General features: G+C 73.5%; 57 protein-coding genes and 1 pseudogene (1 of these 58 running past the window's edge). 11 read left to right on the plus strand and 47 right to left on the minus strand.

Translation table 11 applies throughout. From position 1 onward, the window contains the following. Positions 1-531: 531 nt before the first annotated feature. A complete protein-coding gene (gene tyrS, locus SLP03_RS14600; RefSeq protein ID WP_319461199.1) occupies positions 532-1,815 on the minus strand; it encodes a tyrosine--tRNA ligase in 1,284 nt (427 codons plus the stop codon). Between the two features lie 108 nt (positions 1,816-1,923). Between tyrS and SLP03_RS14605 the strand changes: the two genes are divergently transcribed. The 4 genes from SLP03_RS14605 (at position 1,924) to SLP03_RS14620 (ending at position 4,314) form a co-directional block, all read left to right on the plus strand. Continuing rightward, entirely contained in the window at positions 1,924-2,307 is a 384-nt protein-coding gene (locus SLP03_RS14605; RefSeq protein WP_319461200.1) for a PaaI family thioesterase, read from the plus strand. Between the two features lie 99 nt (positions 2,308-2,406). Continuing rightward, on the plus strand, positions 2,407-3,633 hold the full coding sequence (locus SLP03_RS14610) for an NRAMP family divalent metal transporter (protein ID WP_319461130.1): 1,227 nt from the start codon (positions 2,407-2,409) through the stop codon (positions 3,631-3,633). After that, positions 3,630-4,010 (plus strand): hypothetical protein, encoded by a 381-nt coding sequence (locus tag SLP03_RS14615; RefSeq protein WP_319461131.1) that lies wholly within the window; start codon positions 3,630-3,632, stop codon positions 4,008-4,010. The genes SLP03_RS14610 and SLP03_RS14615 overlap by 4 nt, the downstream gene beginning before the upstream one ends. Beyond that, a complete protein-coding gene (locus tag SLP03_RS14620) occupies positions 3,997-4,314 on the plus strand; it encodes a PRC-barrel domain containing protein (protein ID WP_319461132.1) in 318 nt (105 codons plus the stop codon). Before SLP03_RS14615 ends, SLP03_RS14620 begins: the two co-directional genes overlap by 14 nt. A gap of 93 nt (positions 4,315-4,407) precedes the next feature. Here SLP03_RS14620 and SLP03_RS14625 read toward each other — a convergent pair whose 3' ends face one another. The 3 genes from SLP03_RS14625 to SLP03_RS14635 form a co-directional block, all read right to left on the minus strand. After that, complete coding sequence (locus SLP03_RS14625; protein ID WP_319461133.1) at positions 4,408-5,751, minus strand: hemolysin family protein; 1,344 nt, start codon at positions 5,749-5,751, stop codon at positions 4,408-4,410. A 131-nt stretch (positions 5,752-5,882) separates the two neighbouring features. Next, on the minus strand, positions 5,883-6,509 hold the full coding sequence (locus tag SLP03_RS14630) for a hypothetical protein (protein WP_319461134.1): 627 nt from the start codon (positions 6,507-6,509) through the stop codon (positions 5,883-5,885). 10 nt (positions 6,510-6,519) lie between these two features. Next, positions 6,520-7,023 (minus strand): GNAT family N-acetyltransferase, encoded by a 504-nt coding sequence (locus SLP03_RS14635; protein ID WP_319461135.1) that lies wholly within the window; start codon positions 7,021-7,023, stop codon positions 6,520-6,522. A gap of 79 nt (positions 7,024-7,102) precedes the next feature. Between SLP03_RS14635 and SLP03_RS14640 the strand changes: the two genes are divergently transcribed. The 3 genes and pseudogenes from SLP03_RS14640 to SLP03_RS14650 all read left to right on the plus strand — a co-directional run bounded on the left by SLP03_RS14640 (position 7,103) and on the right by SLP03_RS14650 (position 9,161). Next, positions 7,103-7,564 (plus strand): hypothetical protein, encoded by a 462-nt coding sequence (locus SLP03_RS14640; RefSeq protein WP_319461136.1) that lies wholly within the window; start codon positions 7,103-7,105, stop codon positions 7,562-7,564. 243 nt (positions 7,565-7,807) lie between these two features. After that, a pseudogene (locus tag SLP03_RS14645) lies at positions 7,808-8,128 on the plus strand (universal stress protein); the annotation flags it as partial. Positions 8,129-8,279: 151 nt separating this feature from the next. Next, positions 8,280-9,161 carry a universal stress protein gene (locus SLP03_RS14650; protein WP_319461137.1) on the plus strand — a complete coding sequence of 294 codons (882 nt, stop codon included), beginning with the start codon at positions 8,280-8,282 and terminating at the stop codon, positions 9,159-9,161. A 40-nt stretch (positions 9,162-9,201) separates the two neighbouring features. Here SLP03_RS14650 and SLP03_RS14655 read toward each other — a convergent pair whose 3' ends face one another. From SLP03_RS14655 to SLP03_RS14665, 3 genes are all read right to left on the minus strand, one after another. Then, positions 9,202-9,828 (minus strand): FMN reductase, encoded by a 627-nt coding sequence (locus SLP03_RS14655; protein ID WP_319461138.1) that lies wholly within the window; start codon positions 9,826-9,828, stop codon positions 9,202-9,204. Beyond that, positions 9,825-10,934, minus strand: a complete 1,110-nt coding sequence (locus SLP03_RS14660; RefSeq protein ID WP_319461139.1) for an LLM class flavin-dependent oxidoreductase — start codon at positions 10,932-10,934, stop codon at positions 9,825-9,827. Before SLP03_RS14660 ends, SLP03_RS14655 begins: the two co-directional genes overlap by 4 nt. 200 nt (positions 10,935-11,134) lie before the next feature. Continuing rightward, a complete protein-coding gene (locus SLP03_RS14665; protein ID WP_319461140.1) occupies positions 11,135-11,761 on the minus strand; it encodes a DNA-3-methyladenine glycosylase in 627 nt (208 codons plus the stop codon). A gap of 82 nt (positions 11,762-11,843) precedes the next feature. Between SLP03_RS14665 and SLP03_RS14670 the strand changes: the two genes are divergently transcribed. Together SLP03_RS14670 and SLP03_RS14675 are read left to right on the plus strand one after the other, a co-directional pair. Continuing rightward, complete coding sequence (locus tag SLP03_RS14670) at positions 11,844-12,278, plus strand: DNA-binding protein (RefSeq protein ID WP_319461141.1); 435 nt, start codon at positions 11,844-11,846, stop codon at positions 12,276-12,278. Positions 12,279-12,406: 128 nt separating this feature from the next. Further along, the gene (locus SLP03_RS14675) at positions 12,407-12,760 is read left to right on the plus strand and encodes an MmcQ/YjbR family DNA-binding protein (protein WP_319461142.1); all 354 of its coding nucleotides are present in this window, start codon (positions 12,407-12,409) and stop codon (positions 12,758-12,760) included. Between the two features lie 41 nt (positions 12,761-12,801). Here the strand turns inward: SLP03_RS14675 and argH are convergent, their stop codons facing one another. From argH to rpe, 28 genes are all read right to left on the minus strand, one after another. Continuing rightward, on the minus strand, positions 12,802-14,265 hold the full coding sequence (gene argH, locus SLP03_RS14680) for an argininosuccinate lyase (protein ID WP_319461201.1): 1,464 nt from the start codon (positions 14,263-14,265) through the stop codon (positions 12,802-12,804). A 14-nt stretch (positions 14,266-14,279) separates the two neighbouring features. Then, positions 14,280-15,485 carry an argininosuccinate synthase gene (locus SLP03_RS14685; RefSeq protein WP_319461143.1) on the minus strand — a complete coding sequence of 402 codons (1,206 nt, stop codon included), beginning with the start codon at positions 15,483-15,485 and terminating at the stop codon, positions 14,280-14,282. Further along, positions 15,482-15,994, minus strand: coding sequence for an arginine repressor (locus tag SLP03_RS14690; RefSeq protein ID WP_319461144.1), 513 nt, complete (start codon positions 15,992-15,994; stop codon positions 15,482-15,484). Before SLP03_RS14690 ends, SLP03_RS14685 begins: the two co-directional genes overlap by 4 nt. After that, entirely contained in the window at positions 15,991-16,917 is a 927-nt protein-coding gene (gene argF / locus SLP03_RS14695) for an ornithine carbamoyltransferase (RefSeq protein WP_319461145.1), read from the minus strand. The genes SLP03_RS14690 and argF overlap by 4 nt, the downstream gene beginning before the upstream one ends. Next, entirely contained in the window at positions 16,914-18,188 is a 1,275-nt protein-coding gene (locus SLP03_RS14700; RefSeq protein ID WP_319461146.1) for an acetylornithine transaminase, read from the minus strand. The genes argF and SLP03_RS14700 overlap by 4 nt, the downstream gene beginning before the upstream one ends. Next, the gene (gene argB, locus SLP03_RS14705; RefSeq protein ID WP_319461147.1) at positions 18,185-19,075 is read right to left on the minus strand and encodes an acetylglutamate kinase; all 891 of its coding nucleotides are present in this window, start codon (positions 19,073-19,075) and stop codon (positions 18,185-18,187) included. Before argB ends, SLP03_RS14700 begins: the two co-directional genes overlap by 4 nt. 58 nt (positions 19,076-19,133) lie before the next feature. Further along, on the minus strand, positions 19,134-20,306 hold the full coding sequence (argJ, locus tag SLP03_RS14710) for a bifunctional glutamate N-acetyltransferase/amino-acid acetyltransferase ArgJ (RefSeq protein WP_319461148.1): 1,173 nt from the start codon (positions 20,304-20,306) through the stop codon (positions 19,134-19,136). Then, the gene (gene argC, locus SLP03_RS14715) at positions 20,303-21,304 is read right to left on the minus strand and encodes an N-acetyl-gamma-glutamyl-phosphate reductase (RefSeq protein ID WP_319461149.1); all 1,002 of its coding nucleotides are present in this window, start codon (positions 21,302-21,304) and stop codon (positions 20,303-20,305) included. The genes argJ and argC overlap by 4 nt, the downstream gene beginning before the upstream one ends. A 173-nt stretch (positions 21,305-21,477) precedes the next feature. Next, positions 21,478-22,503: an NAD-dependent epimerase/dehydratase family protein gene (locus SLP03_RS14720; RefSeq protein ID WP_319461150.1), complete on the minus strand. Its 1,026-nt coding sequence runs from the start codon at positions 22,501-22,503 to the stop codon at positions 21,478-21,480. An 8-nt stretch (positions 22,504-22,511) separates the two neighbouring features. After that, the gene (locus tag SLP03_RS14725) at positions 22,512-23,306 is read right to left on the minus strand and encodes a glycosyltransferase family 2 protein (protein ID WP_319461151.1); all 795 of its coding nucleotides are present in this window, start codon (positions 23,304-23,306) and stop codon (positions 22,512-22,514) included. Beyond that, positions 23,303-24,514 carry a nucleotide sugar dehydrogenase gene (locus SLP03_RS14730; protein ID WP_319461152.1) on the minus strand — a complete coding sequence of 404 codons (1,212 nt, stop codon included), beginning with the start codon at positions 24,512-24,514 and terminating at the stop codon, positions 23,303-23,305. The genes SLP03_RS14725 and SLP03_RS14730 overlap by 4 nt, the downstream gene beginning before the upstream one ends. A 224-nt stretch (positions 24,515-24,738) precedes the next feature. Further along, positions 24,739-27,285, minus strand: coding sequence for a phenylalanine--tRNA ligase subunit beta (gene pheT, locus SLP03_RS14735; RefSeq protein WP_319461153.1), 2,547 nt, complete (start codon positions 27,283-27,285; stop codon positions 24,739-24,741). 39 nt (positions 27,286-27,324) lie between these two features. Continuing rightward, positions 27,325-28,404: a phenylalanine--tRNA ligase subunit alpha gene (pheS, locus tag SLP03_RS14740; protein WP_319461154.1), complete on the minus strand. Its 1,080-nt coding sequence runs from the start codon at positions 28,402-28,404 to the stop codon at positions 27,325-27,327. 216 nt (positions 28,405-28,620) lie between these two features. After that, positions 28,621-29,460, minus strand: coding sequence for an RNA methyltransferase (locus SLP03_RS14745; protein ID WP_319461155.1), 840 nt, complete (start codon positions 29,458-29,460; stop codon positions 28,621-28,623). Between the two features lie 29 nt (positions 29,461-29,489). Next, positions 29,490-29,882, minus strand: a complete 393-nt coding sequence (gene rplT / locus SLP03_RS14750; protein WP_319461156.1) for a 50S ribosomal protein L20 — start codon at positions 29,880-29,882, stop codon at positions 29,490-29,492. Positions 29,883-29,914: 32 nt separating this feature from the next. Then, a complete protein-coding gene (gene rpmI / locus SLP03_RS14755; protein ID WP_319461157.1) occupies positions 29,915-30,109 on the minus strand; it encodes a 50S ribosomal protein L35 in 195 nt (64 codons plus the stop codon). A gap of 19 nt (positions 30,110-30,128) precedes the next feature. Then, the gene (infC, locus tag SLP03_RS14760) at positions 30,129-30,782 is read right to left on the minus strand and encodes a translation initiation factor IF-3 (RefSeq protein ID WP_319461158.1); all 654 of its coding nucleotides are present in this window, start codon (positions 30,780-30,782) and stop codon (positions 30,129-30,131) included. A 382-nt stretch (positions 30,783-31,164) separates the two neighbouring features. Then, entirely contained in the window at positions 31,165-31,635 is a 471-nt protein-coding gene (locus tag SLP03_RS14765; RefSeq protein WP_319461159.1) for a PH domain-containing protein, read from the minus strand. Continuing rightward, a complete protein-coding gene (locus tag SLP03_RS14770; protein ID WP_319461160.1) occupies positions 31,632-32,609 on the minus strand; it encodes a DMT family transporter in 978 nt (325 codons plus the stop codon). The genes SLP03_RS14765 and SLP03_RS14770 overlap by 4 nt, the downstream gene beginning before the upstream one ends. After that, positions 32,606-33,451 carry an ATP phosphoribosyltransferase gene (hisG, locus tag SLP03_RS14775; RefSeq protein ID WP_319461161.1) on the minus strand — a complete coding sequence of 282 codons (846 nt, stop codon included), beginning with the start codon at positions 33,449-33,451 and terminating at the stop codon, positions 32,606-32,608. Before hisG ends, SLP03_RS14770 begins: the two co-directional genes overlap by 4 nt. Before the next feature lie 45 nt (positions 33,452-33,496). After that, complete coding sequence (locus SLP03_RS14780) at positions 33,497-33,760, minus strand: phosphoribosyl-ATP diphosphatase (RefSeq protein ID WP_189198339.1); 264 nt, start codon at positions 33,758-33,760, stop codon at positions 33,497-33,499. 125 nt (positions 33,761-33,885) lie between these two features. Further along, positions 33,886-34,386 carry a 6,7-dimethyl-8-ribityllumazine synthase gene (gene ribH, locus SLP03_RS14785; RefSeq protein WP_319461162.1) on the minus strand — a complete coding sequence of 167 codons (501 nt, stop codon included), beginning with the start codon at positions 34,384-34,386 and terminating at the stop codon, positions 33,886-33,888. A 2-nt stretch (positions 34,387-34,388) separates the two neighbouring features. Further along, the gene (locus SLP03_RS14790; protein WP_319461163.1) at positions 34,389-35,654 is read right to left on the minus strand and encodes a bifunctional 3,4-dihydroxy-2-butanone-4-phosphate synthase/GTP cyclohydrolase II; all 1,266 of its coding nucleotides are present in this window, start codon (positions 35,652-35,654) and stop codon (positions 34,389-34,391) included. Then, positions 35,651-36,346, minus strand: coding sequence for a nicotinamide riboside transporter PnuC (gene pnuC, locus SLP03_RS14795; RefSeq protein WP_319461164.1), 696 nt, complete (start codon positions 36,344-36,346; stop codon positions 35,651-35,653). Before pnuC ends, SLP03_RS14790 begins: the two co-directional genes overlap by 4 nt. After that, entirely contained in the window at positions 36,346-36,972 is a 627-nt protein-coding gene (locus SLP03_RS14800) for a riboflavin synthase (protein WP_319461165.1), read from the minus strand. The genes pnuC and SLP03_RS14800 overlap by 1 nt, the downstream gene beginning before the upstream one ends. Position 36,973: 1 nt before the next feature. After that, positions 36,974-38,035: a bifunctional diaminohydroxyphosphoribosylaminopyrimidine deaminase/5-amino-6-(5-phosphoribosylamino)uracil reductase RibD gene (gene ribD / locus SLP03_RS14805; RefSeq protein WP_319461166.1), complete on the minus strand. Its 1,062-nt coding sequence runs from the start codon at positions 38,033-38,035 to the stop codon at positions 36,974-36,976. A gap of 422 nt (positions 38,036-38,457) precedes the next feature. After that, positions 38,458-39,414 carry a response regulator gene (locus SLP03_RS14810; protein ID WP_319461167.1) on the minus strand — a complete coding sequence of 319 codons (957 nt, stop codon included), beginning with the start codon at positions 39,412-39,414 and terminating at the stop codon, positions 38,458-38,460. 1 nt (position 39,415) lies between these two features. After that, positions 39,416-40,096: a ribulose-phosphate 3-epimerase gene (gene rpe, locus SLP03_RS14815; RefSeq protein ID WP_319461168.1), complete on the minus strand. Its 681-nt coding sequence runs from the start codon at positions 40,094-40,096 to the stop codon at positions 39,416-39,418. 258 nt (positions 40,097-40,354) lie between these two features. Between rpe and SLP03_RS14820 the strand changes: the two genes are divergently transcribed. Together SLP03_RS14820 and SLP03_RS14825 are read left to right on the plus strand one after the other, a co-directional pair. After that, positions 40,355-41,242, plus strand: a complete 888-nt coding sequence (locus SLP03_RS14820; protein ID WP_319461169.1) for a septum formation family protein — start codon at positions 40,355-40,357, stop codon at positions 41,240-41,242. An 86-nt stretch (positions 41,243-41,328) separates the two neighbouring features. Beyond that, complete coding sequence (locus SLP03_RS14825) at positions 41,329-42,219, plus strand: septum formation family protein (protein WP_319461170.1); 891 nt, start codon at positions 41,329-41,331, stop codon at positions 42,217-42,219. A 39-nt stretch (positions 42,220-42,258) separates the two neighbouring features. Here the strand turns inward: SLP03_RS14825 and SLP03_RS14830 are convergent, their stop codons facing one another. The 12 genes from SLP03_RS14830 to mihF form a co-directional block, all read right to left on the minus strand. Continuing rightward, positions 42,259-44,004 carry a M28 family peptidase gene (locus SLP03_RS14830; protein ID WP_319461171.1) on the minus strand — a complete coding sequence of 582 codons (1,746 nt, stop codon included), beginning with the start codon at positions 44,002-44,004 and terminating at the stop codon, positions 42,259-42,261. Positions 44,005-44,212: 208 nt separating this feature from the next. Continuing rightward, a complete protein-coding gene (locus tag SLP03_RS14835) occupies positions 44,213-45,778 on the minus strand; it encodes an RsmB/NOP family class I SAM-dependent RNA methyltransferase (RefSeq protein ID WP_413644525.1) in 1,566 nt (521 codons plus the stop codon). Beyond that, complete coding sequence (gene fmt, locus SLP03_RS14840; protein WP_319461172.1) at positions 45,775-46,701, minus strand: methionyl-tRNA formyltransferase; 927 nt, start codon at positions 46,699-46,701, stop codon at positions 45,775-45,777. Before fmt ends, SLP03_RS14835 begins: the two co-directional genes overlap by 4 nt. Positions 46,702-46,705: 4 nt before the next feature. Continuing rightward, on the minus strand, positions 46,706-47,263 hold the full coding sequence (gene def, locus SLP03_RS14845) for a peptide deformylase (RefSeq protein WP_319461173.1): 558 nt from the start codon (positions 47,261-47,263) through the stop codon (positions 46,706-46,708). Positions 47,264-47,308: 45 nt separating this feature from the next. Then, a complete protein-coding gene (locus tag SLP03_RS14850; protein ID WP_319461174.1) occupies positions 47,309-48,580 on the minus strand; it encodes a cytochrome P450 in 1,272 nt (423 codons plus the stop codon). Positions 48,581-48,682: 102 nt separating this feature from the next. Beyond that, positions 48,683-49,666, minus strand: coding sequence for an AAA family ATPase (locus SLP03_RS14855; RefSeq protein WP_319461175.1), 984 nt, complete (start codon positions 49,664-49,666; stop codon positions 48,683-48,685). Between the two features lie 246 nt (positions 49,667-49,912). Then, on the minus strand, positions 49,913-51,931 hold the full coding sequence (locus tag SLP03_RS14860; RefSeq protein WP_319461176.1) for a primosomal protein N': 2,019 nt from the start codon (positions 51,929-51,931) through the stop codon (positions 49,913-49,915). A gap of 59 nt (positions 51,932-51,990) precedes the next feature. After that, positions 51,991-53,181 carry a methionine adenosyltransferase gene (gene metK, locus SLP03_RS14865; protein ID WP_319461177.1) on the minus strand — a complete coding sequence of 397 codons (1,191 nt, stop codon included), beginning with the start codon at positions 53,179-53,181 and terminating at the stop codon, positions 51,991-51,993. Between the two features lie 99 nt (positions 53,182-53,280). Further along, on the minus strand, positions 53,281-54,489 hold the full coding sequence (gene coaBC, locus SLP03_RS14870) for a bifunctional phosphopantothenoylcysteine decarboxylase/phosphopantothenate--cysteine ligase CoaBC (protein ID WP_319461178.1): 1,209 nt from the start codon (positions 54,487-54,489) through the stop codon (positions 53,281-53,283). Between the two features lie 14 nt (positions 54,490-54,503). Continuing rightward, complete coding sequence (gene rpoZ / locus SLP03_RS14875; protein WP_319461179.1) at positions 54,504-54,767, minus strand: DNA-directed RNA polymerase subunit omega; 264 nt, start codon at positions 54,765-54,767, stop codon at positions 54,504-54,506. Between the two features lie 45 nt (positions 54,768-54,812). Further along, positions 54,813-55,346: a guanylate kinase gene (locus SLP03_RS14880; protein WP_319461180.1), complete on the minus strand. Its 534-nt coding sequence runs from the start codon at positions 55,344-55,346 to the stop codon at positions 54,813-54,815. 25 nt (positions 55,347-55,371) lie between these two features. Continuing rightward, a protein-coding gene (gene mihF / locus SLP03_RS14885) for an integration host factor, actinobacterial type (protein WP_018785079.1) crosses the window boundary here: on the minus strand, positions 55,372-55,571 show its 3' portion. It continues 118 nt past the right edge of the window; the window shows 200 of its 318 coding nt (coding positions 119-318); the start codon falls outside the window, past its right edge; its stop codon occupies positions 55,372-55,374.

Genomic DNA, 55,571 nt, shown 5'->3' on the forward strand with positions numbered 1-55,571 from the left:
TCAAGCACCCTGTTGAGTTCTCAAAGAACAACCACACACCGCCCAGAAACCCCACCAAGTGGAGCCCCCAACCCGGGGTATTTCGTACACAATCCCCGCCGCTCTCGCGCCGGGCACTTTTACTACGCTACCCGGTGATTTTCGCCGTGTCAAACCGCTGTTTCGCAGTTTGTCGTACGTCAACCATTTCGCCGGGCACCACAATTCGACCGGCTCGCGCCGGGCGCTTCGTGGATTTCGGCAGGACGGCCGCTGCGGTCTCCCGCATGCTCGCCCGTTTCCCTGCCGGCCGACAAACCTTACACGGTCGGTTCCGCCTCGCCAAATCCGCCTCGCGGCGAATCCGGGGCACCGCCCGGTCCAAGGTCCGATGGAGCATCCATCAGATCCTGGCGGTCACTCCTGCGCTCCGGCCGCTCAGGTCTTTGGCCTGTTTCGTCCGTTCCGCGCTGGCAGAAAGAAAGCTACGCGCCCAGCGGTTTGATCGTCAAATCCGCTGGACGCGTCCCCCGTCACACTCTCGACGTACGGCTATTTGCGCAGCTCAACCCCGGCGAAGGAGCGCTTGCCACGGCGCAGCACCAGGTACCGACCGTGCAGCAGGTCCTCCGGGGCGACGGTGGCGTCCACCTCGGAGATCCGGTTGTTGTTGACGTAGGCGCCGCCCTCGGCGATCACCCGCCGGGCCTCCTTCATGCTGGGCACCAGCCCGGACTCCTTGAGCAGGCCGGCGACGTCCGGCAGGTCGGTGAGGTGGACCAGGCCAGCCTCGGTGAGCGCGGCCCGCAGCGTCTCCGGGGCCAACTCGTCCAGCGACCCCCGGCCGAAGAGCGCCTGGCTGGCGGCGACCGCCTGGGCCATCTCCCGTTCGCCGTGCACCAGCGTGGTCAGCTCCTCGGCGAGGGCCCGTTGGGCGAGTCGAGCCTGGGGCCGTTCGGCCGTCGCCTTTTCCAGCTCCTCCAGCTCCTCCCGCGAGCGGAAGCTGAAGTAGCGCAGGTACCGGGTCACGTCGCGGTCGTCGGCGTTGACCCAGAACTGGTAGAAGGCGTACGGGCTGGTCATCTGCGGGTCGAGCCAGATGGCGCCGCCCTCGGTCTTGCCGAACTTCGTGCCGTCCGCCTTGGTGACCAGCGGGGTCACGAACGCCTGTACCGGGCCCGCGCCGCGGCGGCGGACGTAGTCGACGCCGGCGGTGATGTTGCCCCACTGGTCGGAGCCGCCGTACTGGAGCTGGCAGCCGTACCGGCGGTGCAGCTCGAAGAAGTCGTTGGCCTGCAGGAGCTGGTAGCTGAACTCGGTGAAGCTGATGCCGGTCTCCAGGCGGGCCTTGACCACCTCACGGGCCAGCATCTTGTTCACCGGGAAGTGCTTGCCGACGTCCCGGAGGAACTCCACCACCGACATCTCCCCGGTCCAGTCCAGGTTGTTCACCAGTCGGGCGGCGTTCTCCCCGGTGTACGAGACGAACGGCGCGAGCTGGTCGTGGATGCGCCGCACCCAGCCCTCGACCACCTCGGGCGGGTTGAGCGTCCGTTCGGCGCTCTCCTTGGGGTCACCGATCTGGCCGGTGGCGCCGCCGACCAGCAGCAGCGGCCGGTGCCCGGCGAGCTGGAGACGGCGGGCCGTGGCGACCTGCATGAGGTGGCCGACGTGCAGGCTCGGAGCGGTGGGGTCGAAGCCCACATAGAAGGTGGCGTTCCCGCCGCCGAGCAGCTCACGCAGCTCGTCGAGGCCGGTCGAGTCCTGGATCAGGCCCCGCCACAGCAGGTCTTCGGTCAGGGAGTCCCGCCCCTGCGGGAGGTTGCTGTCGGTCACGGTCACCGATTCTCCCCCATCACGCGGCCCGAGCCGTACCGGGTTTGCTTCTCGGCGGGGTGACTAGGCTGGCGGCTCGGTACGACGCGAGGAGGGACTGCGGTGGAGATGCCGGACCTGACCGGGGGCTTCGTCGCCCTGCTGGGCCTGAAGTTCGACGAGGTCAGCGGCGAGAAGGTGGTCATCCGCTGGCAGGTACGCCCGGAACTGCACCAGCCGTTCGGGATTCAGCACGGCGGGGTCTACTGCTCCGTGGTCGAGACGGCCGCCAGCATCGGGGGCTCGCTCTGGCTGGGCGACAAGGGCCAGGTGGTCGGGGTCTCCAACCAGACCGACTTCCTCCGGGCGGTCCGCGAGGGCGAGCTGACCGCGGTCGGCACGCCGGTGCACCGGGGCCGCAGCCAGCAGCTCTGGCAGGTGGAGATCACCGACGCGGACGGGCGACTGGTCTCGCGCGGCCAGGTGCGCCTGCAGAACCTCACCGCCGGCTGACCGCCGCCCGACCGGTCCGGCGGGCTGCCCGATTCGACCTAAATACGCGGCTGGCGCGGATATCGTCGCCTCGATGAGACCGCCCGCTCGCCCGCCGACGTGAGGAAGCTCCTCGCCGCCACCCTCGGCGTGCTCTCCGCGATCGGCGGCTTCGTCGACATCGGCGACCTGGTGGCGGCGAGCCAGGCCGGCGCCCGGTTCGGCATGGCCCACGCCTGGGTGCTGCTCGTCGGGGTGCTCGGCATCTGCGCGTACGCCGAGATGGCCGGACGGATCGCGGCGGTGAGCGGCCGGGCGGTGTTCGACCTGGTCCGGGAGCGGCTGGGGCCACGGGTCGCGCTGCTCAACCTGATCGCGTCCTACCTCGTCACCGTGGTCACCCTGGCCGCGGAGCTGGGCGGGGTGGCGCTGGCGGTGCAGCTGGCCACCGGGCTGAGCTACCTGCTGTGGGTACCGGTCGCGGCGCTCGCCGTCTGGCTGGTGCTGTGGCGGATGCGCTTCGAGCTGATGGAACGGGTCTTCGGGCTGGCCGGAATGGCGCTGCTGGTCTTCGCGGTGGCGTTGTTCGCCCTGCCCACCGACTGGGGGCGGCTCGGCAGCCAGGCCGTGCACCTCAGCTCCGCCGGGCACGGCTGGAGCGCCTACTGGTTCGTCGCGGTGGCGCTCTTCGCCTCCACGGTCAGCCCGTACGAGGTCTTCTTCTTCTCCTCCGGCGGGGTGGAGGAACGGTGGAGCGCCGCCGACCTGGCCCACGCCCGGTCGAACGTGCTGATCGGCTTCCCGGTCGGCGGGTGCCTCGCGCTGTCGCTGATCGCCACCGCGGCGGTGGTCTACCACCCGAGCGGTGCGTCGCTGACCACCCTCGACCAGGTGGCGCAGCCGGTGGTCCTGGCGTTCGGCGGGGTCGGGTTGGTGGTGGCCGTGCTGGCGTTCTTCGCGGTGACCTTCGGCGCCGCGCTGGAGACCGGCCTGTCGGCAGCGTACGCGGCGTCGCAGTACTTCGGCTGGCAGTGGGGCAAGCGGGTCAGCCCCCGGGAGGCCGCCCGGTTCCACAGCGTGCTGCTGGTCAGCGTGCTGCTCGGGGTGCTCATGCTGCTGACCACGATCGATCCGATCCGGCTCACCGAGTACATGCTGGTGCTCAGCGCGGTGGTGCTGCCGCTGACCTACCTGCCGATCCTGGTGGTGGCGAACGACCGGAACTACCTGGGCGACCGGGTGAACGGCCGCTGGATCAACCTGCTCGGCGCGCTGTTCCTGCTGCTGATCGTCGTCGCGTCGGTGGCGGCGATCCCGTTGGCGCTCATCACGAGGTTGGGACAGTGAGGGTCCAACTCGCCAAGCAACTGCTCGACCGGCAGATCGTCGACCGGGACGGCCGGCTGGTCGGCCGGGTCGACGACATCGCGTTCGCCGTCGACGCCGAGGGGTTCCCGTACGTGGACTGCCTGCTCACCGGGCAGGGGGCGCTCGGGCAGCGGATGGGCGGCCGGATCGGCCGGGTCCTGCTCGGGATCGCCGACCGGTTCGTCGACGATCCGCCGGTGCGGCCGGTACGGATCCCGGTCACCTTGATCGACCGGGTGGACAGCGCGGTACGGCTACGCGTCCGGGCGGCCGACCTGCCGCCGCCGCCCGTCGAGGCCTGGCTGCGCCGGCACCTGATCGACCGGATCCCGGGAGCGCACCGTGCGGGCGGGTGAGCTGCTCGGGAGGACCGCGTACGACCTGCACGGGCGGCGGCTCGGCCGGGTGGTGGACGTGGTGGTCCGGGGCGGCTTCCCGCCCGACCGGCTGCGACTGACCGACGTGATCGTCGCCGGTCACTGGTGGACCCGGGTCACCGGCCGGTTGATCGGCCCGGAACTGCACCCGTCGGGGCCCTGGCTGCTCCGGGCCGCCGCCCGGGTGCTCGGGCGGAGCACCCACCAACTCCCCGTCGACCAGGTGCGGCTCTCCCCTCCGGTGCCCGGCTTCCCGTTCAGCCCGCCGGGCGGTGCGGCCTGACGCTCGGCGCCGCCGGGTGACGCGGGCTGACCCGCGGGGCCGCCGGGTGGCGGGGGTCTGATCCACGGTGCCGTCGCGGCGCCGGCCGGTCGGTCAGCCGCGGGCTTCGTCGAGCACCGGGGCGTCGGCGTCGGTCGCCCCGTCCGGGGCGGCGTCGGCGTCGGCGTCGGCGTAGCGGCGGATCCGGACCTCGGTGATGGCTCGGTGGTCGATGGCGGTCACCAGCAGCTCCCAACGGTCGACGACGACGCTCTCCCCCGCCACGGTGGGGATGTGCCCGAGGCAGGTCAGCACCAGCCCGGCGATGGTCGTGTACTCGCCGGCCGGCCGGCCGGGCAGCTCGACGCCGAGGTCGGTGAGGTCGTGCACCGGGAAGGTGCCGGGCAGCACCAGCGTGCCGTCGTCCTCGGTGCGGACCGAGCTGAGGTCCCGGTCGGTCTCGTCGTAGATCTCGCCGACGATCTCCTCGAGGATGTCCTCCAGGGTGACGATCCCGTCGACCGCGCCGCGCTCGTCCACGACCAGGGCGATGTGCTGGCGTTCGGCCTTGAACTGGCGCAGCGCGTCGACCACCGACAGCGAGTCGGGCAGCAGCATCGGCGGACGGGCGCACTCGTCGACCGGCCGGTCGTCCGGCACGCCGACCAGGTCGCGCAGGTGGATCACGCCGACCGCGTCGTCCAGGCCGCCGTGCCGGACCACCGGGGCCCGGGAGTGGCCGGTCGCGGCCAGCACCAGCCGGGCGGCCTCCGCAGTGGTCCCGCTGTCGAGCGTGAAGACCTGCAGCCGGGGTACGAGCACCGCGCGCAGCTGCCGGTCGGCGATCTCCACCGCGCCGGCGATGATCGTCCGCTGCTCCTTGGTGAAGCCATGGTTGCCGGCGACGATGTCGCGCAGCTCGTACGGGCCGATCTCCTCCGGCTGGTGCTTGGGGTTCAGCCCGCAGAGGCGTACCACCAGGTCGCTGGTGGCGCCGAGGGCCCAGACGGCCGGCCGGGTGAAGGTGGCCAGCAGGTCCAGCGGCCTGGCCACGACGAGCGCCCACCGCTCGGCGGACTGCATGGCGATCCGCTTCGGGGCCAGCTCGCCGAAGACCAGGGTGACGAAGGTCAGCGCCAGGGTGACCGCCACGATTGCGGCCGTCTCGGCGGCGTCGCCGAACACCCCGAGCAGCGGTACGAGCGGCTTGGCCAGGGAGACCGCCGCGGCGGCCGACGCGAGGAAGCCGGCCAGGGTGATGCCGATCTGGATGGTGGCCAGGAACCGGTTCGGGTCCTTGGCCAGCCGGGCGAGGGTCCGGCCCGCGCGGCTGGTCCGTTCCAGCCGCTGGAGCTGGCTGTCCCGCAGCGAGACCAGCGCCATCTCGCTGCCGGCGAAGGCCGCGTTGACGATGACCAGGACTCCGACCAGGGCCAGTTGGCTCCAGTAGCTCTGCACGCCCGGTTCTCTCCCTCACCACGACCAGCGCCGCCCGGCACGGCCGACGCCGCCGACCGGGGACCCGGCCGGCGTAGGCCCACTGTGCCCAGCGGTGGGGTCACTGAATCCTCCCCGTCCGACGCGGCCCGTCAGGCCGGCGCGGGCAGGTCGAGGACGTACGCGTCGCCCTCGGGGCGGAAGCCGAGCCGATGGTAGTAGGGGGCGACCATTCCGGGCGGGCTGACCACCCGGCGGAAGCCGCGGTCGGTGAAGAGGCTGCTTCGCCGGTAGACGAACTCACCCGGGGTGAAGTCGCGGAACGGCGGGGTGACGTAGTCCAGGTCGATCTGGGCGACCCCGCCGGCCTCGGCGTGCGACACCACCACGCCGACCACCTCGTCGGCGCGGACCACCAGGAACGCCGAGCGCCGCCCGTCGGTGGGATCCCAGTGGAAGTCGGGGTTGAACCGGGCGATGTCGGCGGCGTGCACCCGCAGCGTGTGGTCCAGGAACGCGTCGCCGGTCCCCACCTCCACCACCTGGTACGTCTGCTCGTCGTGCCGGGTGGCCAGCATCTTCTGCAGGTACCAGACGTTGACCACGGCCAGCACCACATTCAGGCCGACCATCGGCCAGACGTGCACCGCCGCGTTGTAGCCGATCAGGATGAGGCAGCCGACCAGGTTCAGCGCGCGCAGCCGCAGGATGCGCGTCTGCAGCAGGGACCAGACCAGCAGCGCGGAGCCGGCCCAGCCGACGAGTTCCAGCCAGTTCACCCTGGGGAGACTAGTGGTCGACCAGCTCAACGCCGTCGGCGGGCAGCTCCAACACCCATTCCTCGACGTCGACGCCGCGGCCGTTGGCGTACCCGGCATCCTCGCCGACCACCACGAAGCCGCACTTGCGCAGCACGGCGAGGGAGGCGCGGTTGTCCTTGGCGGCGCGGGCGTGGACCGGCCGCTGGGGCAGCTCGCGCAGGAGCGCGGCCAGCGCGGCGGTGGCGTGGCCCCGACCCCACCGGCGCGGGTCGATCCAGTAGCTGACCTCGGTGCGCTCGTCGACCGGGAAGGCCACCACGTGCCCGACCACCGCCCCGTCGACCACCACGGTCCGGTTGACGATGCGCGGGTCGGCGCGGATGCGCGCCCAGTGCGCGTCGAACGCCGCCCGGTCGGCCGGGTCGGCGGGGCCGAAGGCGGCCATCCAGTTGGCCTGCGGATCCTGCTGGTGGGCGAAGAACTCCGGCAGGTCGGCGTCGCGTACCGGGCGGAGGCGAACGTCGGAGGTCACCCGCCGGAGGATACGCAGGCCCACCGACGCACTCGGACCTCCGGCCCGGTGACCGTCGGCTGTGTCGCCGTTCCAGAGCATGGACACGAACGGTGTCGTCCGGCTGATCCGGCCGGCGGTCGCCGAGGGCCGACCGGGCCCGCCCGGTGAGCCCGACGCCCCGGCGGCCGCGGCGGTCACCCGGGTGGTGGACCGCGCCCGGGAACCGGCGCGACGCGCCCGGGTGACGGCGGAGGATGGCCGCATGAACAGGATGCGTCATCCCCGGCACCGGCCGGCGATCCCGGTGCGGGTCCGCGGCGCCTCGGTCACGGGCGCGAAGGTGGCCGGCCCGCGGGCGCTGGGCCCCACGGCGGCCGCCCCCCTGGCGCTCGCCGCTGCCGCGCTCGGGGCGGTGGCGGTGGGCACGCTGGCGATCGGACGGCTGGCCGTGCGCCGAGCGGTGATCCGCGAGCTGCGGATCGGCCGGCTGGAAGTGGACGAGCTGATCGTCCACCGGCACTCGGTAGGTCAGCCGGTCGGCGGCAGCGCCGCCGGGTAGCCGTAGAGGTCGAGCAGGCGTACCCGGGACCCCTGCAGCCGATCCACCACCACGCTCATGAACCGGGCGGTGAGCTGCCGACCGACGTACCGCCCGGCCCCTCGGCTGTCTGCTCACCGCTTGCCGCCGTGCTCCACGGTGACCGGGATCTCCCGGGCCGTCGGCTCGGTCCCCGCCGAAGGTGGCGGTGATCTCGAGGATGCCGTCCGCGTAGCGGGCCGCGACGGTCTCCTCCTTCACCCCGCCGACTGCCCGGTCGTGGTCGGGGTGGACGGTTCCCCGCTGTCGACCGAGGCGATCGGTTTCGCCTTCGCCGAGGCCGCGCAGCGCGGCACGTCCCTGGTGGCCGCGCACGCCTGGCTGTATCCGACGCCGGTCGGCCCCGGCGACATCGTGCCGCTGGTGGTGGAGGAGTCGACGGACGCGCAGCTGACCGTGGTCGGCGCGCACGGCCGGGGCGCGTTCCTCGGGCTGCTGCTCGGCTCGGTCAGCCACGCGGTGCTGCACCAGGCGCGCAGCCCGCTGGCCATCGTCCGGCACCACCGGGGCGGCGACCCCGCCTGACCGCCCCGCGCCGACCGTCCGCGTCGGCCGCTCCCCGGACCGGCGCGGACGATCGTCCGGGTCGGGGTGTTCCCTGGGCGGCGCCGGGGCAAATGCGGACCGGCGACGGTGGGTACGTCGACAATGACCTGATCGACCTCTGGGGGAGCTGATGAACCGACCTGTCGTGGTGGGCGTCGACGGATCACCGTCCAGCCTGGTCGCCGCGGAGCACGCGGCGCGGAGCGCGGTCCAGCGATCCCGGCCACTGCACGTGGTGCACGGCTACCTGCACCCGCTCGGCTACGGCGTGCCGCTCAACCCGTACGACCTCGGGGTGCCGGCGCCGACCGAGAAGGCGCAGAAGATGCTGGAGCAGGTGGCCGCGGAGCTCACCGAGCGCCATCCGGGCCTGCGCGTGGAGGCGCGGCAGCTGGCCGGCGGTCCGGGCGCCGCGCTGGTAAAGGAGTCCCGCCGGGCCGAGCTGGTGGTGGTCGGCAGCCGCGGCCACGGCGGGTTCGCCGGGCTGCTGCTGGGCTCGATCAGCGGCCAGGTGGCCCAGCACGGGCACTGCCCGGTGCTGGTGGTCCGGCCGGCGGACGAGCCGATCCCGGTGGGCGGGCCGGTGGTGGTCGGGGTGGACGGCTCCGAGCCGGCGGCGCTCGCCGTCGGGCAGGGCGCCGATGAGGCGGTCCGTCGGGGAACGACCCTGGTGCTGATGCACGTACGACCCACCGGCCGGCCCGGGGGTGTGCCCGAGGAGGTGGCGGAGTCCGGGGCCGCCGAGCAGGCCGGGGCGACCGAGCTGCTGGCCGGCGCGGCGGACCGGGTGCGGGCCGACCATCCTGGGCTCACCGTGACCGGGCGTCCGGTCCGGGCCGCCAAGCCGGAGCAGGCGCTGATTGAAGCGAGCGGGGAGGCGGCCCTGGTGGTGGTCGGCTCCCGGGGCCACGGCGGCTTCGCCGGGCTGCTGCTCGGCTCGGTCAGCCAGGCGCTGGTGCAGCACGCCCACTGTCCGGTGCTGATCGCCCACGCGTACGAGGCGGCCGACTGAGCCCGCGCCCCGCGGGGCGCGACGGGCGCGGGCGGCCGGCTCAGGCGGGGTCGCGGCCGGCGAGCAGGTCCTCGAAGCTGGTGGTGAGGGCGAACGGGTCGGCCGGCCCCGCCGCGGCCGGGCGGCGGTCGACCTGCTCGGCGAGTTCGCCGGCGGCCCGCCGGATCCGGGTCCGCAGGGCCGCGTCGGCGCCCTCGCCGGCCCAGTCCTCGGGCGCGGCGAAAACCGCCGTCGGCACGACCAGCGCCCGCAGGTAGGCGAACATCGGCCGGACCGCGTGCTCCAGGGCGAGCGAGTGCCGGGCGGTGCCGCCGGTGGCGCCGATCAGCACCGGCCGGTCGGCGAGCGCATCGGAGTCGACCACGTCGAAGAAGGACTTGAACAGCCCGTTGTAGGAGGCGTTGAAGATCGGCGTGACGGCGACGAGCCCGTCCGCGCCGGCCACCGTGTCCAGCACCTCCCGCAGCGCGGGCGAGGGGAACCCGGTGAGCAGGTGGTTCACCACGTCGCGGGCGTGTTCGCGCAGGTCGACGGGGCGGATCTCGACGTCCGCGCCGCGCCGGACCAGCTCGCCGCGGGTGGCCGCGGCGAGCTGGTCGGCGAGCAGCCGGGTCGAGGAGGGCTGGCCGAGGCCGGCCGAGACCACGGCCAGGGTGCGCCGGGTCATCGGCCGTTCTCCGCGCCGGTCAGGTCCGCCGCCGCGTCGCGGGCCGCGACCAGCGAGGCGTGGGTCGGCGCCTCGGGTACGTGGGCGGGACGCAGCGAGTCGACCTCCTTGCGGAGCACCGGGACGACCTCCTCGCCGAGCAGGTCGAGCTGCTCGAGCACGGTCTTCAGCGGCAGCCCGGCGTGGTCCATGAGGAAGAGCTGGCGCTGGTAGTCGCCGGCGTACTCGCGGAAGCCGAGCGTACGGTCGATGACCTGCTGCGGGCTGCCCACGGTCAGCGGAGTCTGGGAGGTGAACTCCTCCAGCGACGGCCCGTGCCCGTAGACCGGGGCGTTGTCGAAGTACGGCCGGAACTCGCGGACCGCGTCCTGGGAGTTGCGCCGCATGAAGACCTGGCCGCCGAGCCCGACGATCGCCTGCTCCGGTGTGCCGTGGCCGTAGTGGGCGAACCGCTGGCGGTAGAGCCCCACCATCCGCTGGGTGTGCTCCTTGGGCCAGAAGATGTGGTTGGCGAAGAAGCCGTCGCCGTAGTACGCGGCCTGCTCGGCGATCTCCGGGCTGCGGATGGAGCCGTGCCAGACGAACGGCGGCACGCCGTCGAGCGGGCGCGGCGTCGAGGTGAACGACTGCAGCGGGGTGCGGAAGCGTCCCTTCCAGTCGACCACATCATCGCGCCAGAGCCGGTGCAGCAGGTCGTAGTTCTCGATGGCGAGCGGGATGCCGTTCCGGATGTCCTGACCGAACCACGGGTAGACCGGTCCGGTGTTGCCGCGCCCCATCATCAGGTCCACCCGGCCGTCGGCCAGGTGCTGGAGCATCGCGTAGTCCTCGGCGATCTTCACCGGGTCGTTGGTGGTGATCAGCGTGGTCGAGGTGGAGAGCAGCAGCCGCTCGGTGCGGGCGGCGATGTGGCCGAGCATGGTGGTCGGCGACGCGGGCACGAAGGGCGGGTTGTGGTGCTCGCCGGTGGCGAAGACGTCGAGCCCGACCTCCTCGGCCTTGAGCGCGATGGCCACCATGGCCTTGATCCGCTCATGCTCGGACGGCAACCGCCCGGTGGTCGGGTCGACCGTGACGTCGCCGACGGTGAAGACTCCGAACTGCATGACCAGCTCCTCGCGTGACTCCCGGACCGCTGCGGGCCGGATCGCACCGCACAACATATTTGACGAGTCAACTATTCCGTCGCGGCCCTGCCCCCGGGTGGCGCCCACCACACCCGCCGGTCCTGGGCGGAAACGCCGGCCGCACCTGACGGCCGAGGCCCGGATCACCAAGACCTTCACCGGCGACCTCGCCGGAGGCTTCAGCGTCGCGCGCGGGGCACGTGCCGGCGGTAGTCGCTCACCGCGGGGTCGCCGGAGATCCAGAACCGCCATGGCACGTCGTGCGCCCCGGTGACGCCGACCCGGGGGCCGGCCTCGATCGCCGCCGCCGGCACGGGCGCGACCGGCGGCCGCAGCCGGACCGGGCCGTCGCCGAGCAGGTCCAGGCCGTAGGCGGAGCGGTCGATGCCGAGCGCCGCGCAGAGCCGGGCGGGGCCGCGGGCCAGGTCCACGTCCCGGCGTACGGCGGGACGTCGGGCCCGGGCGGCGTCGGTGCCGTCGACCACCTCGCCGGCCCGCAGCAGCACCGCGGAGGCCTCGCCGTCCGGGCCGGTCACCACGTTCACGCACCAGTGCATGCCATAGGTGAAGTAGACGTAGGCGTGACCCGCCGGGCCGAACATCACCGCGTTGCGCGGGGTACGCCCCCGGTAGGCGTGCGAGGCCGCGTCCCCGGCCGTGCCGGCGTACGCCTCGACCTCGGTGATCCGGACGGTGACCCCGCCCGCGGCGAGCCGGCAGCCGAGCAGCCCGCGCGCTGCGGGCACCACCGGGCCGGCGAGCAGTCCGGCCAGCGCGGGGCTGGTCACGGGGTCAGCGGTGGTCATGGCTCGACCCTACCGGCGTGCCGGAGATGAGCGCGATTTGCTTTCAACAGGCTGTTGACAAAGGGTCGTTCAAGGCGTTCTGATGGAGCACATGGACATGCTGGACAACGATCCGTTCACCGCCCCGGATGCTGCCCAGGCGCGGGCGCACCGCAACTACGCGGCGCTGGTGCGGATCGCCGAACGGCACGCGGGGACCGACGCCCGCCGCCGCCGGTACTCCCACCCCGACGTGCCGGAGGCCTACGAGGCGGCCACGCTGGTGATGGCGCTGGCCGGCGGGGCCGCGCTGGAGGCCGGCGAGGAGCCGGTCGACCAGGCCGACCTGATGGCCGCGCTGACCCTGATCCCGCACGTCCGCGCCGAGGTGGACGCCCTCGAGGCGGGGCTGTTGCAGGTCGCCCGCGGTCGGGGGCTGACCTGGCAGGCGATCGCCTTCGGGCTCGGGCTCGGCAGCGCCCAGGCCGCCCGCCAGCGCTACGAACGGCTGACCGTCCGGACCGGCACCGGCGACTGAGCGCCGGGATCCCGGTCTGGCAGCCGCGTCCGCGCGGCCGCCGCGCAACCCGGCGCGACGACGCGTCGGGCGTGGACTGTCGCAGCCTCGGGTGAGACTGGGCGGGCAATTCGTCAGGGGAGGACGCGATGACGCGCGAGGAGATGCTGGCGTACTGCCTGGCCAAGCCGGGCGCCTGGCTGGACCGGCCGTGGGAGGGCGACGAGGTGGTGAAGGTGGGGAGCCGGATCTTCGCGTTCCTCGGCTCCCCCGACGGCGACGCGAGGGTGGGCGTGAAATGCGGCCCGAGCCGGGACGTCGCCGACGAATGGCTGCACCGGTTCCCGGACGACGCGAAGGCGTCGCCGTACATCGGGCGGTCCGGCTGGAACACGCTGCGCCTCGGCGGCGGGATCGACGACGAGGAACTGACCGATGCCGTCGACGGGTCGTACGACGCGGTGGTGGCGAAGCTGCCGAAGCGGGAGCGCCCGACGGCCTGAGGGTCGGCGCGGGTGGACCACCCGCGCCGACCCCCACGACCTCAGCGGGGGACGACCCGCTCGGCGGCCCACTCCCGCCAGCCGACCAGCTTGTCCGCGGCGGCGGCAAGCTGGTCGGCGACCGGGCCGGGGCCGGTCGAGCCGGGCGTGGTGCGGGCGGCGAGCGCGGAGCGGACCGACAGCACGTCGCGCACCGACGGGCGGAGGTGCTCGCTCACCGTCGCCAGGTCGGCGTCGGAGACCTCGTCCAGGGCGCAGTCCCGGGCCACGCAGAGGGCGACCAGCTTGCCGGTGATCTCGTGCGCGTCGCGGAACGGCACGCCCCTACGGACCAGCCAGTCGGCCACCTCGGTGGCCAGCGAGAAGCCGACCGGGGCGGCCGCCACGAGGCGGTCCACCCGGACGGTCATCGTGGAGATCATCCCGGCCAGGGCCGGCAGCAGCAGCTCCAGGGTGTCGACCGCGTCGAAGGCCGGCTCCTTGTCCTCCTGCATGTCCCGGTCGTACGTCATCGGCAGGCCCTTGAGCATGGTGAGCACGCTCATCAGGCCGCCGACCAGGCGGCCGGACTTGCCCCGGGCCAGCTCGGCGATGTCCGCGTTCTTCTTCTGCGGCATGATCGACGAGCCGGTGGCGAAGGAGTCGTCCAGCTCCACCCAGCCGAACTCGTGCGATGTCCAGAGCACCACCTCCTCGCCGAGGCGGGACAGGTGCACGCCGACCATCGCGGTGACGAAGAGGAACTCGGCGACGAAGTCCCGGTCGGCGACCGCGTCCATCGAGTTGGCGAAGGACGTCCGGAAGCCCAGCTCCTTGGCGACGGCCACCGGGTCCAGCGGCAGGCCGGAGCCGGCGAGCGCGCCCGCGCCGAGCGGACTGATCGCCGCCCGGTGGTCCCAGTCGCGCAGCCGCTCCAGATCGCGCAGCAGCGGCTGCACGTGGGCGAGCAGCCAGTGCCCGAAGGTGACCGGCTGGGCGTGCTGGAGGTGCGTCATGCCGGGCGCGGCCGTGTCCACGTGCCGCTCGGCCTGCTCGACCAGGGCATCGGCCAGCTCGACCAGCCGGGCGGCCACACCCCGGGCGTGGTCGCGCAGGTAGAGCCGCAGGTCGGTGGCGACCTGGTCGTTGCGGGACCGCCCGGCGCGCAGCTTGCCGCCGAGGCTGCCGAGCCGCTCCAGCAGGCCGCGTTCCAGGGCGGTGTGCACGTCCTCGTCGTCGACGGTCGGCCGGAACTGCCCGGAGGCGCAGGCGGCCTCCAGGTCGTCCAGCGCGGCCAGGATCCGGCCCAGCTCGTCGGGGTCGAGCAGGCCGGCGCCCGCCAGCACCCGGGCGTGCGCCCGGGAGCCGGCGATGTCGTACGGGGCGAGGCGCCAGTCGAACTGGACGCTCACCGACAGCCGCGCGAGGGCCTCGGCGGGGCCGCCGGCGAACCGGCCGCCCCACAGGCTCGTCCGGTTGGTGGCGGCGCTGTTCTCGGTCAGGCTCTTGTCGTCCACCCCACCCATTGTGGTCCCCACGATCAGGAGCCACCCAGCCGGGCGTCCCGCGCGGCGGCCATCCTGCTGGGGAGGCCCCAGAGCTGCACGAAGCCCTTCGCCAGGGACTGGTCGAAGGTGTCGCCGGTGTCGTAGGTGGCCATGCCGAAGTCGTACAGGCTCGCCTCGGAGCGCCGACCGGTGACGGTGGCCCGGCCGCCGTGCAGGGTGAGCCGCACCTCGCCGGAGACGTGCTGCTGGGCGTCGGCGATGAACGCGTCGAGGGAGTTCTTCAGCGGCGAGAACCAGAGGCCGTCGTAGACCAGCTCGCCCCAGCGCTGGTCGACGCCACGCTTGAACCGGGCCAGGTCCCGCTCGACGGTGACCGCCTCCAGCTCCTGGTGCGCGGTGATCAGCGCGATCGCGCCGGGCGCCTCGTACACCTCGCGGCTCTTGATGCCGACGAGGCGGTCCTCGACCATGTCGAGCCGGCCCACACCCTGGGCGCCGGCGCGCCGGTTCAGCTCCAGGATCGCCTGGTACGGGGTGACGGTCTCGCCGTCGATGGCGACCGGGTTACCGGCGTCGAAGGTGATCACGACCTCGTCGGCGTCCCGCGGCTCGGCCGGGTCGGACGTGTACGAGTAGAGGTCCTCGATGGGGCCGTTCCAGATGTCCTCCAGGAAGCCGGTCTCCACCGCGCGGCCCCACAGGTTCTGGTCGATGGAGTAAGGCGACTTGGCCGACACGTCGATCGGCAGCCCCTTCTCCTCGGCGAAGGCGATCGCCTTGTCCCGGGTCCAGGCGAAATCCCGGGCCGGGGCCACGATCTTCAGGTCGGGGGCGAGCGCGCTCAGGCCGACCTCGAAGCGGACCTGGTCGTTGCCCTTGCCGGTGCAGCCGTGCGACACGATGGTGCCGCCGTGCTTGCGGGCCGCGGCGACCAGGTGCTTGACGATCAGCGGCCGGGACAGCGCGGAGACCAGCGGGTACCGGTCCATGTAGAGGGCGTTGGCCTGGATTGCCGGCAGGCAGTAGTCGGCGGCGAACTCATCGCGCGCGTCGACCACCTCGGACTCGACGGCGCCGCAGTCCAGGGCGCGCTGCCGGATCGCGTTCAGGTCCTCGCCGCCCTGCCCGACGTCGACCGCGACCGCGATCACCTCGGCGCCGGTCTGCTCGGCCAGGTACGGAATGGCGACGGAGGTGTCGAGACCCCCGGAGTACGCCAGGACGACCCGCTCGGTCATGTTGTGCTCCCTTCAACGTTGTCTTCCCGGTGGGCCCAGCCGGCGAGCCGTTCGCCGAGCGCGGCCCCGCCGAGGGCCTCGCGGGCCACGACGAGGATGGTGTCGTCGCCGGCGATGGTGCCGACGATCTCGGGCAGGCCCGCTCGGTCCAACGCGCTGGCCAGGTAGTGGGCTGCGCCCGGTGGGGTGCGCAGCACGGCGATGTTGCCGCTGGAGTCGACCCCGTTGAGCAGTTCGCGCAGCAGCCGGACGAGCCGGGCCGGGGCGGCCTCGGCGTCGCGCAGCGGCCGGTGGCCGTCCTCGGGGATCAGGTAGACGGCCCGGCCGTCGCCGCCGCGCGCGGTGACCGCCCCCAGCTCCTTGAGGTCCCGGGAGAGGGTGGCCTGGGTGACCTGGATGCCGTCGCCGGCGAGCAGGTCGGCCAGTTCGGTCTGCGAGTGGATCGCCTTGTCGCGGATCAGCTCGACGATGCGGGCGTGCCGGGCGGTACGGGTCAGCGGGGCGGTCATGAGGAGGCCTCCAGGAGAAACGTCAGCAGCGCCTTCTGGGCGTGCAGGCGATTCTCCGCCTGGTCGAAGACCGCGCTGCGCGGCCCGTCGAGGACCTCGTCGGTGATTTCCTCGCCCCGGTGGGCGGGCAGGCAGTGCAGCACGATGGCGTCCGGCGCGGCGTGGTCGAGCAGCGCGGTGTTGACCTGGTACGGCAGGAACGGGGTGATCCGGTCCAGCCCGTCGGACTCCTGGCCCATCGAGGTCCAGGTGTCGGTGGCCAGCACGTCGGCGCCGCGTACCGCCTCGACCGGGTCGGTGAGCACCCGGGCCGAGCCGCCGGCGCCGGCGGCGATCTTCTCCGCCCGGGCCACGATCTCGGGGTCGGGCTGGAAGCCGACCGGGCCGGCGATTCGGACGTGCATCCGGGCGGTGGCCCCGGCCAGCAGGTACGAGTGGGCCATGTTGTTCGCCGCGTCCCCCACGTACGCGAGGGTCCGCCCGGCGACGGCGCCGAACCGCTCGCGGACGGTGAGCAGGTCGGCGAGGAGCTGGCAGGGGTGGTAGTCGTCGGTGAGCGCGTTGACCACCGGCACGGTGGCGTGCGACGCGACCTCGGCGATCCGGTCGTCGCCGTGGGTGCGCAGCACGATCGCGGCGACGTAGCGGGAGAGCACCCGGCCGGCGTCGGCCAGGGTCTCGCCCCGACCGAAGTGGGTGACCTGGGTGTCCACCACGAGCGGGTGGCCGCCCAGCTCGGCGATGCCGGCGTCGAAGGAGATCCGGGTGCGCAGGCTCTGCTTGTCGAAGAGCACCGCCACCGACCGCGGCCCGTCGAGGGGCTTGTACGCGAACCGGTCGGCCTTCATCCGGACGGCCAGGTCGAGCACCGCCGCCTGCTCGGCCGGGGTCAGGTCGTCGTCCCGCAGGAAGTGCCGGATCATGCGCTGACCTCCGTGGCGCTCGTCGTGGTCGGGCTCGTCGGTGCGATCGTGGAGGATCGCGGCCCCTCCAGGGCCCATTCGGCCCCAAGGTCCGCCATCGGGGCGGGGGTGGCGGCGTCCAGGGCGGCGGGGAGGGCCGCGAGGAAGGCGTCGACCTGGTCGGCGGTGAGGATCAGCGGCGGGGCCAGCCGGACCACGTCCGGCTGGACCGGGTTCACCAGGAAGCCCGCCTCACGCAGCGCGGTCGCCGCCGCGCCGGAGACCTGCTCGGCCAGCACGATGCCGAGCAGCAGTCCGGCGCCGCGGACGTCGGCGACCAGCGGGTGGCCGAGCCCCTCGACGCCCCGGCGCAGCCGCTCGCCGACCCGCTTGACGTGGTCGAGCAGCCCCTCGCTGGCGATGGTGGCGACCACGGCGAGGGCGGCCGCGCAGCTGACCGGGTTGCCGCCGAAGGTGGTGCCGTGCGAGCCGGGGCCGAGCAGTTCGGCGGCCCGCCCGAAGGCCAGGCAGGCGCCGATCGGCAGGCCACCGCCGAGGCCCTTGGCCAGGGTGACGATGTCCGGCTCGACGCCCTCGGCCTGGTGGGCGAACCAGTGCCCGGTACGGCCGATGCCGGTCTGCACCTCGTCGAGCACCAGCAGCGCACCGTGCCGGGCGGTGATCCGCCGCGCCTCGGCGAGGTAGCCGGCCGGCGGGACGACGATGCCGTTCTCGCCCTGGATGGGCTCCAGGATCACCATCGCGGTGGCGTCGGTGACCGCGGCCGCCAGGGCGGCGGTGACGCCGTACGGGACGTGGGTGACGTCGCCGGGGAGCGGGCGGAACGGGTCGGCCTTGGCCGGTTGGCCGGTGAGCGCGAGGGCGCCCATCGTGCGGCCGTGGAAGCCGCCGGCGGCGGCGACCACGTGGGTGCGGCCGGTGAGCCGGGAGAGCTTGAACGCCGCCTCGTTCGCCTCGGCGCCCGAGTTGGCGAAGAAGATCCGGCCGGGTCGACCGGCCAGGGCCAGCAGCAGCTCCGCCAGGGCCACCGGCGGCTCGGCGACGAAGAGGTTGGAGACGTGACCCAGGGTGGCGACCTGCTTGGAGACGGCGGCCACCACGGCCGGGTGGGCGTGGCCGAGGGCGTTCACCGCGATGCCGCCGAGCAGGTCGACGTACTCCCGGCCGGCCTCGTCGGTCACCACGGCGCCGGAGCCGGAGACCAGCGCCAGCGGCGGCGTGCCGTAGTTGTCCATCATGGACTTACCCCAGCGTTCCACCAGCGTGCTCATGACGCGCGCACGACCATCGTGCCGAATCCTTCCGACGTGAACACCTCGAGCAGCGTGGAGTGGGCGACCCGGCCGTCGACGACGTGCGCGGCGGGCACTCCCCCGCACACCGCCCGCAGGCAGGCCTCCATCTTGGGGACCATCCCCGACTCCAGGGTGGGCAGCAGCTTCGCCAGGTCGTCCGTGCTGATCTCGCTGACCAGGCTGGCGGTGTCCGGCCAGTCCGCGTACAGGCCGGGGACGTCGGTGAGGACGACCAGCTTGCGGGCGTCCAGGGCGACGGCGAGAGCGGCGGCGGCCGTGTCGGCGTTGAGGTTGTGCAGCACCCCGTCGGCGTCCGGCGCGACGGTGGAGATCACCGGGATCCGGCCGGCCGCGATCAGGTCGGCCACCGCGGAGACGTTCACCGACTCCACGTCGCCGACCTGCCCGACGTCGACCGGCTCCCCGTCGACGAACGCCGGGCGGCGGACGGCGGTGAAGAGCGCGGCGTCCTCGCCGGAGAGGCCGACGGCGAACGGGCCGTGCGCGTTGATCAGGCCGACCAGTTCCCGGCCGACCTGACCGACCAGCACCATCCGGACGACGTCCATCGCCTCCGGGGTGGTGACCCGCAGGCCGCCCTTGAACTCGCTGGCGATGCCGAGCCGGCCCAGCATGGCGGAGATCTGCGGCCCGCCGCCGTGCACCACGACCGGCTTCAGGCCGGCGTACCGGAGGAAGACCATGTCGGCGGCGAACGCGCGCCGCAGCTCGGGGTCGACCATGGCGTTGCCGCCATACTTGACCACGACGGTGGCGCCGGAGAAACGGGCCAGCCAGGGCAGGGCCTCGATCAGCGTCTCGGCCTTGGCCTGGGCCCGGGTGAGGTCCGCGGAGAGGCTCATGTCCGCGCCGACTTTCCGTTCGCGACTGCGGGACTCCGCTGCGCTGCATTCCTCGCGCTCACGACGAGTACGCCGAGTTCTCGTGCACGTACGCGTGCGACAGGTCGTTGGTCCAGATCGTCGCGGCCGCGTCGCCGGCGTGCAGGTCGATCCGGATGGTGACGTCCCGCCCGGTCAGGTCGACCTTGGACCGGTCCTCGGCGGCGGCGCCGGAGCGGCAGACCCAGACCCCGTTGACCGCGACGTCCACGCCGTCCGGCTGGAACGCGGCTGAGGTGGTGCCGACGGCCGCGAGGATCCGACCCCAGTTCGGGTCGTTGCCGAAGAGCGCGGCCTTGACCAAGTTGTTTCGGGCCACCGAGCGGCCCACCTCCACCGCGTCGTCCTCGCCGGCCGCGCCGACCACGTCGATGGCGATCTGCTTGGTGGCGCCCTCGGCGTCGGCGATGAGCTGCTGGGCCAGGTCGTGGCAGGCGGCGGTGACCGCGGCGGCCAGCTCGGCCTCGGTCGGCTCGAGGCCGGACGCGCCGCTGGCCAGCAGCAGCACGGTGTCGTTGGTGGACATGCACCCGTCGGAGTCGATCCGATCGAAGGTGACGCGGGTGGCGGCGCGCAGCGCGGCGTCGAGGGTCTCCGGCCCGGCCACGGCATCGGTGGTGAGGACGCAGAGCATGGTGGCCATGGCCGGGGCGAGCATGCCGGCGCCCTTCGCCATGCCGCCGACGGTCCAGCCGCCGCCCCTCGCGACGGCGGTCTTGGGCCGGGTGTCGGTGGTCATGATCGCCTCGGCCGCCGCGGCGCCGCCGTCCCGGGCGAGCCCGCGGATGGCGGTGCGCACGCCGGGGAGGAGCTTCTGCATCGGCAGCCGCTCGCCGATCAGCCCGGTGGAGCACACCGCCACCTCACCGGCGCCGAGCATCAGCCGGGGGCTGCTGGCGGTGAGCGAGGCGGCGGTGTGCTCGGCCGTGACGTGGGTGTCCTGGAAGCCGGCGGGGCCGGTGCAGGCGTTCGCGCCCCCGGAGTTGAGCACCACGGCGCGGACCACGCCGCCCCGGACCACCTGCTGGGTCCAGCGCACCGGCGCGGCCTTGACCCGGTTGGCGGTGAAGACGCCGGCGACCCCGGCGTCGGGGCCGTCGTTGACGACGAGGGCGATGTCGGCGGCGCCGCTGGTCTTGAGGCCCGCGGCGACGCCGGCCGCCCGGAAGCCCCTCGGCGTGGTCACGGTCATGGTGCTACTCCGAAGACTGAGAGTCCGGTGGTCTGGGGAAGGCCGAGCATGAGGTTGGCGTTCTGCACGGCCTGGCCGGCGGCGCCCTTGCCGAGGTTGTCGATGGCGCTGACCACGATCATCCGACCGGAGTCGACGTCGACCGTGGCCTGGAGGTGGCAGGAGTTCGAGCCGGCGGTGGCGGCGGTGTGCGGCCAGGCGCCCTCGGGCAGCACGTGGACGAACGGGGCCTCCGCGTACGCCGCGGCGAGCACCTCGCGCGGGTCGGCGTCGCCGGTGGGCACCGCGGTGACGGTGGCGAGGATGCCCCGCGGCATGGGAGCGAGCACCGGGGTGAGGGAGAGGCTGGTCGCGCCCGTAGCCTGCTTGATCTCCGGCACGTGCTGGTGGACGCCGACCTTGTAGGGCGACAGGTCGCCCATCACCTCGCTGCCGAGCAGGTGGGCCTTGGCGGCCCGGCCGGCGCCGGAGGTGCCGGAGGCGGCGACCACGACCACGTCGGTGGGTGCCACCGCGCCGAGGGCGATCAGCGGCGCGAGGGCCAGGGTGGTGGCCACCGCGTAGCAGCCGGTGTTGGCCACCCGGTCGGCGGCGGCGATCTCGGCCCGCTGGCCGGGCAGCTCGGGCAGGCCGTAGGTCCAGGCGCCGGCGTGCCCGCCGCCGTAGTAGCGGGCCCAGGCGTCCGCGTCGCGCAGCCGGTGGTCGGCGCCGAGGTCGACCACCTTGACCGTCTCCGGCAGGGCGGCGGCCAGGGCCGCCGACTCGCCGTGCGGCAGGGCCAGGAAGACCAGGTCCGCGTCGGCCAGGATGGTCGGGTCGGTCGCCCCGAGCGTCAGGTCGAGGCCCGCGAGCTGCGGGTGTACGGCGGTGACGGGCTGGCCGGCCTGGCGGTGCGCGGTGGCGGCGACCAGGTCGAGCTCCGGGTGCCCGGCGACCAGGCGCAGCAGCTCGCCGCCGGCGTACCCGCTCGCTCCCGCGACCGCGACTCGGATGCCCATACTCACCTCCGCATGACTATGCAGAAGAGGCTAGTGGACGGGAATGACTCGCTGCAAGTTTATACGTCTCACTGCATGGAAATGGTTAGGTGACGCCGGTCACCCGGTACGAACGCCGACGGCCCGCGTCGCGGGGAGCGACACGGGCCGTCCGGGGACGAACGGGGCGGACGTCAGAGGCGGCCCTCCTCGACCGCCCGGCTCACCCACGGGATGACCTCGTCGAGCATTTCGTCCAGCGAGGTGGTGGCGGTGAAGCCGAGCACCTCACGGGACTTCGTCACGTCCGGCACCCGCTTCTGCACGTCGTACTGGAAGGGCTCGTCGGAGACGTGCCGGAATGGCACCTCCGGGCCCTTGATCTTGCGCCAGATCAGCTCGGCCAGCTCCAGCACGCTGGTCGACTCCGCGGTGGAGAGGTTGAAGTCCTCGTTGCGGGCCGCCGGATGCTCGACCGCGGTGGCGATGCCCCGGGCCAGGTCCCCGCCGTAGGTGTAGTGCCGCACCTGGTGGCCCTCGCCGAGGATGTGCAGCGGGTCCTGCCCCTTGACGATCTTCTGCACCAGGTCGGGCACCACGTGCGACATGGCCAGCTTGACGTTGCCGGAGAGCACCTCGGCATGGCCGAGCGCCCGCCCCTCCCCCACACCGACGCAGTTGAACGGCCGGACGATCGTGTACGGCAGCTGGTACTGCTCCCAGGCGGCCCGGGCGTAGTACTCCACGGCGAGCTTCTGGAACCCGTACGACGACAGCGGCGGCGGGATGCGCCGCTCGTCGCCCTCCTTGCTGGGCCAGTGCTCGGTGGACTCGAAGACCATGGAGGAGGAGAGGTAGGTGACCTTCGCCAGGCTGCCGTCCCGGTGGGCGCGGATGGCCGCGTCGCAGGTGGCCGCCATGATCCGCTCGTTGGTGGCGAGCAGGTCGTAGGCGTACGCGTGGAAGTAGGAGATGCCGCCGATCATCGCCGCGCCGGCCACCAGGTGGTCACAGCCGTCCAGCAGCCCGGTGAGCAGGTCGACGTCGCGGGCGTCGCCCTCCACGAAGCGGAACCGCGGGTGGTCGTCGTAGCTGTGGGTGACCGGGCCGTACTTGGAGAAGTTGTCGACCCCGACCACCTCGTGGCCCCGGTCCAGCAACTCCTCCACCAGGTAACCGCCGATGAAGCCGGCCGAACCAGTTACCAGGACCTTCGCCACGTGCGCTCCTAAGCGGTCTTCTCGTACTCGGTGCTGATGTCCTGCGGGTCGCGCGGGGCCGGCACGGCCGCCGCGGCGGTGCCGGCGGTGAGCTTCTCCCGGCTCAGCCGTCGACCGTAGGCGAAGAAGTACCACTTCAGGTAGCCGGGGAGGAACCGCCCCAGGTCGAAGTGGGACTCGCCCAGCGGTCGGTCCAGCCAGATGGTGGGGATCTCGGCGACCGGCAGCCGCAGCCGGTTGGCCTTGGCGGTCAACTCCAGGCCGATCTCGAACCCGGTGCGCGACTCGATCCCCACCTCCCGCACGAACGCCGTGTCGTAGGCCTTGAAGCTGTTGGTGGCGTCCCGGGTGCCGACCCGGGCCAGGGTGTAGAGGCTGCGCCCCGCCCAACGGGACATCATCCGCTTCAGCCGGGGGCCGCCCACCTGCTGGCCGCCGGGCATGTAGCGGGACGCGGCGGCCACCACCACGCCCCGGTCCACCAGCCGGGCCAGCTCGTCGATCTGGCGCGGGTCGTCGCAGCCGTCGGCCATGGTGACCACGACGACCGGGGCGAGCGCGGCGTCGATGCCGAACCGGATAGCGTTCGCCGGACCCCGGCCGTAGGTGTTGAGCACCGCACGCACCCGAGGATCGGTCCGGGCGATCTGCTCGACGTACGGAACGGTGGTGTCCTCCGGCATGTCGTGCACGATCAGCACCTCGGCCGGAAGCAGCATCTCGCGCAGCACCCGCTCCAGGCAGCGCAGGATCGCCTCGCCCTCGTTGTACACCGGCACGATCACCGACACCCGCGGCGTCACACCCGCACCCCCGTCCCGGTCAGGCCCCACATGTCGATGACCGGGAGGTCGGTCTCCAGCCGGGCGTACTGCTCGTGCGGGGCGGCGATGACCAGCAGGTCCGACCGGCGCAGCACCTCGTCCAGGTCGACCAGGCGCTCGTCGGCCACGTACGGGTCGGTGCAGAGGGTCTCCCGGGTCTTCAGCGCCAGGATCTTGCGCAGCTTGTAGGCCAGGCTCTCCCGGGGGTCGTCGCTGCCGCCCTTGAACGCCATGCCGAGGATGCCCACGGTCAGCTCGGACAGGTCGAACCGGTCCTCCAGTCGGGAGACCAGGTACAGCGGCAGCCCCTCGTTGATCAGCATCGCCGAGTGTCCGAGCACGAAGTTGTTCCGGTTGAACGCGGCCAGCTGCATGGTGTCCTTGAACAGGCATGGGCCGGCGGCGAAGCCTGGCATCGGCAGGTCGGCCGCGCGCGGGTAGTCGTGGGCCACCGCGTGCCGGATCCGGGCGAAGTCCAGCCCGAAGTCGTTGGCCATCATCCAGAACTGGTTGGCGGTAGCGAACTTGATGTACCGCCAGGTGTTCGTGAACAGCTTCGCCAGCTCCGCCTCCTCCGGTTCGAGCGGGACGATCTCCTCGGTGAGGTGGCGGAACAGCTTCTCCGCCCGGGCCAGCGCGGGCGGCGTACGGGCAGCGACGATCTGCGGCAGCGTGAACAGCTCGGTCATCGCCCGGCCCTCCGCGATGCGTTCCGGGCAGAACGCCACGTCGGCGCGGATGCCCTTGCTCGCGAGGAGCTTCTCGGTCAGCGCCGTGACGCCCGGATAGACGGTGCTGCGCAGGACCACCAGCTGTCCGTCGCGCAGGTGCTCGGCGCAGCGCTCCAGGGCCCGGGGCACCGCGCCCAGGTCCGGGTTGAGGTGCTCGTCGACCGGGGTGCCGACCACCACCACCAGATGCTCGGAGGTGCCCACGCTGACCGGATCCGTGGTGGCCCGCAGCCGGCCGGCGGTCACCGCCTCGGCCAGCACTTCGGCGGCGCCCGGCTCGGCGAAGGGCAGGGTGCCGGCGTTCACCGTGGCGACGGCCTCGGCGTTGATGTCGTACAGGACGACGGAGAGGCCGCGGGAGGCGAAGGCGATGCCCAGCGGCAGACCGACCCGACCGCAGCCGCCGACAATGCAGACGTCGACGGAGAGGGGCGGCGGACCCGGATCCTCGGACATGGCTGGACTCCCGTGGGGGGGTGGCGGGGGTGTGTTCCCGGCGATAGCCGGAATCCAAGCAGGTTAACCGCTCGCAGGTGCGCCGTGGGTAGCCGAAGATGCCGTCGCCGCTGACCTTTCGGCCCATCCGTGACGCCGGGCACCAGCCGGATCACGAGCGGCGAGAGACGACGGCGGCCGGCCCCGACCCGGAGGTGCCGGATCGGGGCCGTGCGCCGTACCGGTCAGGCGCCGCGCAGGGTGGCGCCGAAGCGGGAGGCCGCCTCGGCGACCGCCGCGTCGCGGGCGGCCAGCGCCTCCTCGACGGTCAGCGTCCGGTCCGGAGCCCGGAACGTCAGCTTGTACGCCAGCGACTTGCGGCCGGCGCCGAGCTGGTCGGAGGCGTACACGTCGAAGAGCCGGACGCCCTCCAGCAGCGGGCCCGCCCGCTCGGTGAGGGCCCGCTGCACCTCGACGGCCGGGACCGAATCGTCCACCACCAGCGCCACGTCGATCAGCGCCGGCGGGAAGGTGGAGATGGCCGGACCGGACACCATCGGCGCGGCGGGCAGCGCGTCCAGGTTCAGCTCCATGGCGCTGGTGCGGCGCGGCAGCTCCAGCGTCGCCACCACGGTCGGGTGCAGCTCACCGGCGTGCCCGACCACCATGCCGTCGACCAGCAGCTCGGCGCAGCGGCCCGGGTGCCAGGGGGCGTACTCGGCGGCCCGGACGATCGCCCGGTCGGCCGGGATACCGGCGGCGGCGAGGACGGCGCGGCCGGCCTCGACCGCGTCCGCCCAGCCGGCCGCCCGGCCCGCGCCCCACCAGCCGGCCGGCTCGATGTCACCGGCGAGCAGAACGGCGACGTGCCGCGGCTGGTCCGGCACCACCGCGTCGGCGGCGGCGAACTCGGCGTCGGACGGCCGACGGTCCACGCCCATGGCCGGCGGCGCGCCGGCGCCCGGACGCGGGTGGAACACCGCGCCGATCTCGTAGATCGCCACGTCGCGCAGGCCCCGACCGACGTTCCGCTTCAGGATGCCGAGCAGCGGGCCGAGCAGCGTGGTCCGCAGCAGCGGCTCCTCCTCGGACAGCGGGTTGGCCACCCGCACCGCCCGCCGGCGCGGGTCGTCGGCCGGCAGGCCGAGCTGGTCGAACAGCTCGGCGGAGACGAACGGGTGTGCAAGCACCTCGACGTACCCACGCTCGGCGAGCGACCGGGCGACCGCCCGGCGGCGCAGCTGCTGCCAGGTCAGGCCGCGGCCGGCGGGCGCGGTCGGCAGCACCGACGGCACCCGGTCGTACCCGTCGAGGCGGACCACCTCCTCGACCAGGTCCGCCGGGTCGGTGAGGTCGGGCCGCCAGCTCGGCGGGGTCACGCTGAGCACGTCACCGCTCCCGACGGCCACCCCGACCTCGCCAGGATCCTCGGCGAGCCGGTCGGCGCCCCGGGTGACGGTGCAGCCGACCTGCTCCAGCAGCTCGACCACCCGCTCCGGGGAGTACGCCACCCCGACCCGCCGGGACGGCAGGTCCGCCGGCAGGGTGACCTGGGTACGCGGCCGGACGTGCTTGATGTCGAGGATCTCCGCGCCGACCGTGCCGCCAGCGTGCTCGCTGAGCAGCCGCACCGCCCGCTCCAGGGCGACCGGCGGCAGGGTCGGGTCGACACCCCGCTCCCAGCGCTTCGCCGCCTCGCTGAACAGCTTGTGCCGCCGGGCGGTGCGGCCCACCATGGCCGGATCCCAGTGCGCCGCCTCGAAGAGCACGTCGGTGGTGGAGGCGATGACCTCGCTGGTCTCGCCGCCCATCACCGCCGCGAGCGAGATGGGGCCGGTGTCATCGGAGATCACCATGTCCTCGGCGGCCAGGGTCCGGGTGACCCCGTCCAGGGTGATCAGCTTCTCCCCCGGCTCGGCGCGGCGGACCACCAGCTGCCCGCTGATCCGGTCGGCGTCGAAGGCGTGCATCGGCTGGCCCAGTTCGAGCATCAGGTAGTTGGTGATGTCGACCGGCAGCGAGATGCTGCGGATGCCGGCCACGGTGAGCCGCTGCGCCATCCAGCCGGGGGTCTGCGCGGTCGGGTCGATGCCGCGGACCATCCGGGCGGCGAACCGGTCGCAGCCGACCGTGTCCCGCACCTCGACCGGGTACGCCGGCCGCTCGGTGGCGCCGGGCGCTGGCGCCAGGGCCGGGTCGCGGAACGGCACCCCGAGAGCGTGCGACAGCTCGCGGGCTAGGCCGCGGACGCTCAGCGCGTACCCGCGGTCCGGGGTGATCTCCAGCTCGACCACCACGTCGTCGAGGCCGACCACCGGGCGGGCGTCGTCGCCGGGCGAGGCCTTGGTGTCCTCGGGCAGCACGATGATGCCCGAGTGGTCGTCGCCCAGGCCCAGCTCCTTGGCCGAGCAGATCATGCCGTTGGAGTTGTGCCCGTACGTCTTGCGGGCGCCGATGACGAAGCCGCCGGGCAGCACGCCGCCGGGAAGGATCACCACGACCCGGTCGCCGGGGGCGAAGTTGCGGGCCCCGCAGACGATCTCCTGCGGCTCGCCGGTGCCGTTGGCGGCGCCGACGTCGACCCGGCAGAACCGGATCGGCTTCTTGAAACCGGTTAGCTCCTCGATCTCCAGGACCTCGCCGACCACCAGCGGACCGGTGACCGTCTCCCGCAGGTCCACGATGGACTCGACCTCGATGCCGAGGTCGACCAGCGCCTGCTCCAGATCACCGACGGGCAGGTCGGCGGGGAGGTCGACGCACTCCCGCAGCCAACTGACAGAAACTCGCATGACTCAGACCACCGTCTCCGTTGTCCGTACCCGCATCGCCTACGCCCCGGCCCCGAAGGCGCGGGTGAACCGCACGTCCCCCTCGACCATGTCCCGCATGTCGCCGACCCCGTGCCGGAACATCACCGTCCGGTCGATGCCCATGCCGAAGGCGAATCCGGAGTAGACCTCCGGGTCGATGCCACAGGCCCGCAGCACCCGCGGGTTGACCATGCCGCAGCCGCCCCACTCGACCCACTGCGGCCCCCTGCGGTGCTCCGGGAACCAAACGTCGAACTCGGCCGACGGCTCGGTGAACGGGAAGTAGTGCGGCCGCCACCGGGTCTTCGCCTCCGGCCCGAACATCGCCCGGGCGAAGTGGTCCAGGGTGCCACGCAGGTGCGCCATCGTGATGCCCTTGTCCACCACCAGCCCCTCCACCTGGTGGAAGACGGGGGCGTGGGTGGCGTCCAGTTCGTCGGTGCGGTAGGCCCGACCGGGCACGATGACGTAGATCGGCGGCCTGCGGGTCAGCATCGTGCGTGCCTGCACCGGCGAGGTGTGGGTGCGCAACACCAGCCCGGAGCTCTCCGCGCCCTCCGGCGGTGCGATGTGGAAGGTGTCCATCAGGCCGCGGGCCGGGTGGTCGGCGGGGATGTTCAGCGCGTCGAAGTTCGTCCACTCCAGCTCGACCTCGGGCCCCTCGGCCACCTCGTAGCCCATCCCGACGAAGAAGTCGCTGATCTGCTCCATCAGGGTGCTCAGCGGGTGCTGGGCGCCGCGCGGCCGGCGGTCGTACGGCAGGGTCACGTCGACCCGCTCCTCGACCAGCATCCGCTCGGCCTGCTCGCGCTCCAGCGTCTCCTGCCGGGCGGCGTACGCGGCCTCGACAGCGCGGCGGGCCTCGTTGACCCGCTTGCCGGCGTCGGACTTCGCGGCCGGCGGCAGCGCGCCGATCTCCCGGCGCGCGAGCGAGACCGGGGACCGGTCACCGAGGTGCGCGGGACGCAGCGCGGCCAACGTGTCCGGATCGGCGGCGGCGGCGAACGCCTTCTCGGCGTCGGCCACGGCGTCGGCCAGGGCGTCCGGGTCGAGCAGGGCGACCTGCTTCGGGTCGTACGGATCGTTGCGGTAGCTCATGGCGTACGGGCACTCCCTCACGGCGGCGCCGACCCTCACGGGTGGCTAGGCGAGTCTACGGACGCGCGGCTGTGCCGCAGCCCGCCGGTGGGAGTTACGCGCAGGAGGAAGGGTCAGGCCCGCCGCCCGCCGACACCGGCGGGCTGGCTAAACGAACGCCGTGGCGCGTTCATCATGCGGACGACTCCCCTGCTGTCTGAACCACGCGACCGAGGGTCAGCGCAGTGCTCTCGCTGAAGCGTACAGGCAGACGGCGGCGGCCGCAGCCAGGTTCAGGCTCTCGGCGCGCCCGTGCAGCGGCACCCGGACCCGGGCGTCGGCGGCGGCGGTCAACTCCTCGGGCAACCCGTGCGCCTCGGAGCCGAAGAGCCAGGCGGTGGGGGTGGCGAGCCGGCCGGCGTCGGCCAGCTCGTCGAGGTCGGTGTCGCCGTACCCGGTGGTGGCGAAGACGGAGAGCCCGACGGCCCGTAGCGCGTCCACCACGTGGCGCGGGTCGGGGGCGCGGACCACGTCGACGTGGAAGAGGCTGCCGGCGGAGGCCCGCACGCACTTGCCGTTGTAGGGGTCGACCGCGTCACCGGCGAAGACCACCGTCCCGGCGCCGGCCGCGTCGGCGGTGCGCAGCACGGTGCCGGCGTTGCCCGGGTCGCGGATCTCGGCGAGCACCGCGATCAGGCGCGGACGCCGGGACAGGGCGGTGTCCAGGGGGATGTCGAGGTGCCGGCAGGCGGCGACCAGGCCCTGCGGGGCGACGGTCTCGGCGAGCGCGGCGAGGCCCTCGTCGGTCACCTCGGAGACCGGTACGTCGGCACGGGCCGCCTGCGCGGCGAGGTCGGCGTACCGGTCGAGGGCGGCCGGCGTACCGAACAGCTCGGTGACCGTCCCGGGGCGCGCCAGGGCCTCGCGGACGGCTTGCGGTCCCTCGGCCAGGAACCGGCCGGTGGCCTCGCGGTCCCGGCGGCGGTGCAGCCGGCGGGCGGCGGCAACCCTGGGGGTACGCGGGGTGAACGGGCCGGGGACAGCGTCGAGGCGCCTCCCGCGCGATGGTGACTGCATGGGAGACGCCTCGATCTGCTGCGGGTGGATCAGGCGGCCTGGGCCGCGGCGCCACCGGTGCCCTCGGCCGCCACGGCGGCGCGGGCCAGCTCGACGATCGCGGCGAACGCCGCGGCGTCGTTGACGGCCAGGTCGGCCAGGATCTTGCGGTCGACCTCGATGCCGGCCAGCCGCAGGCCCTGGATCAGCCGGTTGTAGGTCATGCCGTTGGCCCGGGCGCCAGCGTTGATCCGCTGGATCCACAGCTGCCGGAAGTCGCCCTTGCGGTCACGACGGTCCCGGTAGGCGTACTGCATCGAGTGCAGCACCTGCTCCTTGGCCTTGCGGTACAGCCGGGAGCGCTGACCGCGGTAACCGCTTGCGGCCTCGAGCAGGGTACGACGCTTCTTGTGGGCGTTCACAGCCCGCTTGACGCGTGACATCTCAACTCCTAGTTACGTGAAGGTGGCGCGCGTCAGCGGCCGAGCAGCTTCTTGATTCGCTTGACGTCAGCCTTGGCCAGCTCGACCGTGCCGGTCAGCCGCCGGGTGTGGGTGGAGGGCTTCTTCTCCAGGTTGTGGCGAAGGCCGGCCTGCTGGGCAACGATCTTGCCCTTGCCGGTCACCTTGACCCGCTTGCCCATACCCGTGTGGCTCTTCATCTTCGGCATGTGGAACGTCTTCTCCCTGTTACTGGCCGCTGGTGTCAGCGGTCGGGCCGGTCTCGCCGGCTGCTGCGGTCTCGCCGGCCTCCGGGGTCTCGCCGGCCTCCGGGGTCTCGCCAGACTCCTCCGCGGCCCGTTCCCGGGGCCCGCCGCGGGACGCCGTGGCGGCGACCGCGGAGGCCTTGACGGCCCGGTGCGGAGCGAGAACCATGATCATGTTTCGACCGTCCTGCTTCGGAGCGGCCTCGACGTATCCCAGCTCCGTGATCTCGGACTCGAGCCGGCGCAGGAGCCGGTAACCCAGCTCCGGGCGACTCTGCTCGCGACCGCGGAACATGATCGTCACCTTGACCTTGTCGCCGGCCTTGAGGAACCGCACCACGTGACCCTTCTTGGTCTCGTAGTCGTGCGGGTCGATCTTCGGCCGGAGCTTCATCTCCTTGATGACGGTCTGCTGCTGGTTACGCCGCGCTTCGCGCGCCTTCAGTGCGCTCTCGTACTTGAACTTGCCGAAGTCCATGAGCTTGCACACCGGCGGGCGCGCCATCGGCGCAACCTCGACCAGGTCCAGGTCGACGTCCGAGGCCAGCTGAAGGGCGCGCTCCAGCGGGACGATGCCCACCTGTTCACCCTCGGGACCGACCAGTCGGACCTCACGTGCCCGGATCTGCTCGTTCACGCGTGGTTCGACGCTGATGGGGCCTCCTCGAGTCCGTTCTCCTGCGTGGCCGACCCCGCGGGCTCCCGGGTGGGAGCCGACCCGGAAAGCAGAAGGCCCCGGCGCATGCCAGGGCCCGCTCGACCGGTCGGCACGATCACAGATCACATGATCGCGCATCCGGAACCGGGATGTCCCCGGAACCGGTGACCGGACCCGGCCGCCGTCAGAGGCAACTCGGGTGGGAGCAGGCGCTCCGCTTCGAGACCGCCCGCACGTCGGAACGGGGGCGGTCTGGTCGACGCGGCAACACTACACCCTCGCCCCAGCCATCCCCAAACCGGGCTCGCAGCTCAGACGGGTCGCCGGGGTGGGTCCGGGGCCCGCCCGCCCGGCGGGCGGGTCAGCGGGCGGCGGGGTCGCCGGCGAGGGCCGCCAGGTGCGCCTGGTGGAGGCGACGCAGGGCGCGGACGCCCTCGACCGCGAGCTCCTTGTCGGCCGCCTGGAGGGCGACCATCGGCAGCAGGTCGTCGTCGTGCAGCTCCAGGCTGGCCCACGGGGCACCCCGGTCGAAGCGGACCCCGCGGACGACCTCCCAGGGCAGCTCGTACGAGCCGATCACGTTGCGCACCCGGACGCCCCTGGCGTCGGCCACCACCCGCGGCCGGGTGAAGAGCAGGATGCCGAGCGCACCGAAGATACCCAGCCCCACCATGGCCAGCTGATCGCCGCGCTGGAAGGTGCCGTAGCCGTCACCGGTCCGGCCGGTCAGCGAGGTGGCCACCAGGCTGAAGACCACCAGCAGGGCGGCGGCCGAGGCCCAGCAGACCAGCCGGATCCGTCGGGGCCGCAGCGTCACCAGGGAATCGCTCACCCGACCAGTCTGCCATCCGGCTCGGACCGGCGCTCCGTCGCCACACGGTCACCACCCGACCGCGCCGGGAAGCGGGTGGATCGCCCGGCGACAGCCACCGCCAGCAGGGTGAACACCGCGCCGGCCAGGACCGGCCAGCGCAGCCCCGGACCGCCCGGCGTCAGCACGTCCAGCAGCAGGGCTCCGCCCAACTGACCGGCGACCAGCGCGAGACCGGTCCGCAGCACCCCGACCGAGCGGACCCCGACCAGCAGGGACGACACGATGCAGACGCCGAGCAGCCCGCCCGTGTAGAGGTACCAGGCATCCGGCCAGGTCGGCCGGGCCGCGAACGCGCCGACCGACACGGCCACGGCGATCACCACCGGCGTGCTGGTGGCGAAGTTGACCGCGGCGCCGGCGGCCGCGCTGCCCTCCTCGGCCACCCGGCCGTTCAACGCGGCCTGCACCGCGACCGCCAGGCCACCGGCCACGGCGAGCAGGACCACGCCGACCGCGATGTCGCCGACCGGCTGGCCGAGCTGGGCGAGCCCCACCGCCGCCACGCCGAGCAGCGCACCAGCCACCCGCGGGACGGTGAGCGGGAGCCGGCCGACCGGTGCCAGACCGGCGCGGTCCACCCCCAACCCGCCGAGGCTGCTCCCGGCGACCTGGGCGATGGTGAAGACCGCCACCCCGAGCACCGGTACGACGTACGTGCCGATCACCACGATCGCCGCTCCGCCGAGCCCACCCAGGTACGACCACCACGGCAGCCTGGCCCGGCGCAGCGCGGCGAGCCCGGTCCGCATCGACGGCATGGCCAGCAGCCCGACGAGGATCAGCAGGGTGCCGCCGGCGTTGTTGACCACCGCCCCGAGCACCGGGTCGCCGGCCCGCTCGCCCAGTTCGGCGTTGACCACGCCCTGGGCCGCCGAGGCCGCCCCGCCCAGCACCACCAGGCCGAGGGCGGCCGACGGCGGCAGCGGCCTCACAGGCGGCAGGCGTGGATGTTGGTGACCAGGATCGCCCGGGCACCCAGCTCGTAGAGCTCGTCCATGATCCGGTGCACGTCGTCGCGCTGCACCATCGCCTGCACGGCGACCCAGCCCTCCCGGTGCAGCGGGGAGACGGTCGGCGACTCGATCCCGGGGGTCAGCGAACTGGCCCGGTCCAGCAGGCCGGCCGGCACGTCGTAGGCGAGCATCACGTAGCGCCGGGCGACCAGCACGCCGTGCACCCGGCCGAGCAGCTGCTCGGCCTGGGCGCAGCCGGGCGCCCCGGCACGCCGGACCAGCACCGCCGAGGACACCAGCAGCGGCTCGCCGATGATCTGCAGCCCGGCCTGACGCAGGGTGGCCCCGGTGGAGACCACGTCGGCCACCACGTCCGCCACGCCGAGCCGGACGGCGTTCTCCACCGCGCCGTCGAGCCGGATGACGTCCGCGGTCAGCCCGTTGGCGTCGAGGTAGCGGCGGACCACCCCCGGGTACGCGGTGGCGATCCGGTGCCCGCCCAGCTCCTTCGGCGAGTCGATGGTGTCCGGGCCGGCGGCGAAGCGGAAGGTCGCGCCGCCGAAGGCGAGGTCGACGATCTCCTCGGCCGGGGCGCCGGAGTCGACCAGCAGGTCCCGGCCGGTGATGCCGAGGTCCAGGTCGCCGGAGCCGACGTAGGTGGCGATGTCCCGGGGACGCAGGTAGAGGAATTCGACGTCATTGGCCTCGTCCCGGCAGACCAGGTCCTTGGGGTCGCGACGCTGGCGGTAACCGGCCTCGCGCAGCATCAGAGCGGCCGGCTCGGCCAGGGTGCCCTTGTTGGGAATGGCGACACGCAGCATGACGGAGTGCTCCTTCGATCGAATTTGATCAACGGGTGGGGGCACTCAGAGATGTCGGTAGACGTCCTTCAGGTCGAGACCGGTGGCCAGCATCAGCACCTGCGCCTGGTAGAGCAGCTGCGAGATCTCCTCGGCGGCCCGCTCCGGGCCCTCGTGCTCGGCGGCCATCCACGACTCGGCCGCCTCCTCGACGACCTTCTTGCCGATGAAGTGCACCCCCTTCTCCAGCGCGGCGACCGTGCCGGAGCCCGGGGTGCCGGCGGCGGCCTTGGCCTGCAGCTCGGCGAACAACTCCTCGAACGTCTTCACGGGATGCGATTCTTCCAGCCGCCCGGACCGGCGGCGCGCTCCGGGTCCGGGCGCGTCGTCCTCCCCACGGCGGGCTCGCATGATCACGCCGGAGTGGACCGGCGCCCCGGACCCGGATCGCCGGGTCAGCCGCCGAAGCCGACCCGCTGGGCGGCGTTGGCGGCCAGGTCGCGGATCGCCAGCGCGGCGTCCAGCGCCGCCACGGTCGCCGCCCAGCCCTTGTCCTCCGCCGAGCCGGACAGCCCGGCCCGGTCCCGGGCCTGCTCGATCGTCTCCACCGTCAGCACCCCGTGCGCGACCGGCTTCCCCTCGTCCAGGGCCACCCGGGTCAGCCCGTCCGTGACCGAACGGCAGACGTAGTCGAAGTGCGCCGTCGCGCCGCGGACCACCACGCCGAGGGCGACCACCACGTCGTACCGGCGGGCCATCGCCTGGGCCACCACGGGCAGCTCCACCGATCCGGCGACCCGGGCCACCACCGCCCGGGCGCCGCACGCCTGCGCGGCGGCGACCGCCCGCTCGACCATGTGGTCGGTCAGGTCGCCGTGCCAGCGTGCGGCGACCACGCCGACGGTCAGCCCCGCGGCGTCCACCGACGTCACGCCCGGTTCGCCGAAACCCGCCATGTCTACGCTCCGATCTCGTCGCCGTCGACCGGGCGGCCCATCGGCGCCTCGGTCACCTCGTCCAGCTCGTCCAGCAGGTGCCCCATCCGGTCCCGCTTCGTCCGCAGGTACCGCACGTTCTCCGGGTTCGACCGGATCGGCAGCCCCTCGCGGCCGCTCACGGTCAGGCCGTACCCCTCCAGGCCGGCCCGCTTGGCCGGGTTGTTGGTGAGCAGCCGCATCGAGCGGACACCGAGGTCGTAGAGGATCTGCGCGCCGGTGCCGTAGTCCCGGGCGTCGGCGGGCAGCCCCAGGTCGAGGTTCGCGTCCACGGTGTCCCGGCCCTGGTCCTGGAGCTGGTACGCCTGGAGCTTGTGCAGCAGGCCGATCCCGCGCCCCTCGTGCCCGCGTACGTAGAGCACCACCCCGCGCCCCTCCTGCGCCACCCGGGCCAGCGCGGCCTGCAGCTGCGGGCCGCAGTCGCAGCGCAGCGAGCCGAAGACGTCCCCGGTGAGGCACTCGGAGTGCACCCGGACCAGGACGTCCTTCCCGTCGCCGAGGTCGCCCATCACCAGCGCGACGTGCTCGGCCGGGTCGTGCTCGGCGCGGTAGCCGAGCGCCCTGAACACCCCGTACGGGGTGGGCATCCGCGCGTCCGCGACCTGCTCCACCTGCTTCTCGGTCCGCCGCCGGTACGCGATCAGGTCGGCGATGGTGACCAGGGTCAGCCCGTGCTCGGCGCAGAACTTCTCCAGGTCCGGCAGGCGCATCATGGTGCCGTCGTCGTTGACCAGCTCACAGAGCACCCCGGCCGGCCGCAGCCCGGCCAGTCGGGTCAGGTCGACGGCCGCCTCGGTGTGCCCGGGCCGGCGCAGCACCCCGCCCTCGCGGGCCCGCAGCGGCACCACGTGCCCGGGGCGGGCCAGGTCGGTGGGGTCGGTGGCGGCGTCGGCGAGCAGCCGGATGGTGTGCGAGCGGTCGGCCGCCGAGATGCCGGTGCTGACCCCCTCCCGGGCGTCCACGGTCACCGTGTACGCGGTGCCGCGCCGGTCCTGGTTGGTGTGGTGCATCGGCGGCAGGTCCAGCCGGTCACACTCGCTCTCGGTCAGCGGCACGCAGATGTAGCCCGAGGTGTAGCGGACCATGAACGCAACCAGCTCGGGCGTGGCCAGCTCGGCCGCGAAGATCAGGTCGCCCTCGTTCTCGCGGTCCTCGTCGTCGACCACGACGACGGGCCGGCCGGCGGCGATGTCCGCCACCGCCTGCTCGATGCTGCCAAAGGTGGTCATGCGACGGCCTCCGAGTAGGTGGGCGGGATCGGGGTGCGGGCCGGCGGCGTGGCCCGCGAGGCGCGCCACCAGGCGGCCAGGCCCCAGACGCAGAAGGCGCCGTAGACCAGGTACATGGCGGCGGACGGGTAGAAACCGCCGCGCAGCAGCAGCGGCACGCCGACCGCGTCGACGGCGATCCAGATCAGCCAGAACTCGACCCAGCCGCGGGCCATGCCGTAGGTGGCGAGCAGGCTGCCGACCAGGATCCAGGCGTCCGGCAGCGGACCCCAGGAGCCGAGCGCGGCCAGCACCGGGTACCCGGCCGCGGTGCCGACCGCCGCGACGGCGAGCAGGCCGAGGCGTTCCCGGCCGGTGGCCCAGCGGGGCGTCACGGCGGGCTGCTCACCTCCGCCGGAGCGGCTGTTGCGCGACCAGCGCCACCAGCCGTAGACGCTGACCGCGAAGAAGAAGACCTGCCGGCCGGCCTGGCCGTAGAGGTCGTGCGCCTGTGGGGTGGCGAAGACGCCGCCGAGGAAGACGGTGAAGAGCAGCGCGTTGCCGATCATGCCGACCGGCCAGGCCCAGACCAGCCGGCGCAGCCCGAGGAGCGCCGAGACGAGACCGAAGACGTTGCCGACGATCTCCCGGACCAGCACCGGCGAGCCGGCCACCTGGACCTGGGCGTCGAGCAGCCAGCCGAGCGGGCCCATCAGCGCTCACCGCCCGGCAGGGCGCCCCCGGCGAGGCGGTCGCCGAGCAGCCGCTCGACGTACTTCGCCAGCACGTCCACCTCGAGGTTCACCGGGTCGCCGACGCCCCTGGCGCCGAGCGTGGTCAGCTTCAGCGTGGTGGGGATCAGCCCGACGGCGAACCAGTCGTCGCCGACCTCGGCCACGGTCAGCGAGACGCCGTCGATGGTGATCGAGCCCTTCTCCACCACGTACCGGGCCAGCTCGGCGGGGAGCCGGAAGCGGACCGTCTCCCACTGCGCGGCCGGTTCCCGGGAGATCAGCTCGCCGACTCCGTCGACGTGGCCCTGCACGAGGTGCCCGCCGAGCCGGCTGTTCAACGCGGCGGCCCGTTCCAGGTTGACCGGGTCGCCGGGGCGGAGCGTGCCGAGCGCGGAGCGGCGCAGGGTCTCCCCCATCACGTCGGCGGTGAAGACGCCGCCGTCGACGTCGACCACGGTCAGGCAGACCCCGTTGACCGCGATGGAGTCGCCGTGCCGGGCGTCCGAGGTGACCAGCGGGCCGCGGACGGCGACCAGTGCGGAGTCACCCCCGGTCCCGGTGGTCCGGACGACCTCGCCCAACTCCTCGACGATGCCGGTGAACATGTCAGGCCTCCCTCTTCCGGGGCAGCGCGGTGATCCGCAGGTCGGGACCGACCTGCGTAACGTCGGTGAGTTCCAGATCGATGGCGTCGGCGATGGTGCCCACACCCGCGTCGAGCAGGGCGGTGGGACCGGCGCCGAGCAGCTTCGGCGCGACGTACCCGACGACCTTGTCGACCAGCCCGGCGGCGAGGAACGCGCCGGCCAGCCGGGGGCCGCCCTCGAGCAGGGCCGCCCGCACGCCGCGGTGGTGCAGCTCGGCCAGGAGCGCCGGCAGGTCGACCCGGCCGTCCGGGCCGGCCCCGACCTCGTCGGCGGTGGCGATCCAGGTCCGCGCGGCGCCGTCGCGGACCCGGGCCTCCGCGGGGGTACGCCCCGCGCTGTCCACCACCACGCGCAGCGGCTGCCGGATCGCGAGGGTGCCGTCGCGCAGGTTGCGGGCGGTGAGCCGGGGGTCGTCGGCCAGCACGGTGCCGACCCCGGCGACGACCGCGTCGACGGTGCCGCGCAACGCGTGCACGTCCATCCGGGCGGCCTCGGAGGTGATCCACATGCTGGTGCCGTCGGCCGCGGCGGAGCGCCCGTCGAGGGTGGCGGCGTACTTCCAGATCACGTACGGCCAGCCGCGACGCATCGAGGTCAGCCAGGCGACGTTGCCGGCCTCGGCCTCCTCGGTGCGTACCCCGAACTCGACCTGGACCCCGGCGGCGCGCAGGGTGGCGGCGCCGCCGGAGGCGACCGGGTTGGGGTCTCCGACGGCGATCACCACCCGGCCCACGGCGGCCTGGATCAGCGCGTGGCTGCAGGGGCCGGTGCGGCCGGTGTGGTCGCAGGGTTCGAGGGTGACCACGGCGGTGCCGCCGCGGGCCCGCCGGCCGGCCTGGGCGAGCGCGACGATCTCGGCGTGCGGCCCGCCGGCGTACGCGTGGAAACCCTCGCCGACGACCTCGCCGTCCGGATCGAGGAGCACGCAGCCGACGACCGGGTTGGGGCTGGTGGTGCCGAGCCCGCGGGCGGCCAGCGCGATCGCGCGACGCATCGCCTCGTCGATGGAGACGCTCGCCATCGCCTGCCCCTGCCCTCTCGCTAGCCGGTCGCGCGCGGGCGAGGGCTGGGAGTGTCGGCACGGCATGCCGCAGGCAGGCGGCGGCGGAGATCCGGGGACGGCACAGCCGACCCCGGGGAGCCCACGCGGCGCTGAGGGTGTCAGCGGCCGGCAGGGGCCTCCCCGTCCCGCGCGCTGTCTCCCATCCGGACTGTCGGGGGGCGGACGGACCGCTCCCCACCGTCGGCCCCGGATTCTCACCAGGTCCACCGTCCGGCCGAAGCCGTCCGGGTCGCGGGCTTACCACGGTCGGACCGTGGATCACCGCCGGTTCGGAATTTCACCGAGCCCCGCCAGCGCGTGGTGGGTACACCGGAAGTCTTACACGCTGGGCCGCCCCCGGCGCCACCGAGGCGAGCTAGCTCACAGATGTCCGGTTAGGGTCAGGTGACGCCGCGCCGCCGGTCGACCGCCACGTACGACCCCGGCTGGCTCTTCGCGACCGTCTTCATCTCCGAGGCCACCGCGATCGCCTCGAGCGGGTCGGTGAAGCGCTTCCCGGCGTCGGAGAGGGAAACACCGATGGAGAGGGTGACCAGGGCGGCCCGCCGGATGTTGCCCCGCCGATCCTTCAGCTCGACGAAGCCGCGCTCCCGGTCGGTCGGGTCGTAGAGGGCGTCCGCGGCCTTCTCGAAGTCGACCACCGCCCGGCTGGTCAGCGGCCGGACCTGGCTGGGCGTGCAGACGATGACGAAGTCGTCGCCACCGACGTGGCCGAGGAAGGCCGGCGGCAGACCGATCGAGACCACCGCCCGGTGCAGGCTGCGGGCCAGCGCCGAGATGAATTCATCGCCGCGGACGAAGCCGTACCGGTCGTTGACGCTCTTGAACCGGTCGATGTCGACGTAGCCGACCGCGTAGTCGACGCCGTTGCGGACCCGATCGCTGATCTCCCGCCGGATCCGGCTGTTGCCGGGCAGCCCGGTCAGCGGCGAGACCTCCCGGAACTCCTTGTTGCGGCGCAGGGTGGAGCTGACCCGGGCGACCAGCTCGGCGGTGTCGAAGGGCTTGACCAGGTAGTCGTCGGCGCCGGCGCTGAGGCCGTGCACCTTGTCCACGGTCATCCCCTTGGCGGTCAACATGATCACCGGCAGGGCGGCGGTCATCGGGTCGGCGCGCAGCCGGCGGGTCAGCTCCAGGCCGTCGATGCGCGGCATCATCAGGTCGACCACGGCCAGGTCCGGGCGTTGCCGCTCGATCAGCTCGAGCGCCTCCTGGCCGTCGCCGGCGTGGATCACCTCGAAGCCGTGCAGCCGCAGGTTGAACTCGACGAAACGCGCGATGTCCTCGTCGTCGTCGACGACCAGGATGACGTCGGGTCGCTCGCCGGCCGGGTCCACCTCAGACCCCGGTGGCCGCGCGTTCCGCCAGCGCCCGCAGGCGGCGTACCGCCTCCGCCGGATCGTCGGCGCCGTAGACGGCGGTGCCGGCGACGAAGGCGTCCGCGCCGGCGGCGGCCGCCTGCTCGATGGTGTCGGCGGCGATCCCGCCGTCGACCTCGATCCGCAGTTCCAGGTGGCCGCTGTCGACGTGCCGGCGGGCGGCGCGCACCTTGTCGAGGAGCTGTGGGATGAACCGTTGGCCGCCGAACCCGGCCTTGATCGTCATGATCAGCAGGGTGTCGAAGCTGGGTAGCAGGTCCAGGTACGGCTCGATCGGGGTGTCCCGGTCGATCGCCAGCCCCGCCTTCGCCCCGGCCGAGCGGAGGTCCTTCGCCAACGCCACCGGGTCGTCGCACGCCTCGGCGTGGAACGTCACGTTGTACGCCCCGGCGTCGGCGTACCCCGGCGCCCACCGGCGCGGGTCCTCGATCATGAGGTGCACGTCGAACGGGAGTTCGGTCGCGGCGCGCAGACTCTGCACCACCGGCAGCCCGATGGTCAGGTTCGGCACGAAGTGGTTGTCCATGACATCCACGTGCAACCAGTCGGCGGCATGCTCGACGGCGCGGACCTCGGCGGCGAGGTGGGCGAAATCAGCGGCCAGGATGCTGGGCGCGACGATCAGGGGCGGTACGGTCACGGGGCCAGTGTACGAACGCGGTCACCCGCCGCCCGCAGCACGGCACCAACCGGAACCCGCTGTGACCCAGCCGTGACCGATGGTGCAGAATCGGCCCTCCCTGACCCGAAATCCCGGACGAAATGCCAGCCGCGACTGGCCGATCGACGAAAACACCGCAACACTCCATCGGGGACGGTCAGATGTTCTGCACGCCCGGTGGCGGGTAACACCGCACGGGCCGCGGCGACCGCTTCCATCTCCCGGAAGGGGCGGACGATGCGACGGTGGCTCGTGGCGCTGGCGCTGGCCGGCACGACGACGGCGGTCCTGAGCGGCTGCGTCCCGCCGCACCGGGCCGACGGCGACCTGATCGACGACTGGCCCGACCTGCCGGCGCCCCAGCTGTTCGTCCCCGCCACGGACGCCTGCCTGCCCCGGATCACCGCGGTCGTGCAGGCCGGCACCTACGAAACGGTGGCCTGCGGGCGCAGCCACCTGGCCGAGGCGGTGCACGTCGGCACCTTCACCGGGCCGGCCGCGGTCGGCGCCCGTCCCGAACCGGGCTCCCCCGCGCTGCGTACCGCCCGGGCCGAGTGCGACCAGCGGGCCCGGGAGGTGATCGGCGGGGACTGGCACTCGGCCCGGCTCACCATGAACATCGCGCTGCCCTCGGTGACCGGCTGGCTCGGCGGTGCCCGCTGGTACCGGTGCGACCTGGCCGAGACCGACAGCATCGACAACACCCGGCCGGTCAACCGGGTGGGCAGCCTGCGCGGCGCGATGGTCGGCGACAATCCGCTGGTCCACCGCTGCTTCGACCCGAAGCTGATCGGCAACAACCTGAACTACATGGCACCGGTGCTCTGCACCGAGCCGCACCGGGCCGAGTTCGTCGGCGTCCACGTGGAACGCGACATGAGCTGGGGGGAGTTCACCCGGTCGAGCCAGCAGGTGCACCGGCACTGCATGGCGCTCATCGCCGTGTTCGCCAACGTGCCGAACAACATCGAGCTGCCGTACCGGGTCGGCTCGATCTTCTATCCGCCGTCCAAGCGGGAGTGGGAGGAGGGCGACCGGGGGGTGCGCTGTTTCCTGTGGAGCGACGACCGGAGGCTGACCCGCTCGATGCGCGGCGTCGGCCCGCAGGGACTACCCGTCATCTGAGCCCGGGTGCCGTATGCTGCTGCGCCGTGGCGTACCCGGCGATTCCGGCCGGTCGGCGCCACGACGAACGACGGGGAGGTCGGTGGATGCGGCGGTGGTGGACGGCGGTCGTCGTGACCGGGACGGCGGCGCTGGCGCTCGCCGGCTGCGGCGCGCCCACCGGAGTGGACCGGAACCTGGCCGACGACTGGCCGGCCCTCCCGCAGGCGAAGGCCTTCGCTCCGGAGAACGGGGCCTGCCACCCGACGGTCCAGGACGTTGGCTACCTCAGCGGCTACAACCCGGTCGACTGCACCGACGTGCACCGGGCGGAGACCCTGCACGTCGGCACGCTGACCGGTCCGGACGCCGAGCGGGGCGCACCGCCGCGAGCCGGCTCGACCGGCGTCCGGACGGCCCGCGCGGAGTGCGACCGGCAGGTCACCAAAACGGTGGGCGCCGACTGGCGGTCCGGACGGCTGCTGCTCTCCGTCATCTTCCCGTCGGCGCTCGCCTGGACGGGTGGCGCCCGCTGGTTCCGCTGCGACGTCTCCGAGGTGGCCAGCCTCGACGACAGCAGCATCATCCCGCGCCGCGCCTCGTTGCGGAACGCGCTGACCCCGGGCTCGCCGCTCGCCTACGGCTGCTTCAACCCGAAGCTCGCCAAGGACGACATCGACCAGATGCGGCCGGTCGCCTGCACCGCGAAGCACCACGCCGAGTTCGTCGGCGTCTGGCAGGCGCCGGACATCAGCTACGCCGAGTTCCGGCGCACCACGCTGCGGGCGCACAAGGCGTGCCGGGGGCTGATCGCCACGTACGTCAAGGTGCCGAACAACAGCGACCTGCAGTACCGCGCCGGCACGGTCATCTACCACCCCTTCGAGCAGGAATGGCGGGACGGCAACCACGCCGTGCAGTGCTTCCTCTGGGTCGACGACCGCACGCTGACCCGATCGTTGAAGGGCGCCGGGTCCAAGGGCCTGCCGATCCAGTGAGCGGGGCGGGCCGTCGCCCGCCCCGCCCCCGGTCCCGCCTTAGCTGGCCTGCAGCGTCACGTCGTCGACGACGAAGCTGGTCTGCAGCGAGGCGTCCTCGGTGCCGGTGAACTTCAGGGTGACGGTCTGGCCGGCGTACGCGGCCACGTTGAACGTGCGCTGCACGTAGCCGGTGGCGGCGTTGAGGTTAGAGTACGTCGCCAGCGTGGTGGTGCCGACCTGGACGGTCAGCTTGTCGTACACCGTCGAGGTGGTGGTCTCGGCGGTGTCGATGTGCAGCCAGAAGGCCAGCGTGTAGCTGGCGCAGCCGGCCGGCACGGTCACCGACTGGGACAGCGTGTCGGTGTGGGTGCTGCCGTACCCGTCCAGCCAGGCCTTGTAGGAGCCGGTCCGGGCCGCCTGGCCGGTCGAGTTGGTGATCACGCCGGAGCTGGCGGTCCACGGGGTGGTGCCGGACTCGAAGCTGCTGTTGCCGATGAGCTGGCCGCCGGCGCAACCGCCGGCGCCGGTCACGGTGAGGCTGTACGTCGCGCTGTGGCTGACCGAGCCGGTGCCGGTCACCGTGATGGTGAAGGTGCCGGTGATGGCGGTCGACGAGGCGCTGACCGTCATCGTGGCGGAGCCGCCGGAGGTCACCGACGACGGGCTGAACGACACCGTGACCCCGCTCGGCGCGCCGGTGGCCGACAGGCTGACCGTCTGCGCGCTGCCGCTGGTCGTCGTGGTGCTGACCGTCGCGGTGGTGGCGGCGCCCCGGGCCACGCTGCCGGAGGTGGGGCTCACCGCGACCGAGAAGTCGTTGGTCGGGGTGCCGCCGACCGCGAGCTGCCAGATCGCGTACGCGACGCCGTCGGCGCTGCGGTTGAGGATGGTCGCGTTGATGTTGCTGGTGGTGTCGCACGACCGGTGGTAGCAGGAGTCGTACGCCGCGCCGCCGGTGCCGCCCCACTTGCTGGCCTGGGCCGAGGTCTTGGTGGCGCTGGCCCCGGCCGCGTACCCGGAGGTGGGGATGCCGGCGTTCTGGAACGAGTAGTCGTCCGAGCGGCCCTGCCCCTCGACGTTCTCCTCCGGCTGGAGACCGAACGAGTCCCAGTACGCCTTCAGCGGCGCCGCGGTGGTGGAGGTGACCCGGTTGATGAAGTAGCCACCGTTCGGCGAGGCCACCATGTCGAAGTTGTAGTAGCCCTTGATGTAGCCCTTCTGGGTGGCGCTGAGCGAGTTGACGTAGAACTTCGAGCCCTGCAGCCCCTGCTCCTCGCCGTTCCACCAGGCGAACCGGACCCGCTTGGTCATGGTCGGGTTCTGACTCGCCAGCACCAGCGCGTTCTCCAGGAGGCTGGCCGAGCCGGAGCCGTTGTCGTTGATGCCCGGGCCGGCGGAGACGCTGTCCAGGTGGGCGCCGAACATGACCACCTGGTCGGTCGGCCCCTGCGGCCACTCGGCGATCAGGTTGTTGCCCGGGTAGGTGCAGGTGGTGCAGGTCTGCTCGGTGACGGTGTAGCCGGCCGCCTGGAGCTTGCTCTTCACGTAGCTGACCGAGGCGGTGTAGCCGGTGGAGCCGGCCCGCCGGGTGCCGCCGTTGTTGGTGGCGATCGTGTTGAGCTGGGTCAGGTGGGCCTGGACGTTGGTCACCGAGACGTCCGGCGCGGCGGCGACCAGGGTGGGGGCGGCCGCGGTGACGGGCGCGGCGGCAGGGGCGGCGCTGGCCGTCGTCGCGGACAGCGTCGCCGTCGTGCCGGCGATGAGAGCGAGCGCGAAGCCCGCGATCGGGGTGCGACGTCTCATGGAGACTCCTCGTGGGGGTCGGCGGGGCGTGCGTCGGGGGTGGCGGCCGACCCGTGGACTCCGGTGGAGACTCGACGTCCGCGGACCGGTGATCGAAACAGTTACATGTATCGATCGGATAGTCAACGGGGTGTCACAGCACCGACCCGGGGCACGAGTCGTGCCCCGGGTCGGGTGGCGTCACGCCGGATCGGCGTCTCGGGCCGGGTCAGCCCCGGCGCAGGACCGCCAGGAACATCGCGTCCGTGCCGTGCCGGTGCGGCCAGAGCTGCACCGTCGGTCCGTCGCCCAGCCCCGGCATGCCGGCCGGCAGCAGCGGCCGGGCGTCGACGAAGTCGACCGGCAACCCGCACCGGCGGGCGGCCTCGGTCACCGTCACGTGCGTCTCCACCGTGTGCGGGGAGCAGGTGACGTAGGCGACCAGGCCCCCCGGGCGGACCGCGCGCAGCGCCGCGGTGAGGAGCTCCCGCTGCAACCGGGTCAGCGGCGGCAGGTCCGAGGGCTGGCGGCGCCAGCGGGACTCCGGTCGCCGGCGCAACGAGCCCAGACCGGTGCAGGGGGCGTCGACCAGCACCCGGTCGAAGTGCCCCTCGGGCAGGTTCGGGTCCGCGCCGACCGTCCGCCCGTCGGCGGCGAGCACGGTCACCGGCAGACCCCGGGTCGCCAGCTCGACCAGCCGGGCCCGGTGCTCGGCCACCTCCACCGCGGTGACCCGGGCGCCCCGCTGCGCCGCGAGGGCGCCGAGCAGGCCGGCCTTGCCACCCGGACCGGCGCAGAGGTCCAGCCAGTGCTCGTCCGGGCCATCCAGAGGCGCGACCGCCAGGGCGTTCGCCACCAGCTGGGAGCCCTCGTCCTGGACGTGCGCCCGGCCCTCGACCACCGCCCGAAGCTCACCCGGCGCGCCGCCGGACAGGTAGACCGCGTACGGCGAGAAGGCGCCCGGGGCGCCGCCCACCTCGTCGGCCAGCTGCACCGGATCGGCCAGGCCGGGCCGGGCGCACAGGTGCACCGGCGGCCGTTCGTTGTCCTCGATCAGCAGCCGCTCGGTCTCGCCGAGGTCGCCACCGAGCGCCTCCGAGAAGGCCCTGATGATCCACTGCGGGTGGCTGTACGCCAGCGCCAGGTGCCCGACCGGGTCGGTCTCCGTCGCCGGGGCGAGCTTCGCCACCCAGGCGTCCAGGTCCCGGCCGGCGATCTCGCGGAGCACCGCGTTGGCGAACCCGGTGGCGCCCGGGCCCACCGACCGCACCAGGTCGACGGTCGAGGAGACCGCCGCGTGCGCCGGCACCCGGGTGTGCAGAAGCTGGTACGCCCCGAGCCGCAGCGCGTCGCGTACCGGCGGGTCGATCCGCTGCACGTCCCGCCCGGCGGCGTCGGAGATGATGGCGTCGAGAGTGCCGGTCTGGCGCAGCGTGCCGTACGTCAGCTCGGTGGCGAAGGCGGCGTCCCGACCGACCAGCCCCTCCTCCCGCAGCATCGCCGGCAGCACCAGGTTGCCGTACGCGTCGTCCCGGTGCACCGCCGCGATCACCCGGTACGCGACCTCGCGCGGCAGGTCGACGGCAGGCCTCACCGGCCGCCCGCCGGCGCCGCGCCGGTCGGCGCCGAACTGGCCGCCACGCGGGCGGTCCCCGCCCTGGCCCGGCCGGGCACCGCGCGGGTACCGGTCAGCGCGCTCGGTTCCGAAGGAGCGGCCCCGATCGCCGCCGGACGACGGGCCGCGACGACCCTCGTCGGAGACGCCCTCACCCCGGGGCTCGGACGGCCCGGTCACGCGAGCACCTCCCCGGCGGCGACCCGGACGCCGCGCGCCCAGTCGCTCGCCGACATGGCCTTCTTGCCGGCCGCCCGCACCTCGCCGAGCTGCACCGCGACGGTGCCCGTACCCGCCAGCACCCGGGCCTTCTCCACCAACAGCTCACCGGGCTTCAGCTCCGGGCCGTTCGCCACCGGGACGACCGGGCCGAGCTTCACCCGCTCGGCGCGGAAGGTCGTCCACGGGCCGGGGGCCGGAGTGCAGGCGCGGATCCGCCGGTCGACGGCGAAGGCCGGATCGGTCCAGCGCACCCGGGCGTCCTCGACGGTCAGCTTCGGGGCGAGGGACACCCCGTCGGCCGGCTGCGGCTCGGCCCGCGCGGTGCCGCCCTCGATCGCGTCGAGGACCGCCGCCAGCAGGCCGGCGCCGGAGTGGGCGAGCCGCTCCAGCAGGTCCCCGGAGGTGTCGGCGGGACGAACCTCGTCGGTCACCGTGCCGAACACCGGGCCGGTGTCCAGCCCCTGCTCGAGCTGGAAGACGCTGGCCCCGGTCAGCTCGTCGCCGTGCAGCACGGCGTGCTGCACGGGCGCCGCGCCCCGCCAGGCGGGCAGCAGCGAGAAGTGCAGGTTGATCCAGCCGTACCGGGGGATCTCCAGCGCGACCGGCGGCACCAGAGCGCCATAGGCGACCACCGGCACGCAGTCCGGGGCCAGCTCGCGGAGCCGGTCCAGGAACTCGGGCTCGCGGGGCCGGGCCGGGGTGAGCACCTCGACGCCGTGCGCGTCGGCCCAGGCGCCGACGGGCGAGCGCACCAGACCCCGGCCGCGACCGGCCGGCGCGTCGGGACGGGTGACCACGGCCAGCAGCTCGTGGCCGGACGCGGCGATGGCGTCCAGGGCGGGGACGGCGACGGCCGGGGTGCCGGCGAAGATCAGACGCACCCGGTCACCGCCCCAGACCGAACGGATTGCTCAGGTGCGGGCTGAACTTGACCACCGGCGGGACGGCCTGGTCGTACCACTCGGCCTGGCGGATCGCCTTCATGGCCTCCTTGCGCCCGTCGGGATCCAGCCGGTCGACGAAGAGCACCCCGTCGAGGTGGTCGGTCTCGTGCTGCACGCAGCGGGCCATCAGGCCGCTGCCCACGATCTGCATCGGGTCACCGAAGGCGCTGAACCCCTTGGCGATCACGTTCTGCCGGCGCTTGGTGTCGAAGTAGAGCCCGGGGATGGACAGACAGCCCTCCGGGCCGTCCTGCTCCTCCTCGTCGGGGAACTCCAGCACCGGGTTGACCAGGTGGCCGAGCACGTCGTCCACGTCGAAGGTGAACACCCGCAGGCCCACGCCGAGCTGGGGCGCGGCCAGTCCGGCGCCGCTCTGCTCGCGCATCGTGTCGGTCAGGTCGGCGACGAGCTTGCGCAGCTCGGCGTCGAAGTCGACCACCGGATCGGCCGGCGTGCGCAGCACCGGATCCCCGAACAGACGGATGGACTGAACGGTCACGCGGGGTGGCTCCTTCGACGGCGGGACGAACTCTGCCGTACCAGTCTACGGAGTGGCCGGGGCCGCCCCGGTCGGCGTACCGCGATCGGTGAGCGGCGACTCCTCACCCACCGTCACCGGCAGGGTGGCGTACCCGCGCAGGGTCAACCGGACCCGCCGCTCCGGCCGGCCGGCCAGGGCCAGCCCGGGCAGCCGGCCCAGCAGCAGCGGGAAGGCGACCTGCGCCTCCAGCCGGGCCAGCCCGGCGCCGAGGCAGTAGTGCGGCCCGGCGCCGAAGGAGAGCGGGTGGATCTGCGGGCGCCACGGGTCGAACCGCTCCGGCTCCGGGTACCGCCGGGCGTCCCGGTTCGCGGCGCCGAGCAGCACGATCAGCCAGCTGCCGGCGGGCAGGTCGAGCCCGCCGTAACTGGCCGGGGCGCTGCTCATCCGCGAGGTGAGCTGCACCGGCGAGTCGTACCGCAGCAGCTCGTCGACGTACCCGGCGGCGAACTCCGGGTGCCCGCGCAGCGCCTCGGCCGCCCGGTCGTGGGCCAGCAGCACCACCAGGCCGTTGCCGAGCAGGTTGGTGGTCGTCTCGAAGCCGGCCACCAGCAGAACCACCAGGTTCGCCAGCAGCTCGTCACCGGAGAGTCGGGCGCCGTCGGCGTCGTGCACCTGCACCAGCGCGGTGGTCAGGTCGTCGGCGGGCGCGCGGCGGCGGGCCTCGACCAGCTCGGCGAAGTAGCCGCGCAGCTCGGTGGCGCCCCGGTCGGCGACGGCCAGCTCCTCGGGGGTGATCTCCGGCTCCAGCACCCCGGTGAGGTCCGCCGCCCAGCGCCGGAACAGCGGCCGGTCCGCCGCCGGCACGCCGAGCAGCGCGCAGATCACCCCGACCGGCAGCGGGTACGCGAAGTCGGCCATGAAGTCGAGGGGCTCCCCGTCCCGGCCCCGCTCCAGCATGGCGTCGACCAGTTCGTCGGCCTGCGCGACCACGACGTCCCGCATCGCGGCGATCCGGCGCGGGGTGAAGGCCCCGGCCGCGAGCCGCCGCATCCGGCTGTGGTCCGGCGGGTTGGTTCGCAGCATCGAGCGGGAGATCGACGCGACGGCCGGGCTGTCCCGCCAGCCGGGCAGGAACTGGTCGCGCAGCTCGTCGTCCATCACCCCGAACCGCGGGTCGCGGAGGATCTCGTCGGCCTCGGCGTAGCCGGTGACCGCGTAGAAGACGGGACCGGCCTGGACCACCGGGCCGTGCGCCCGCAACCGCTCGTAGGTGGGATAGGGGTTCACCCGCCCCTGCGCGGACAGCAGCAGCGCGAGGGCGTCGGCAGCATCCACGGTCAGCCTCCCGGGAGATCGGCGACCTTCATCATGCGCCCGTTCCCCCGATCCGGCGATCCCCCGCCCTCCCGGGCGGGTGTCCCCCTGATCCCGTACGCGTCAGGCGCCGGTGCCCGGCTCCCCGGCCAGCACCGCGTCCCCGCCGAGCAGGGCGTGCTCGGGCAGCGGCAGCGCGATGCCGTGGGCCGCCTCCCAGTCGTGGATCATGCTGGGGCGGACCTGGGCGGCGAAGTAGTCGACCGCGCTCATCCCGCCGATCACCGGCTCGTTCACCTCGGCGACCAGCCGGGCCGGGACGAGGGGGAAGCCGCTCTGGACGGCGGCGCTGAGCCGGCGGTGCCCGTCGACCACGAAGAAGTATTCGCCGGTGAAGCCGATCGTCAGCGGTTCCAGGGCTTCGTCGCCGGCCCCGGCCACCTCGCCGACGAACTCGGAGTCCCAGAGCCCGCGCAGGGTGGCGATGTCCTCGGTCGGGTAGACCCGGGCCGGGTCGAGCAGCAGCAGCGGCGGGGTGTCGGCCAGCACGTCGGCGCCGAGGCGGCCCTCGTACGCGTCGATGATGTGCGCGATCACCTGCTCCGGGTCGGCCCGGGTGGTGTCGCAGACCAGGTCGTAGTTGCGCAGCTGGGCCTTGTCGACGCCGTACCGGACGATGAACCGGTTGCGCTCGCTCTCGCTGCGCTCCCGGAGCTTGGCCCGGGCCTCCTCCAGCGAGGTGTAGCTCTCGGCCGGGCCGGACGGGCGGGCCAGCACCCGGCGGGCCGCTTCGGTCGGCTCGGTGATCATGTGCACCTTGAGCGCGTCGGTGAAGAAGTGCCAGGCCAGCCGGGAGTCCATCACCAGCGACTCGCCGGAGGCGGCGATGTCCCGCTGGAGCTGGTCGACGTAGCCGTCGACCGCGTGGTCCAGCTCGGCGTGCAGGTTGAGCTGGAGCGCGGTCATCTGCCGCTCCTGCGCCATCTGCCGGTAGAGGTCGCCGACGCTGACCCGGCGCAGCCCCAGCCGCTTGGCGATCTCGACGGAGACGGTGCTCTTGCCGCTGCCGAGGTCACCGTTGAAGACGATCGATTGACGAACGGTCACGACTGGTCCACCCCTGCTCACCGGCTGATTGACATCATCGATATGGCGTCGGATTCACGCGCTCCCGCCTTCGTCGCGCCATCCTGCGACAACTCCAGCTCGGCGCGTCTGACGCCGCGCCGCGACCTGGAGCCGTCGTACGCCCGGGCATGACGGGCGATGCTATCACGCAGTCGCCAGCGCTTTACCGTACGCGGTGTGCGACCGGCGTACCGCCGCGCCCTCCGACCGGTGGAGCGGGCAGGGTCAGAAGAGGCTCAGCGGGTCGACCTGGAGGCGGACCGGGTCGGCGGCCTTGCGGGCGCTGCGCTGCCCGGCGGCCGCGTGCAGCGCCTCCGCGAGGGCCGCCGCCCGGGCCCGGGGCACCCGCACCAACATCCGCTCCCGGCCCTCGTCGGCGGGGACCGGACCGAGCACCTCGGCACCGTCGGGCAGCCGGGCTCCGGCGAGCAGGTCGGCGACCGCTTCGGCCGGGCCGGTGACGCTGGCCATCTTCACCGCCGGCGGAAAGCCCAGCTCCCGCCGCTCGGCCAACTCCCGGGCGGCGAACCAGGCGGCGTCCCAGCGCAGCAGCGCCTGCACCGGCGCGAGCGCGCCGTCGGCGACCACCACCACCCGGCCGCCGGCCGAGCCCGGGCGGGCCAGCGCCGCGGCGGCCAGCCAGCGGCGCAGCGCCTCCTCGCCGGCCCGCAGGTCGGCCCGGGTGAGCAGCGCCCACGAGTCGAGCAGCAGCACCGCCCCGTAGCCGCCCTCGGCGACCGGCTCGGCGCCGGGTGTGGCGATCACCAGGCCGGCCCCGGCGGGCACGGCGGTGAGCACCTCCTCCCGGCCGGAGGTGCGGACTGGCACCCCGGGGAAGGCGCGGCCCAGCTCCTCGGCGGTCCGCCGGGCGCCGGTGACGGAGGCGCGCAGCCGCCGCCCGCCGCACTCCGGGCAGGCGTACGCGGCGGCGACCCGGCCGCACCAGCGGCAGGCGGGCATCCCGGCGGCGGAGGGCAGCGCGAGCGGACCGGCGCAGTGCGGGCACCGGGCCGGGGTCCGGCAGTCGGCGCAGGCGACCGAGGGCAGGTAGCCGCGGCGGGGCACCTGCACCAGCACCGGGGCGTCGGCGCGCAGGGTGTCCCGGGCGGTGGTCCAGGCCAGGCTGGGCAGCCGGGCCGTCGCCGCGCCCGGGTCGCGGGCCAGTTGCGGATCGTCGCCGCTCGGCGCGATCGACGGGGTACGCGCCCGCACGGTCGCCCGGTCGGCGACCACCTCCCGGGCCCAGCCGGTCTCCACCAGCAGCTGCGCCTCGGCGGTCCGGGCGTACCCGCCGACGAGGGCCGCCGCCCCGCCGAGCTGGGCCCGGGTGAGCAGCACCTCCCGGGCGTGCGGGTACGGCGCCCGCTGCTCGGCGTGCAGGTCGTCGCCGTCGTCCCAGATCGCCACCAGGCCGAGCCGGTCCACCGGCGCGAACATCGCCGCGCGGGTGCCGATCACCACGGGTTTCTCGCCGCGCCGGGCGGCGAGGAACGCGCGGTAGCGCCGGGACGGCCCGAGCGCGGCCGAGAGACAGACGTGCCGGTCGGGCCCGAGCGTGCCGGTCAGCGCGGCGTCGAGCCGGTCCAGGTCCCGGGCGTCGGCCACCACGATCAGCGCGCCCCGACCGCCGGCCACGGTGGCGGCCACGACGTCGGCGTACCGGTCGGCCCAGTCCTCGCCCGGCAGCGCCGACCAGACCGCGCGGGGCGCCCGACCCTCGGTGAGCGCGCGCAGGAACCCCGGCCCGGCCGGGTAGTCCCGCCACCCGCGCGGGTCGACCGGAGCCGCGCCGGCGGTCGCCGCGTCGAGGCTGTGGCCGGCCGAGGCGGTGGTGGGGCCGGCCGGGGTGGTGGTGGTCGCTCCCGCCGGGGCGGTGTCGGCGGCCGGACTCGCCGCCGCGGGATCGGCCGGCGGCGCGGCACTGCCGAGATCCTTCTCGACGCGGGCGTGCCGGGGCGGCACGGCGAGGCGGAGCACGTCGGCGAGGCTGCCGGCGTACCGGTCGGCCACCGCCCGGGCCAGCCGGGCGATCTCCGGCGCGAGCACCGGCACCGGCGAGACGACCTTCTCCAGGTACGCCAGCCGGGGGTGGTCGGACTGCTCGACCCGCTCCAGCAGCCAGCCGTTGACGAGCTGGCCGGCGAAGCGCACCTTGACCCGGACGCCGGCGACCGCCTCGGCGTCCAGCTCGGCGGGGACCAGGTAGTCGAAGGGGCGGTCCAGGTGGGCCAGGGGCACGTCCACGCAGACACGAGCGACCGGCGACCCCTCAGCGGGTCGCCGGTCGCTGCGCCTGGTGCCGGTCAGGCTCCCGCGGCCGACTTGAGGTCGGCGGCCCGGTCGGTGGTCTCCCAGGTCAGGTCCGGCAGCTCACGGCCGAAGTGGCCGTACGCGGCGGTCTGCTGGTAGATCGGGCGGAGCAGGTTGAGGTCCCGGATGATCGCGGCCGGGCGCAGGTCGAAGACCTCGGCGACGGCCTTCTCGATCGAGGCGACCGGCACGGTCTCGGTGCCGAAGGTCTCGATGAAGAGGCTGACCGGGTGGGCCTTGCCGATCGCGTACGCGACCTGCGCCTCGCAGCGCTCGGCCAGGCCGGCGGCGACCACGTTCTTGGCCACCCAGCGCATCGCGTACGCCGCGGAGCGGTCCACCTTGGACGGGTCCTTGCCGGAGAAGGCGCCGCCACCGTGCCGGGCGTACCCGCCGTAGGTGTCGACGATGATCTTCCGGCCGGTGAGGCCGGCGTCGCCCATCGGGCCGCCGATCTCGAACCGCCCGGTCGGGTTCACCAGCAGCCGGTAGCCCTCGGTGTCGAGGCCGAGGCTCTCCAGCTCCGGGGCGATGACGTGCTCGCGCACGTCCGGGGTGAGCAGCGAGTCCAGCGAGATGTCCGCGGCGTGCTGGCTGGAGACGACCACCGTGTTGAGCCGGACCGGCCGCAGCCCCTCGTACTCGATGGTGACCTGGGTCTTGCCGTCCGGCCGCAGGTACGGGATGGTGCCGTCCTTGCGGACCGCGGCGAGCCGGCGGGCCAGTCGGTGCGCCAGCGCGATCGGCAGCGGCATCAGCTCGGGGGTCTCCGAGCAGGCGAAGCCGAACATCATGCCCTGGTCACCCGCGCCCTGCGCGTCCAGCGCGCTCTCCGACGAGCCGGTACGCAGCTCGAAGGCGTTGTCGACGCCCTGCGCGATGTCCGGGGACTGGGCGCCGATGGAGACGCTCACGCCGCAGGAGGCGCCGTCGAAGCCCTTCTTCGACGAGTCGTAGCCGATCTCCAGGATGGTGTCCCGGACGATCGTCGGGATGTCGGCGTACGCCTTGGTGGTGACCTCGCCCGCCACGTGCACCTGGCCCGTGGTGATCATGGTCTCGACCGCGACCCGGCTGTGCGGGTCCTGGGTGAGCAGGGCGTCCAGAATGCCGTCGCTGATCTGGTCGGCGATCTTGTCCGGGTGGCCTTCCGTGACCGATTCGGACGTGAAGAGACGTGTCACGGCACTCCTAAGCATGTGAAAACTCTTGAACGGTCGCTCCGCGGCAGTTTAGCCACCGTGCCTCGAGGGTGACTCAGGGAAGGCGGATCCGACCAGTGTTCAGGACCGATGGGCCAGCCGGGCCGCCACGAGATCCCAGACGTCGTCGGCCAGGGCCTCCTTGGACCGCTCGGTCAGCCGGGCGACCGAGCCGTCCGCGCCGATGACGGTCGCCGCGTTGGTCTCGGCGCCGAAGACCTTGTCCGGGCCGACCTCGTTGATGACGATGAGGTCCGCCCGCTTGCGGGCCAGCTTGGCCCGCCCGTTGGCCTCGGCGTCGCCGGTCTCGGCGGCGAACACCACCAGCACCTGTTCGGCTCGACGGCGCCGGCCCAGTTCGGCGGCGATGTCCGGGTTGGTGACCAGTTCGATCGTCGGCGCGCTGCCGTCGTCCGTCTTCTTGATTTTGCCAGGCGCGTACGTCGCCGGGCGGAAATCGGCGGGAGCCGCGGCCATCACCACCGCGTCCGCGCCGGCCGCGGCCTCCAGGGTCGCCTTGCGCAGCTCCTCGGTGGTGCCCACCCGGACCAGGTCGACGCCGGCCGGGTCGGCGAGCGACACGTTGGCCGACACCAGGGTGACCCGGGCGCCCCGGGCGACCGCCGTGCGGGCGAAGGCGTACCCCTGCTTGCCGGAGGAGCGGTTGCCGAGGAACCGGACCGGGTCGAGCGGCTCACGGGTACCGCCGGCGGTGACCACCACGTGCCGGCCGGCCAGGTCGGCCGGGGCGGCGACCCCCCGGGCGAGGGTGCGGCGGGCGACGGCGAAGATCTCCGCCGGGTCGGGCAGCCGACCCTTGCCGGTGTCGACGCCGGTGAGCCGGCCGACGGCCGGCTCGATCACCCGGACGCCCCGGGACCGCAGGGTCGCGACGTTGGCGACGGTGGCTGGGTGCTCCCACATCTCGGTGTGCATCGCCGGGGCGAGCAGGACCGGACAGCGGGCGGTCAGCAGCGTGTTGGTGAGCAGGTCGTCGGCGAGCCCGTGGGCGGCCTTGGCGAGCAGGTCGGCCGTGGTCGGCGCGACCACCACCAGGTCGGCGTGCTGGCCGAGGCGGACGTGCGGCACCTCGTGCACGTCGGACCAGACGTCGCCGGCGACCGGCCGGCCGGAGAGCGCGGCCCAGGTCGGCGCCCCGACGAAGCGGAGCGCCGACGCGGTCGGCACGACCCGGACGCGATGACCCGACTCGGTGAAGAGCCGGAGCAGCTCACACGCCTTGTAGGCGGCGATGCCACCGCCGACCCCGAGGACGATCTCGGCGGACATCGACGCGGGCGGGCTTACGGCTGGTCGGTCGGCTCGGCGGTGAGCAGGCCCGAGTTGATCTCGCGCATGGCGATCGAGAGCGGCTTCTCCTGCGGGGTGGTCTCCACGAGCGGGCCGACGTACTCCAGCAGGCCCTCACCGAGCTGGCTGTAGTAGGCGTTGATCTGACGCGCGCGCTTGGCGGCGAAGATCACCAGCGCGTACTTCGAGGTCGTCTTCTCGAGGAGCTCGTCGATCGGCGGGTTGGTGATGCCTTCGGGGTTGGCGATGGATCCCACGAATTAACCTCTGCGTCTTAAGCACCGCGCGGAAGCGGTGGTCTCTCAACCGCTCGGGCGCGGTTGGGCCGGAGCCAGGAAGGTAGAACCGAGCAAGCCTACCAGCTCGTCGGCCGCGCGCTCGGCACGGTCGTGCGTCACGGCGTGGGGGAAGGCGGCCGCCACGGCCGGGTCCGGCCGGTACCCGGGCGGGGCGAGGAGCACCAGCTGCGCGTCGGGCGCGACGACCCGGACGGCGAGCGCGCCGGGCAGGTCCAGCGGGAGCAGCACCGGCCGGCCGGTGGCCAGCTGGGCGCGGATCCCGGCGCGCGGGATGCCGCGCCGGTACGGTCCGATCCGGCTCCACTCCAGCAGCTCGTCGCCGGCGATCATCCGCTCGAACTGCGCCGCGGCGAGGAAGAGCCGGTCCACCCCGTCCACCTCGCCCGCCCGGGGCGGGCGGGTGGTCGCCGCCACGGGCACCCAGACGGACGGGAAACGCGCCCGGACCAGCTCGACGACACTCTCCCTGCCGGCCCCCGAAGGTCCGGCCAGGACAGTGAGCCGAGCCGCCGGGCGCGCCTCGTCATCCGTGCTCACCGCTTGTTTCTACACGTTGCGGCGTTCAGTTGGCGGCGAACTCTCCAAGCAGCGCCTTGCGCTGCTGCTCGCCCAGGCCGCGCAGTCGGCGGCTGTCGGCGATCTTGAGCTTCTCCATGATCTGGGTAGCCCGGATCTTGCCGATGCCCGGCATCGCCTGCAGGACGGCCGAAACCTTCAGCTTGCCCACGACGTCGTCGGACTCGGCCCGCGCGAGGACGGTGG

The organism is Micromonospora sp. RTP1Z1, assembly GCF_033804685.1.
Classification (GTDB): Bacteria; Actinomycetota; Actinomycetes; order Mycobacteriales; family Micromonosporaceae; genus Micromonospora.

Bases quoted from the DNA above. Each gene is read 5' to 3' on its own strand.
- SLP03_RS14605 (WP_319461200.1), top strand. From the start codon at position 1,924: ATGCCGGACCTGACCGGGGGCTTCGTCGCCCTGCTGGGCCTGAAGTTC.
- SLP03_RS14640 (WP_319461136.1), top strand. From the start codon at position 7,103: ATGGACACGAACGGTGTCGTCCGGCTGATCCGGCCGGCGGTCGCCGAG.
- SLP03_RS14650 (WP_319461137.1), top strand. From the start codon at position 8,280: ATGAACCGACCTGTCGTGGTGGGCGTCGACGGATCACCGTCCAGCCTG.
- SLP03_RS14655 (WP_319461138.1), bottom strand. From the start codon at position 9,828: ATGACCCGGCGCACCCTGGCCGTGGTCTCGGCCGGCCTCGGCCAGCCC.
- SLP03_RS14660 (WP_319461139.1), bottom strand. From the start codon at position 10,934: ATGCAGTTCGGAGTCTTCACCGTCGGCGACGTCACGGTCGACCCGACC.
- SLP03_RS14665 (WP_319461140.1), bottom strand. From the start codon at position 11,761: ATGACCACCGCTGACCCCGTGACCAGCCCCGCGCTGGCCGGACTGCTC.
- SLP03_RS14670 (WP_319461141.1), top strand. From the start codon at position 11,844: ATGGAGCACATGGACATGCTGGACAACGATCCGTTCACCGCCCCGGAT.
- SLP03_RS14675 (WP_319461142.1), top strand. From the start codon at position 12,407: ATGACGCGCGAGGAGATGCTGGCGTACTGCCTGGCCAAGCCGGGCGCC.
- argH (WP_319461201.1), bottom strand. From the start codon at position 14,265: ATGGGTGGGGTGGACGACAAGAGCCTGACCGAGAACAGCGCCGCCACC.
- SLP03_RS14685 (WP_319461143.1), bottom strand. From the start codon at position 15,485: ATGACCGAGCGGGTCGTCCTGGCGTACTCCGGGGGTCTCGACACCTCC.
- SLP03_RS14690 (WP_319461144.1), bottom strand. From the start codon at position 15,994: ATGACCGCCCCGCTGACCCGTACCGCCCGGCACGCCCGCATCGTCGAG.
- argF (WP_319461145.1), bottom strand. From the start codon at position 16,917: ATGATCCGGCACTTCCTGCGGGACGACGACCTGACCCCGGCCGAGCAG.
- SLP03_RS14700 (WP_319461146.1), bottom strand. From the start codon at position 18,188: ATGAGCACGCTGGTGGAACGCTGGGGTAAGTCCATGATGGACAACTAC.
- argB (WP_319461147.1), bottom strand. From the start codon at position 19,075: ATGAGCCTCTCCGCGGACCTCACCCGGGCCCAGGCCAAGGCCGAGACG.
- argJ (WP_319461148.1), bottom strand. From the start codon at position 20,306: ATGACCGTGACCACGCCGAGGGGCTTCCGGGCGGCCGGCGTCGCCGCG.
- argC (WP_319461149.1), bottom strand. From the start codon at position 21,304: ATGGGCATCCGAGTCGCGGTCGCGGGAGCGAGCGGGTACGCCGGCGGC.
- SLP03_RS14730 (WP_319461152.1), bottom strand. From the start codon at position 24,514: ATGTCCGAGGATCCGGGTCCGCCGCCCCTCTCCGTCGACGTCTGCATT.
- pheT (WP_319461153.1), bottom strand. From the start codon at position 27,285: ATGCGAGTTTCTGTCAGTTGGCTGCGGGAGTGCGTCGACCTCCCCGCC.
- pheS (WP_319461154.1), bottom strand. From the start codon at position 28,404: ATGAGCTACCGCAACGATCCGTACGACCCGAAGCAGGTCGCCCTGCTC.
- SLP03_RS14745 (WP_319461155.1), bottom strand. From the start codon at position 29,460: ATGCAGTCACCATCGCGCGGGAGGCGCCTCGACGCTGTCCCCGGCCCG.
- rplT (WP_319461156.1), bottom strand. From the start codon at position 29,882: ATGTCACGCGTCAAGCGGGCTGTGAACGCCCACAAGAAGCGTCGTACC.
- rpmI (WP_319461157.1), bottom strand. From the start codon at position 30,109: ATGCCGAAGATGAAGAGCCACACGGGTATGGGCAAGCGGGTCAAGGTG.
- hisG (WP_319461161.1), bottom strand. From the start codon at position 33,451: ATGCTGCGTGTCGCCATTCCCAACAAGGGCACCCTGGCCGAGCCGGCC.
- ribH (WP_319461162.1), bottom strand. From the start codon at position 34,386: ATGGCGGGTTTCGGCGAACCGGGCGTGACGTCGGTGGACGCCGCGGGG.
- SLP03_RS14790 (WP_319461163.1), bottom strand. From the start codon at position 35,654: ATGACCACCTTTGGCAGCATCGAGCAGGCGGTGGCGGACATCGCCGCC.
- pnuC (WP_319461164.1), bottom strand. From the start codon at position 36,346: ATGGGCCCGCTCGGCTGGCTGCTCGACGCCCAGGTCCAGGTGGCCGGC.
- SLP03_RS14800 (WP_319461165.1), bottom strand. From the start codon at position 36,972: ATGTTCACCGGCATCGTCGAGGAGTTGGGCGAGGTCGTCCGGACCACC.
- ribD (WP_319461166.1), bottom strand. From the start codon at position 38,035: ATGGCGAGCGTCTCCATCGACGAGGCGATGCGTCGCGCGATCGCGCTG.
- SLP03_RS14820 (WP_319461169.1), top strand. From the start codon at position 40,355: ATGCGACGGTGGCTCGTGGCGCTGGCGCTGGCCGGCACGACGACGGCG.
- SLP03_RS14825 (WP_319461170.1), top strand. From the start codon at position 41,329: ATGCGGCGGTGGTGGACGGCGGTCGTCGTGACCGGGACGGCGGCGCTG.
- SLP03_RS14830 (WP_319461171.1), bottom strand. From the start codon at position 44,004: ATGAGACGTCGCACCCCGATCGCGGGCTTCGCGCTCGCTCTCATCGCC.
- coaBC (WP_319461178.1), bottom strand. From the start codon at position 54,489: ATGTCCGCCGAGATCGTCCTCGGGGTCGGCGGTGGCATCGCCGCCTAC.